Here is a 57,671-nt window from a genome sequence, read left to right on the forward strand (position 1 = left end):
GGCTTTTAAATTTCTCGATCAACGCGGTTATACCACCTTGTTGTTCTACCCAAGCCATAATTGCTTTGATTTGATCTGCATTCTTGCCTTGACCGCCTAGCATTCCGCCTAAACTATCCAGTAATCCCATGATATGACTCCAAACTTGGTAAATAAAGAAAACCTTATACTTCGTGAAGACAGTATACCGCGCGTGGCATTGAAGCCAATTAGCAAAGTAGGGTTAATCATCGTTTATTAGGGCAAAATTTCATCACTATTTCGACTTTAGGATCAATCCGAAAAGAAAGGTTCTTAAGGAAAAAAGGACTGAGTATTTGAATAATCTTGATTCTTCTCCTAGGCTTATAGAACACAATAGCTACAAGGAATGAGAGAATGAAATATACCAAATCAGCTGTTATGGGAATCGCTGCGGTAGCAGCGGCATTTGCTATTTCGGCTTGTAGTACTTACGATCGTGCAGCAAGTTATGTTACTGAGCCCGTCGTTAAAGATGTAAAAGTAGGTATGACTAAACAACAAGTGGTGGATATTGCAGGTCAGCCTGCAACAAGCATCACCATGGTAAATGCGCGCGGGACGTGTAGCACCTACCTAATTACAGGTACAGATAAAAAACCACAAAACTACTTTGTAAGCTTTGATGATACCGGCAAAGTATTGAATAAGGGTTACCAGTCTTGCGCTGAGTACGATACTAACCCGCAAAAATAAAATCAGGTGATAGTAATAAATTCGCGTTGACTAAGCGGCTCTTTGGAGCCGCTTTTATTTCCTTATTTTACCAATGGTTATTTATTGCGCGCCATTTAGACTATAAATTGACATAAATATAAAATCTCACTAAGCTCCAATTCAACACCGATAAATATCTGTGCGTAAGCGTTCACGTCATTCAACGCGTTTAATTCTGTTTGCTATTTAAGCAGGAGAGAAGGCGTTTCTATTAGGCTTTCTCTCAGCTGTTTTGGAGTTAGCACTGTATGTCACATCCCGTTTTTGTTAGTACACCCAAAGCAAATCATGCGCTGTTTCCTTTGACGTCGGCTGTTTTTCTTACTTATCTCACCGTAGGATTACCTTTACCTGTTATTCCATTGTACGTGCATAACCAGCTTGGTATGAGTAATACCATGGTGGGGATCGCAGTCGGTACGCAGTTTTTGGCAACCGTGTTTACACGTGGCTATGCGGGACGCCTTGCGGATCAGCAAGGAGCCAAACGCTCAACCTTACAAGGAATGCTGGCGTGCTCTTTGGCTGGAGTGGCTTATCTCTTGGCTGCGTTGCTACCTGCTGAAGCCATGACCAAGTTTGTCATTCTGCTCGTTGGTCGATTAGTGCTGGGATTTGGTGAAAGCCAACTTTTGACCGGAAACCTCACCTGGGGACTTGGCCTTTTGGGTCCTTCGCGTTCAGGCAAGGTAATGTCTTGGACGGGCATGGCTATTTATGGCGCATTGGCTGCCGGAGCACCGCTCGGGCTGCTTTTGAATCAGCATTGGGGGTTCGCAGCGTTGGGGATTTCCACTTTAATTTTACCGCTGGTGGCCATACTCATTAATTTTAAAGTCAAGGCGGTGGAACCTCATGCAGGACAACGTATACCTATGTGGAGAATGCTGGGGAAAATTTGGCAACCCGGTGTCGCTTTAGCGTTACAAGGTGTAGGTTTTGCCGTTATTGGAACCTTTATTTCACTTTTTTTTGGTTCTCATGGCTGGGGGCATGCCGGTTTAGCACTGACCTGTTTTGGGCTTTCTTTTGTCTTAATGCGGGTATTATTTGGCCAATTACCCGATCGCGCAGGGGGGATAAAAGTGGCAATCGCCTCTTTATTAGTGGAAACCGTAGGATTAGTTCTTATTTATTTCGCGAGTACGTCGGTTATTGCTTTAATCGGTGCTGCATTGACGGGAGCTGGATGTTCGTTGATGTTCCCCGCTTTAGGTGTTGAAGTCGTGAAGCGTGTCCCAGTACATATGCGTGGTACGGCGATGGGCGGATACGCTGCATTTCAGGATGTCTCGTATGCGATTGCAGGTCCACTGACTGGCATTCTGGCAACCCGCTTAGGCTATTCGTCGGTATTTGCCGTGGGTGCTGCCTGCTCTGCATTAGGGATCGTGATGATCCTATTATTTATGCGTCCGGTTTCACCGCAAGCAGTAGAGTCATAAATTAGACACAAAACTAAGGCCTCGAATGAGGCCTTAGTCGTGGAGATAACGTTTAGTTGGAATAAAGCCACTAATGGATGTTATCCCGTCCCGCCATATGGGTGGGTTTCCGCCGGGTAAGCCATTGAGATGGCCGGTATTGTGGTTGAAATAACACCTAACACTAATGAAATCAACTTCTTCATTTGACTCCTTCATGACCTGCGGTTTAAACACCATATCGCGATGTGAGCACTTGAAGCGTGATCTGCTTCACCCTATGAGAAAATGATTTTCCACGGAAATCTAATCCATTGTTATTTAAATAAATTGATGCATTTACATGTCTGGCAAGCTGAAGTGACAAACTCGGAGTTGTCTCAGTGCTTCAGCCTATGCATATTCTGCTAGACTCTAAAAAGGTATTTTTTGTGTCTCTCAATACTGTAGTGACACTTTCATTGGAGGTCTAAATGGGACTGCTTAGCTTTGTAAAAGATGCTGGTGAAAAAATCTGGGATGCAGTAAGTGGAAACCGCGATGATAAGCTGAAAGAGCATATCAATAAGCTGGGTTTACCGGATGCAGATAAAGTTGACGTCAAAGTGACCGATGATGGAACGGCGACGGTAACAGGCGAGGGGATCAGCCAAGAGTTAAAGGAGAAAATTCTGGTTGCAGTTGGTAACGTTGCTGGCATTAGTCAGGTGGATGATCAACTTGCTGCCGCTCAGGCTGGGATTGAAAGCCATTTCTATACCGTAAAAGCTGGCGATACATTAAGTGCCATTGCTAAGGCGCAATACGGTAATGCCAATGAATACATGCGTATTTTTGAAGCTAACAAGCCAATGCTTTCGCATCCTGACAAAATTTATCCGGGGCAGATGCTAATCATTCCTCAGAAGTGAATGACTTAAACCATCCAAACCGAAAAGCCGCCTATGCGGCTTTTTTCATATCAATCAATGATAATTCATTCACTATCATTTTATCCGCTGATTGCCTTGTGACGCCGTCTTGCTATTATCACTCCACTTAAAATAATGAGGCTGGTTGGATGAAAAAGATTCTTACCCTATGTTTGAGTGCGTTTGTTTTGGCAGGCTGTGTGAGCACAGAAGGGCAATCCCCATTTAAAAGCTATTTTTCCTGTGATGTGCCTGCGGCAAGCCACTATCCTCGGATTGAATCCAAATCTGATTTATTGGTGAATATGCGTAAGCTCGGTGTTGAGGCTGAACGTAAGAATGTTGTTGCCGCGCAATGGGCTCAACAGGCGACGACCTCTGAAGAGAAAGCAAAAATTCAAGCCTGTACTGGCGAGATCCTGCATGCGTCTATGGCGATCATTCAACCCCAAGTTGAACGTGTTAAGAGTGTGACCACGGAGTCTGCACAGATAAATGCGTTGAATGACGTGGACAGTAAATGGCAGGCCTATATGAACTCGATAACACAAAAAGGCGTAAACGCTTCTTTAGCGCAAGCTTTCAATAGCGCCGCAGATAATTACGATAAAATGTGATCAAAGCTAATAAAAAGCACCTAGATATATCTAGGTGCTTTTTATTTCTTGAATTAACTTAGAAATCGTAACGCAGACGAACTAAATTCAGATCACTTTTGTTATCAGTCGTATTGGTAAATACGTGCTCTACGTCAATTTGGAAACCATAGTCAAATTTGGTCGAAATACCTAGCGTTTGGTGGTTACTTTGATAATCACGTCCAGTATTGAATTTCAGGCGGTCGCCTGCGTAGTAAGGCGTGATATTTTTCACAAGATACTGGCTTACTGGGAAGGTATAGCCTGCATAATATTCAACGCCGTAGGCGTTTCCTGCAAAGTAATCATGACGGTTTTTCACACCGGTCATCAGGAAGTTACGATACCAACCCGCCGATGCCGCCAGAGTCCAGTTATCAGGTTTCCAGCTTAACCCTGTGCCTAGCAACTGCTGGCCATTATCTTTATTACCGTTGTCTACACCGTTGCTTTGCTTAATGCTTTGCTGGATATAGCTGTATGCCGTACCCCAGGTCAATTCATCAGTAATGTGGTAATCCACACCCAGTGCACCACCACCTTTACGCTGATAACGCAACGGATTGCCGTTATTTAAACCGGCAGGGTGAGAATCGTCATGTAACACACCACCTACATATAAATCGACGGGACCGAAGGTGTTTTTATACTGAACCAGATTGTAACTGCGGTAAGAACCATCATAGTTACCGTTATAACCATTACCTGGAGCCTGCGCCTGCATGTCGAAGTCCCAGATATCGGTTTTTGCACCGACAACCGTATAGTAAATACTATTTTGTTTACCGTAGGTTAGCGTCCCCCACGTTGCGCTTTTCAGACCTCCAAACAACATACGACGGTCGGTATTTGCGGCGCCTTCGGCATAGTGATTATCCCAGTTGAATATGGCTGGAACATTTAGACCCAGTTCGTAATAGCCAATCAGGCTAACATCGTCAAACAGATAGTAATCTGCCGAGAAGCGGACACGAGTACCACCATCATAGCCGTTACGTTTGTAAGATCCTTTATCGCTGTTACCCATTTCGTCAATAAACTGAGGACGAATACTACCACCTACCTGAAACTTCAGGCGGCTCAGCGGATCGCCAGCCTGAGGATTTTGTTCCAGCAATGTAATTTCTGCGAAAGAAGAGAACGACGCACAGCCCAATGCCACAGCTAATGCTACTTTTTTAGCCACATGATGTTTAAACATTATTTATCCCTGCATATTCGTGAATATGTAATTTACATTCGTAACTGTTTTATAGGTAAAATAATAGAAATACATAAAGCCATTGAGGTTTATATTCAACAGCCAAATGCGGTGTGCATTCAACTATATAGCGACAAAAAAAGCAACAATAGCCGTCTAATTAAACTAAAAAATAGAGAGTCTGGTTTCGTATTTCATACAAGGGATCGTTTGCTTTATTATTTAAGATGGTGATTTTAAAATCAAAGTGGCTGCTATATGAACGTTAAATATATTGGGTAAAATAAAAATGATATTTTAGGGGGTAAATAATACCGCAATGGTATTTTTTGTTGAGCCGTTTTAGGACACCGGATTATTCTCTTTATCGAATTTTGCCGAAATGCACAGCAGTTCACCAAGATGACACTTCCTCTATTAAGCCATAAGCCACATCGGCGTAGGTGTAGAAAGCGCTCTAACATCGGTAGCCTACCTAGTTTTCATCATTGTTTTTCAGCGTGTTACCCTTACTTTTGACGTTAATCTTAACGGCAAAATTTTCATTTAAAGGGGATGAACCCCCTGTTATCATCACTAGGACTTTAGACGAAAAGATAAAAACAGGAGTAGATATGAGTCATTTTGATGTAACGAATGGACCTGGTGAGAATGCTTTTTTTTTGGTATTCAACCTGATGGATACCGTAGAAACCAAAAACACGTTAATTGATTTTTGTTCAGAGTTTTCAGCCATTTCAAGAAGTATGCGAAATCGTTTTCCAGAACTACAGATAAGTAGCGTTATGGGGTTTGGTGCTCAGGCATGGAGAAAATATTTCCCTGAACAACCCGTACCTAAAGAGTTATTTCCATTTGAGGAAATCAAAGGGCAAAAACATACGGCAGTATCGACTCCCGGTGACATCTTTTTTCATATCAGGGCTCTACGTGTTGATGCTTGCTATGAAATGGCATCCATTATCTGCAAAAAATTGTCAGAGATAACGACTGTTGTCGATGAAGTTCATGGTTTTCGTTATTTTGATGGACGCTCAATTATTGGATTTGTAGATGGTACAGAAAATCCAGAATACCCAGATGAGCGTATTGAATGTGCTGTGATCGGTGATGAAGACCTTAGTTTTCGTGGTGGTAGCTATGCCTTCGTTCAAAAATATATTCATGATATGAAAGCATGGGAAGATTTGCCGACTGAAATGCAAGAGAAGGTGATTGGGCGCCATAAATTCAATGATGTAGAGTTAGCTGACGAAGAGAAAAATGAGAACACTCATAACGTTGTCACTAATATTCAGGATGAGCAAGGGAACGACCTGAAAATCGTACGCGCAAATATGCCATTTTCAAATCCAGCCAAAGGGGAATATGGCACATACTTTATTGGTTACTCTCGTTATTTTTCAACGACTAAACGTATGTTGGAGAATATGTTTATCGGCGATCCTATCGGTAACTCAGATAAATTGTTGGATTTTAGTGTCGCCGTGACCGGTACGCTATTTTTTATTCCTTCTCCTGACTTGCTAGAAAGATTGGGTGGTTGATAGCTTTTTTGTGTGCACGAAAGGTGCAGGTCATGGGTCATCGGGTAAGCATATTTTTTAAACGCTAATCTACTGACCTGCATCGCAATGAAACTTTCATGTGCTGAATTTATAATGACTTTATGTTGGCTATAGAACTATAGCTCCATAGCTATAATAGGGGGCGGGTATATCAGTAGTGAACCTCTGTTGATTATTGTATGAGAATGAAAACTATCGCATTGTAAATTTTGTACGAAGGGTTTTAATGTCATTAGACATTATTGCAGTGAGGTGTTTAGTTATCTCTTCTACAGGCCAATCCCACCACGCTAGTTTTTCTAATTCACATACTATTTCATCTGAAAATCGTTTCTTAATGACTTTTGCTGGATTACCACCGACGATGGTGTAAGCAGGGACGTCCATCGTGACAACAGACTGAGAGGAAATAATCGCGCCGTTGCCGATCTTCACGCCGGGCATGATCAGGGCTTTGTACCCGATCCAGACATCATTCCCGATTATTGTATCACCTTTGAATGGCAAATCTTCAGGCTCTGGCATCGCCTTTTCCCATCCATTCCCGAATATATAAAACGGAAACGTAGAGAAGCCTGATAATTTGTGATTCGCACCGTTCATTATGAACTGGACACCTTTTGCGATAGCACAAAATTTACCGATAACCAGCTTGTCACCGATGAAGGGGAAGTGATAGAGAACATTCCGTTCAAAATTCTCAGAGTCTTCTGGATCATCGTAATATGTGAAATCACCTATGATAATATTTGGATTCGTCACCGTATTTTTGATGAAACAAACCTGAGGGAAACCTTCCATTGGATGTTTATTGAGTGGATCTGGGCCTTGCATACACTCTCCGGTGTCATATTCTGTTAGTTCGAGTGATGGATATTCCACTCATCACGAGTAATTTCCCACAATTCTGAGTCTAAAAGTCCACCGATAAATTGTGCCTTTTCAGTTTTGATTAATCGCATGCCGCTACTGGCTGAAATTTGCTGAGAACGTATGTTTTCTGCCGCTTTTGATGTTCGCAAAACGGGCTTATTCAAAGTGTTAAACCAGTAATTTGTTGCCTCAATACTGGCTTCCCGCATTAATCCTCGACCCTGATATTCAGGTACCAGCCAGAAACCACGATTATTATCTTTCGTATCGTCCAGGCTGATAACGCCTATCAAATTGTCAAGATCATCCCGAAGCCGTATAGTCCAAAACCAAGCGAGTCCTTTTGCCATAGCAGGCAGGGCGATGTTATCAACGTAATGCGATGCAGCATTGTCCGGGTAAGGCCAAGGAATCGATGACACTAAATAGCGCACAATCTCCCAGCGTGGAAAGAGTTTCTGAATTTGGAGTGCATCTTCAGAAACTAATGGCTTTAACAGCAAGCGCTCTGTTTTTAGCGTGGGTATCTGCATACGTTCTTCTACTTACACTCTACTTTAATAAAATCAATGAGTGAACATGAGTAATGCCCGCGTCTTGTACGAAACTGCTTTGTAAGAACTCTTAGCCGCTAAGAGCGAAGAGCTACGTTATGATTCTATTATTCTTATGGTATATTTGATTGATATCATTAACTATCCCCATAGGTGGCTCAAGTGTACTTCGGCTATCTTCATCGCCTTATGACCTAACAAATGCAAGAAAGCAACGTGACCTGTAAGTGCGCGATCGGGAATATTATGGCCACGTCTCTTTACCATCTTTATAGACATCACGATTGTAACATTCGAATTTGCTGAATCTACACGCTTCATTGAGATACTTTAGTGACATCCCGCGGCTTTTTTCAACGCCTTCACCTCTGTGATACATCAAGGCAATCATGGAGAATGCATCGGCTTTAACTGACGCTAACTTATCTTGGGAGGCGGCCTGAAAAAGGCTCATGGCTTTATCGTAGTGTCGAAGATGGGATTCTTCATGTGCTTCCCACATAACTGCGTAGGGATTGCCGCTAGTCGCCAGTTTTCTGATATTTTCTTCATAGATAGGATCGAATGTATTCAGATATTTATCCTCGTTGATTTTTACTAAACCTTCATTCGCTTCCCGCAAGCCAAGATTTACAGCTTTTTCGTAATACTGATAAGCTTTATCTGGTTCGCTTTTTGCGAGTATGGATCCTAGTGAGGCTAATGCTAACGGATAGTTCTGTTTTGCAGACTCTTCTATCAACGCCAACGATTTTTCTTCACTTTTTTCAATTCCCATCCCCCCTTTATATGCATATCCAAGATATAGCTGAGCTGAGGGATCTCCTGCGGCTGCGGCTTCCTGTAGTGACGGAATCGCCTTTTTAAGAAGTTCTTTTGCGAGCGCTTTATTCTCTCTTAGCGAATATTTAGCTAGGTCTTCATCAGAGTACATATACATATTGGCAAGATAATAATTGGCTATGCCATTACCTGATTTTTTAAAATACTCAGCGGCTTTAATCTCATTAACGTCAACATTATCACCGGTATAAAATTTATAACCTTCCTTGAAATTTTCTTCATCTGCCATCATGGCAGCATGACTCACGCAGGACACTATCAGCAATGTGGTGAGAGCTATAGTAAGGCTGTGGCGCATATCACTTTCCACTATATAAAATTTGTCTCTGGATAATAGGGCATCAGTAATGTTTGTTCCATATCAAGTCAACAAAGGGGCAAGATTCGAAAGATTGTCGCCATTTTGTCTGGCCGTCCAATGAGGTTCCTTAGATAGCCCACATACCTTGAGAATAACATCGTCACTGATTAAAAAGAGAGGATGGGGGAAGCCCTTGAGAATGGCGCGAGGAGTTGTTTTATAAGAGTATATAAAAAAAGACCTGATACGACTCCTGTATCAGGTCTAGGGAAATGGCTCTTGGGAGAGAGCCGTGCGCTAAAAGTTGGCATTAATGCAGGCTTGGATTGCCTTGCTATTTAATAGTAGTCGACGATGCTTTTTTTTCCAGTTTTTAGCAAATCGTGCGATTAAGCGCGGTAACAGAAAATGTTAATGCCTTAATTGCTATCAATATATTGCTGAAATGCTCTTAGGCTCAGGTTCTGCGCGGCGTTTCGCTTAGGGGGCTCTTGTGCCAAATATGGCGGCGCAGAGGGGGCTTGATAACCCTCTGATGGCCTGAATAGTCAGTTTTTGGCAAGTATTTGGAATTTATAGAGCGTTAGATAAGCATATTCATTTTAACCCGCCACGAGGTGCATCGCGTGGTTTCAGTCGGGATATGGACTATGACTCGAAAGCGTAGAAGCTTCCCGCGGTTTTGAGCGCGTTAGAGAGCTCGGGGAAGAAACGGCCTAATCGAATTAGGCCGTTTGAGATATTAGCGTAGAGGGATCGCGGTACCCCAGCTCTGCCATTTATCTGGTGCATTATCGTTAAGTAGATAGTGCGTATTTGGCTGAGCCTGTGGCGCGAGCGGTGTGGTTGGTGGTGTCGCAAACGCAATACCGCCGCGGATAAACTGCTGGAATGTTCCGGTTTTAACCATGCCGCCGGTAAGGCCGAACTCTACGTTATAACCTGATGCCAGCCAGAACACCGAGTTCTCACGTACCAGCCTCTGATATTTCTTGCTGATGCGTAATGCTACATGCACTCGATCAGACATCGATCCCAGATACAAACCGGTAACCGTTCCCACTTCGATTCCGCGGAATAGAACCGGAGTGCCAATTTGCAGCGAGCCGGTTTCCGGTGCATCCACGATCACGCTTAAGCCATCGAGATAGCGGGAGTCTGCGATTGATGCTTGTTGTAACTCAAAGGTTCGCATGGTGCGTCCATGACCCGGCTCCAGATTGATATATGGCTGAAGTAGGGTTTCTAAATTGCTGACGCCGGTGGCAGAAATCTCAGGTGTTACGATGGAGAAGCGGGTGCCTTGGCGAGCAAAAGAGTCCACATATTCAGGATAAAGCACCGCCTTCGCCAACACTTCGTTGCGTTCATTGGAGAGCTTGAGCGACTCCACTTGACCGATATCGATACCTAAATAGCGAATTGGCATCCCGGCTGAAAGCTTAGATGCGTCATAGGTACGCAGAGTAATTTGGCTACCAATTGCTCTGGCCGCAGTTTCAGAGGCGTACAGCTCTCGTTTCTGTCCCTTGGTGACGTTAACACCTTCAATGTTATCGAAGCTAATTGCGCCTTTGATCGCACGGTCGAGAGGAGAAGCTTGAATCGTTAATCCACTGCCATTCAACTGAACCTTGGCGCCGCCTTCAGCCCAGAAAATAGTCTGTGGCGTTAGCAGTTTACGATAAGCGGGTTGGATATAGATATCGACCTCAAACGTGTTCACTTTAGGACGAACGTCGACAATCTCACCGACTTGGAACTTACGATACAGCACCACAGAACCGGTCTGAATGTCCGGTAGCGTATCCGCCAGTAGCGTTAGCGTGGCCGGAGGCAGATCGCCAACAAACCCTTGTTCTGCATGCTCACTGTTTTGATACAGCGGATATTTATCTTTCGGCTCGCCTTTACTGCTCGCCACGACTCGAATACCGCCATCCAACCATTCTTGCGCGCTCGCGCCAAGTACCTGTACGCCGTCAACGCCGAATTTAACATCAAGGCGGCTGTTTACGATGAACTTGCTGTCTGCATGAATGCGGTTGCGATATTGCGCATCAATAGCAACATCGAAAACAACGTTATTGTCTTTTAAAACGCGATTAAGCACCTGACCAATTTTGATGCCATTCATACTCAATGGCTGACCGACATCTACGCCGTAGCTTTGAGGGGCGCTTAGCGTGACTTTCAGCACGTTGGGTTGCTGTAAGAGCGCTTCTGCACTGGGAAGCACGGTGAAATGGTTTTGTGGCTCGCCTTCACCTGGAATCAGTTCAAATACGTTACCGGTGAGCAACTGGCTGAGTTTAGCGTTATCCAAGCTCAATTTAGGGCTGGTCATTTTGATGCGCGTTCCGCTACGCATCAGATCAACGATGCTAGGATCGATGGTCAGTTCACCATTGACCTTGCCATCTTTTTCTAACGTCATTTTGGTGAGCGTGCCGACCTGCAGGCCTTGATAGATGAGCGGGGTACGATCGGCTGCCAAGCCATCACCGTTTGGCAGGTCTAAGCCAATTGCGACCCCGCGTTGACTATGCGCTAAATCAGGATAAAGCGTGTAATTATGGTTTGCTTTAGCCTGCTTGCCGTCTTGTGGGGAGTCGAATGCAATAGCGCCATTGACCAAGGCCGCCATGCTTTCCATCTGCACCGAAACGCCGTCTAAACCAAAGTCGCCTTTGAAGCCTGAGACGTTCCAGAAACGGCTGTTATCTTTCACTAAATTGGCAAAACGCTTGTCGATAAGCACGTCAATGCTTACCCCTTGCTGATTCTCAGCTATCGTAAAGTCATACACTTTGCCCACTGGGATTTTGCGGTAGTAGACCAACGAGCCCGCGCTAAGAGAGCCCAAATCGGGAGCAAATAAATGAATCAACAATTCGCCGGTATTGAGTCGGAACTTAGGCTGAGTATCTAGCGCGACAAAATGCTTACTTGGTTTTCCGGTTCCCGGCATCATGCCGATGTAGTTACCGCCAACCAACGCATCTAGCCCAGAAATGCCGGCTAGAGACGCTTTTGGCGTTACCAGCCAGAACTGGGTTCCATCGCGCAGCGCATCTTTCATATCGCTTTTGATACTCACGCTGACTTCAATTTTATTGAGGTCTTCACTGAGCGCAATTTTTTGCACGGTGCCGACTTCAACCCCCTGATAGCGCACCGGCGTACGTCCGGCAACCAGACCCGCCGCCGATTGGAAATCGATGATGACGGTGTCACCGCGCTCTTGCAGGGTGGAATAGATCAACCAGCCTGCAATTAGCAGCGCAATAAAAGGTAATAACCAAAACGGTGAGATACGACGTTTGCGTCGTAGCGTCGCGTTAGTCGGTGTATTCGGCGTTTCCTGTTGCATGAGCATCCCAAATCAGTCGGCTGTCTAACCACTCCACGGCGAGGATGGTTAGGAATACGGCGGCGCCAAAGTAAAAGGCAGCCGGTCCCATAGTGAAAGAGAGTAGTTGGTCACGATTAACCAACGACATCATTAATGCGATGACGAAGAGATCGAGCATCGACCAGCGCCCAATCCACGTCACCATGCGCAGTAAGCGCATGCGAGTCTTTAGGCTGTGCTGGGTTTTAAACTGAATGCTGATAAGCAAAAATAGCATCACGATGACTTTAGTAAAGGGCACTAAAATACTCGCTATAAATACGATAGCAGCAATTGGCATATTTCCGGATGTCGCGAGCGATACTACACCGGAAAAAATGGTGTCTTCCATGCGCACACCATTCACATACAGAATAGAAATAGGCAGTAAGTTTGCAGGAAACAGCATCATAATCGCGGCAATCAACGCTGCCCAAGTTTTTTGTAAACTGTATGGCTGGCGAGTATGTAGGGTGGTATGGCAGCGAGGGCACCGACCCCGTTCATCGGGTAGCCCTGTGTAGTGACACGCGCAGCAGAGTATCATCGAATAAGGCGATACTTTAGGCTGAATGCGTGGGTAAAATCGCTCCCAAAGCTGATTCAAATTCAGATGGATCTGCGTCACTAGCGTTAACAATGTCACCATGACATAAGCGAAAAAAGCATTACCGACATCAATATCGGCATACTCCTGCACTTTGATACAGGCGACCCCCATGCCAATGAGGTAAATATCCAGCATGATCCACTCTTTGAGCCTATCTAGCATTAACAGGACCGGCCGAAGATTCATTCCCAATTTGTCGCCAATACGTAAATACAGAATCGACAGTGGCAATATGAGCGGCGCGCCGACGGTACAAAATGCCACCATGCTGGCTGTCACAGGATCGCCTTGGATGGCCATTTGCCATATGCCTTCAAGCAGGCTGGCATAAATGGTAGTCCCTAGCAGCCGGATCTGGATGAGCGGCTCGCTCAATGCAAAGGGCATCAGCAGCAAAATAGCGACAGACAACGCAGTTAGGCGAGTCATCGACCAATCACGGCCCGAACAGATCTTTGCACAGCAACGTGGGCAGTAGGCGGTATGGTTTTTATCCAGCGGAGGTATGCTGAATACATAGTCGCATTCATGGCAACGCTTGATGTGCTGTTCTGGGAGCGCTGTTATTCGTGTGATATTCATTTAGAAACGCAGAATGGGTGTCGCAAGGAGATGAAGTATCGCATTGATAGCCTTAAAACAGAATGATTGTTATAAAAATGTAGGTTGAATTAGCCTAAAGATACAATGTGTAACGAGTTAATGTGTAGTGATGTTGGATAGGTCTTGTGTGATAACGCATTTAATGCTTATTTTATACTCGTCATTATTCAGGCTCAGAAACTTAAGGACACCGCTTGGTATTGCTTAAAAAAGGCTTAAGTGTTTTTGTCTTAGATCTGGCGCCACAAGTGTTAATGTGACCTATTATTCAAGCCTTATGGCGATGTCCAAGTAACAAGGTAACGAGATTTAAATGAGTAAAAAAGAGTTTTATGCCGATCTGACCCGCGATCTGGCTGCGTTAAGCCGTGGTGAATATAACTTTATTGCAACATTGTCTAACGCTAGCGCTCTGATTTATGAGCGTTTAGAGAACGTGAACTGGGCAGGCTTTTACCTCATTGACGGTAATACGCTGGTTCTTGCGCCATTTCAGGGGAAATTGGCCTGTGTACGTATTCCAGTGGGTAAGGGCGTTTGCGGAACGGCGTATGCGAAAAATGAGGTTCAGCGCGTGGCCGATGTGCATGCTTTTGCAGGACATATTGCCTGTGATGCCGCCAGCAATGCTGAAATTGTGCTGCCTCTCGAGGTAAATGGACAGGTTATTGGTGTTTTAGATATCGATAGCACAGTTTATGACCGATTCGACGAAGATGATGAAACTGGATTGAAATCAGTTGTTTACGCACTTTGTGAGCACTTGGCAGAGTGTGACAGCGCAAAATTTGTGACATTTGCATAAGGTTGTCGTGCGTATGGCGTGGCTTTTGGCGATAGCGCCATTATAATGTCGCCTGTTCATGCCATCGCTGGTTGGCAAACCCGTTGTAATCAGGAAATTTCATGGAAAATCAACCCAAGTTGAATAGTAGTAAAGAAGTCATTGCATTTTTAGCCCAGCGTTTCCCGCAGTGCTTTAGCGCAGAGGGCGAAGCACGTCCGTTGAAAATCGGTATCTTCCAAGATCTGGTTGAGCGGATGCAGGGAGATGAAAACGGACTGAGCAAGACTCAGCTACGTTCAGCGCTCCGTCTGTACACTTCAAGCTGGCGTTATCTGCACGGCGTGAAAGTGGGTGCAGAACGAGTCGATCTTGACGGTAATTCGTGTGGGGTGCTGGAAGAGCAGCACGTAGAACACGCTCGTCAACAATTAGAAGAAGCCAAAGCGCGAGTTCAAGCACAACGTGCAGAACAGCAGGCGAAAAAACGTGAGGCCGGTGAAGCGACAGAAAACCGTCGTCCTCGTCCAGCGGGCAAAAAACCTGCTGCACGTCGCACCGATGCTGCTAACGGAGACAAAGAAGCGCGTAAACCACGCACTCCGCGTCCACAGCAGGATCGCACGCCTCGCGCTAACACTGAATCAGCTAAGCCGCGTACTGTGCCAGTGACTGACATTACCAAACTGACCGTAGGTCAGGATGTAAAAGTCAGCGCAGGTAAAAGTGCAATGGACGCTTCCGTATTGGAAATCACCAAAGATGGTGTACGCGTTCAGCTTTCTAACGGTCTGGCGATGATTGTGCGCGCAGAACACTTGCAGTTCTGATACGGAGGCCAACCAAGGCATGAACAAAATTTTCAGGGTATCAGCGATGGCCCTGGCGTTATTCGCTGGTGCCAGCTTTGCGGCTGATAATGTTGCTTACAACATTAATCAGTTACCGCAGCTGCGCCAAGAGCCGCAACATGCGACCGTCAGTGAACGGGTGACGTCGCGTTTTACACGCTCTCATTATCGTCAATTCGATTTGAATGACGATTTCTCCAAAAAGATCTTTGCTCGCTACCTCAATATGTTGGACTACAACCATAACGTGTTGTTGGCCTCTGATGTGGCGCAGTTTAAAGACCGTGAAACGACGCTGGATGATGAACTGAAATCCGGTCAGCTAGATACCGCTTATGCGTTGTTCAATTTGGCTCAGAAACGTCGCTTTGAACGATATCAATATGCACTTTCTTTGCTTAAGTCACCGATGACCTTCGATGGCAACGACACTATTGATGTCGACCGTAGTAAGTCGCCGTGGCCAACTAGCACGGAAGAATTGAATAAGCTTTGGACAGCCAAAGTTAAATATGACGAATTAAATCTGAAACTCGCCGGCAAAGATTGGCCCGAGATCCAGAAAATCCTGACCAAACGCTATCAGTTTGCGATTAAACGCCTCACGCAAAGTAAGAGTGAAGACGTTTTCCAGCTGTTCATGAACGCGTTTGCGCATGAAATTGATCCGCATACCAACTATCTGTCACCGCGTAATACTGAACAGTTCAATACCGAGATGAGCCTCTCTCTGGAAGGTATTGGTGCGGTATTGCAGCAGACGGAAGATGATTACACCCAGATTAACTCAATGGTTGCTGGTGGCCCTGCGGCTAAGAGTAAAGCGCTGAAAGTGGGCGATCGCATTGTTGGTGTGGGACAGCCGGGCAAACCGATGGTGGATGTGATCGGCTGGCGTCTCGACGACGTGGTTGAGCTGATCAAAGGGCCGAAGGGCAGCAAAGTTCGTCTGGAAATTCTGCCAGCGGGCAAAGGCACCAAAACGCGCACCATTACGCTGACCCGTGAACGCATTCGTTTAGAAGATCGTGCGGTCAAGATGAGTGTGAAAACCGTCGACGGTAAGAAAGTTGGCGTGTTGGATATTCCGGGCTTCTACGTTGGTTTGACCGATGACGTCAAAGTACAGCTACAGAAACTGGAAAAACAGAACGTCAGCAGCGTGATTATCGATCTGCGCAGCAACGGCGGCGGGGCATTGACTGAGGCCGTATCGCTTTCCGGCCTGTTTATCCCGAGTGGCCCAGTGGTGCAGGTGCGCGATAATAATGGCAAAATCCGTGAAGATGCCGATAGCGACGGGGTTGTTTACTACAAAGGCCCTCTGGTTGTTCTCGTCGATCGCTTTAGTGCGTCAGCGTCAGAAATTTTTGCCGCTGCGATGCAGGATTATGACCGTGCGCTGATTGTTGGTGAGCCGACCTTCGGTAAAGGCACCGTTCAACAGTACCGTTCGGTTAACCGTATCTACGATCAAATGCTGCGTCCTGAGTGGCCTGAATTAGGCTCCGTGCAGTACACCATCCAGAAGTTCTACCGCATCAACGGTGGTAGTACTCAACGTAAGGGTGTTACGCCTGATATCATCATGCCAACCGGTTTAGAGTCCATCGACACTGGCGAAAGCTTTGAAGATAACGCTCTGCCATGGGACAGCATTAAAGCAGCGACCTATGAGAGTGCGGGCAACGTGCAGAAGTTTGATCCGGTACTGCTTGCTGATCACAACAAGCGCATCGCTTCAAACCCAGAGTTCCAATATATCGAGCAGGATATCGCTCACTATAAGGCACTCAAAGATCGCAAAAACATCGTGTCTCTTAACTACGCCCAGCGTGAAAAAGAGAACAAAGATGATGATGCAACGCGTCTGATGCGTATTAATGAACGACTGAAAGCTAGCGGCAAAAAACCAATCAAGTCACTTGATGATGTGCCGAAGGATTATCAGGAGCCAGATCCTTATCTGGACGAAACGGTGAAAATTGCGCTCGATCTTGCTCAGCAACTGCAAGGCAGCTCAAAATAATCGATTCGAGTTAGAGTAAAAAAGAGCGAGAGATCGCTCTTTTTTTATGCCTGCGGCTCAGTTGTATTGGTGTATAAATCGTCAGTTATGTGATTTTTAGTACGTCAAATTGTAAAGTTATGTTTCTTTAGTGTGTTATTGCTTAACACCTCTTGAATCCCGCGCAGATGCCCTTACGATCTAGTCATCGCATAGTGCGTACTCCATGAATGAGGATTAATAAATAATATGATGCGTATCGCTTTGTTCCTGCTAACCAACCTAGCCGTTATGCTGGTGTTTGGTGTGGTGTTGAGCCTAACAGGGATCCAGTCCAGCAGCGTGCAAGGGCTGATGGTGATGGCACTGCTGTTCGGCTTTGGTGGTTCTATTGTTTCTCTGTTGATGTCTAAGTGGATGGCATTGCGTTCGGTTGGGGGCGAGGTGATTGAGCAACCTCGCAATGAAACCGAGCGTTGGTTAGTCGAAACGGTGCGTCGTCAGTCGCAGCAGGCAGGCATTGATATGCCACAGGTGGCTATTTATCATGCACCGGATATGAATGCGTTTGCTACAGGCGCACGTCGTAATGCTTCATTAGTGGCGGTGAGCACCGGTCTGCTACAAAACATGAGCCGTGATGAGGCTGAAGCCGTTTTGGCGCATGAGATTAGCCACGTTGCCAATGGCGACATGGTGACTATGACGCTGGTTCAGGGCGTGGTGAACACCTTTGTTATCTTCATCTCGCGCCTGATTGCGCAGGTGGCGGCAGGGTTCTTGTCTGGCAATCGCGATGAAGGTGAAAGCAGCAGTGGTAACCCGATGATTTATTTCGCGGTGTCTATGGTGCTGGAGATTGTGTTCGGTATTCTGGCGAGCATCATCACCATGTGGTTCTCGCGTTACCGTGAATTCCGTGCCGATGCGGGTTCTGCAAACTTAGTGGGGCGCGAGAAAATGATTGCTGCATTGCAGCGTCTAAAAACCAGCTATGAGCCGCAGGAAGAAGGGAGCATGATGGCATTTTGCATTAACGGCCGTAACAAGTCTTTTAGTGAACTGTTTCTGTCTCACCCTCCGTTGGACAAGCGTATTGAAGCACTGCGTACGGGGCAATATCTGAAGTAATTCAGAGTGATAAAAAACAAAGGAGCCGAAAGGCTCCTTTTGACGTATAGGGCGCTATTTAACGCGCGACACGCAAACCGCCTTCGGCACCGCGTGGTGAGAATACGACCTGCCACAGCTGAATATCGCGTGCGCGGAACGCGCCAGCGCAGGCATTCAGATAGTAGCTGAACATACGGAAGAAACGCTGAGAGTAGTTATGTTCCAGCTTTGGCCAATTTTGTACAAAACGTTCGTACCAAGCCATTAAGGTGCGGTCATAATCAGCGCCAATATTGTGCCAATCTTCCATGACGAATTTACCTTCACTTGTGGTAGCAATGTGCTTAATAGAAGGCAGGCAGCCATTAGGGAAAATATATTTATTGATCCAAGGATCAACGTTCATATTCGTTTCATTAGCACCAATGGTGTGCAAAAGGAAAAGACCATCAGGCTTTAAATTTCGTGCAACGACGTTGAAGTAGGTCTGGTAGTTTTTCGGTCCGACGTGCTCAAACATTCCCACTGAAACGATGCGATCATACTGCGAATCAAGATCGCGATAGTCCTGCAGCAGGATTTTTACATCTAAATCCTTGCAACGTTCCTGCGCTAATTTTTGCTGCTCCGCAGAAATAGTGACACCTTCAACCGACACGCCGTAGTGCTTAGCGGCATAAGCGGCAAGTCCTCCCCAGCCACAGCCAATATCTAACAGCGTCATACCCGGTTTCAACTGAAGTTTTTCACAGATAAGTTTTAGCTTGGCTTCTTGCGCCTGCTTAAGCGTGGTGGCGTCTTTCCAGTATCCACAGGAGTACTGCATGTAGGGATCGAGCATCAGGCTAAAAAGGTCATTGCCCAAATCGTAATGCTCTTTACCCACGATCCATGCACGCTTTTTAGATTGTAGATTTGTCAATCGAGCTGCCGCAACGCGCAACGTATCTTTAATATGATGGGGAAGCTGGTTTTCCAGTCCGGCACGTAGCACTTTCTGGAAGAAAATGTCTAATCGGTCGCATTCCCACCAACCATCCATATAGCTCTCACCAAGACCCAGTGAACCCTCTTGCAATACACGTTTAAAGAAATGAGGATTCTTGACGCGAATATCAAAAGGGCGTGAACCATTTACCTCTATATCTGCCGATTGCAACATCTCACTGGCAATTCTGTACCACTGACTGTTTTGTACGCTCAGATCTTCTATACACGATGAACTCATAGTTTCTCCATGACCCATATTCTTCATATAACTCGACCTGCCAGAACGCATGGGCAATCTGTAGGCGCACGAGTACCAACGGCCAACCCGCGGTGTTTAAACCCGACTTAGAAAAATGGAAAACTGAGGAAACCCATGCGTTTAGCAGGGACTCATCCTTTAGAAAACGTGACGTGCTCCGCACGCCAGAAAAGTAAAAGTTACTCACTAGCAAAATAATTGTGAATGCAACTGTTGCAGTATAGGACGCAGCGGTGACAGACTCAAGTATGAATCTATACCGCTGGTCAATGGGTTAGCGTAAAGGAGACAAAAAATACTAGTGTTGAGAAACGTGCTTTTTGCTTGATTCTGTTGTAGTTAACTTATCTGTGCTGAGTTTTTTAGTGACGCTGTCACTTTTGAGCCAATAGCCGATCATGACCAAAATAACGGTTCCCGCCATAATAGCCGTAGTTGCTAATAGCGCAGATTCAACAAAGACCGATACTAGCAGGCTGGCAAGGAAACAGACGCCAAGCTGTAAGGTATTTTGCAGCGCGGCGGCTTTACCACTGTTTTCAGGAAATGGCGTTAGCGCATTCGCGACCACGATAGGATAAATAGCCCCGTTCGCCATCGCCATGATGCAGAAAGGGACAAGAATGGCGAACAGTCCTGGTGTACTAAACATCGCCATCACAAACATCGCAATCATGCACAGGCTATAAACAATCAGCAGTACAGGCAGCATCAGATTTCCACCGATGCGGCTAAGCAGCGCACGGCAGCCATAGCCACCGATTAAGAAAGCAATCGTCTGTGGCACATAGCTCAAACCAATATCGTTAGGACCATAGCCCATATCACCGAGAATGAACGGTGAACCGGTTAGCCAAGCAAAGAAACCCGCAGAGCAGGCAGCAAAAATCATTACGTTGCCAGAGAAGATATTTGAGCGCATCAACTGGAAGAAACTAATTTTTTTCTGCGTTTTATCTTCTGTTGGTTTACGGCGCGTATCTTTCAGCATCAACGTAGGGATCAGTAGGAGCAGTGAAATCCCGAACAATACGGCGAAAATGGCCTGCCACTCTAAATGATTTAGTAGCCATGCACCGAGTAATGGCGCTAAGGCTGGCGACAGTGCGACCAGCGGCATGATGGTGGCAAATACGCGGTTGGCGATGCCTTTGCTGTAACGGTCGATTACCAGCGCTTGCCAGGTCACCGCGGCAGAACATACACCGATAGCCTGTACGAAACGCAGAATCAGAAGCTCGACAGTTGTGTCTACCCAGATCATTCCCAAGCAGCCAAGGCTGAACAATGTCAGCCCCATCAGCAGGACGGGCTTACGACCAATACGGTCAGACAGAGGGCCCCAAACGAGCTGGGCAAAGGCAAAACCGGCTAAGAAAATACTTAAACTAGCGCTAATTGCGCCCGCAGACGCACCCAGATCCTGCTGCATGGCACCAAAAGCAGGAAGATACATATCGGTGGCCAGATATCCCAACATGCTCAAGCCGGCCAGATAGAACATAAAAAATGAGGAAGTTCGCATTATTTTGACTCGTTATATATTTGTTGCAGAGTGAAAGTGTGACGTGGGGAGTTTAGCGATCTCACTAATTACTTGTGAAACGCTAATATTTGCTATCATGAGTGAAAATTTTTGAAAGCAAGAAAGGTGAGGTAGCGCACATGTGGTCTGAATACTCATTAGAGGTTGTAGACGCGGTTGCTAGAACGGGGAGTTTCAGCGCCGCAGCACAAGAGCTGCACCGTGTGCCGTCTGCCGTGAGTTACACAGTACGTCAGTTGGAAACATGGTTAGCCGTTTCGCTGTTTGAACGACGCCATCGTGATGTGGAGTTAACCGAAGCAGGCGCATTTTTTGTAGAAGAAGCGCGTACTATTATCAAAAAAATGAATTCCACCCGTCGCCAGTGTCAGCAAGTCGCAAACGGCTGGCGTGGACAGCTAAATATCGCCGTCGATCGCATCGTTAACCCGCGTAGGAGTCGGCAGTTGGTCGTGGATTTTTATCGTCACTTTCCTGATATGGAATTAATGATCCATCCAGAAGTGTTTAACGGTGTGTGGGATGCCTTAGTTGCCGGACGGGTTGATGTGGCTATTGGCGCAACGCGTGCGGTGCCGGCCGGAGGACGTTTTTCATTTCGCGATATGGGTTTTTTGCATTGGCATTGCCTAGTCAGCCCAGAGCATCCGTTGGCGATGCTCGAAGGCGAACTGACGGATGATAAAATTCGTCCATTCCCTGCGCTGTGCATTGAGGATACGTCAATCAATCTGCCTAAGCGCGACACATGGCTACTTGATAACCAGCGCCGTTTAGTGGTGCCAGACTGGCAGTCTGCCTGCGATTGTCTGGAAAGCGGTCTTTGCGTGGGGCTGATGCCGGCTCATATGGCAGAGCCATTGGTCAGTGCGGGGAAATTACATATTTTGCAGTTGGCGCAGCCGTTTCCTGATAGCGCCTGCTGCGTCACCTGGGAGGATCATACTCGCTCACCGGCAATTGACTGGTTACTGGATTATCTGGGAGATACCGAAACCATGAATCAGGAATGGCTGAGCCCAGAGTAAACTACAGGCAAATCATTTGCCCATTTTCTGGCACATCGTCTTCATCGTGTGTGACTAAAAGGGCGGGGATATTGGCCTGTTTTAACTCATCAAAGACCCAGCGACGAAAATGTTGGCGCAGTGTTTTATCGAGCTTAGAAAAAGGCTCGTCTAGCGCAACGACCGCAGGGCTAGATAATAGGGTGCGAAGCAGGCTGATTCTGGCGCGTTGCCCGCCGGAGAGTTCATTTGGAAAGCGGCGGGAAAACTCACTCATCTCAATCTTTGCTAAGGCTTGAGTCACCTGTGAGTGGCGTTCTGTCCGAGCAACATCATCAGGCAACGCGAATAACAGATTTTGCTCTACGTTGAGATGAGGAAATAATAAGTCATCTTGAAATAGCAGACCGACTTTGCGTTGATGGGCTGGAAGGTGTGTCACATCTTGCCCATTAATTTTCACTTTTCCTCGTCGTGAAATCGGAGCATGTGCATGCCCTGCAAGCGCTAACAGCAAGCTTGATTTTCCACACCCGCTCGGCCCCATTAGCGTAAGCGTTTCTCCGCCGGCCACACTCACGTTGAGTTCAGGCGTTAGCGGCACATCATGTAAATAGACTTGAAACTGTTCGAGAGTCAACGTGCTCATTGCTGCTTACTCCTTGAGAAGGTGACGGGGATAAACAGTGCTAACCCGTAGCCGAGCAGTGGCAGAAAGGTTTGCCACAGCGCTGCAACGGCGGCCATGCGGCGATCGATTCCGCTGGCGTAGGCCACCGTTTCGGTCGCTAAAGTAGGGAAACGACCAGCCCCGAACCCCAGAGTCGGCAGATAAAGGCCGATACTGACAGCAAAGCCTAGGGCGACGGATATCGCCAGCGGTTTACTCAATAGTGGAATTTTAATATGCCAGAAGCACGACCACGGGGTTTTCCCTAGTGATTGGGCCGTATAAAGGAGTCTACGATCAAAAGCCTGCCATGTGCCGCTCAGACTGAGGAAGTAGTAAGGCGTAATAAACAGCATATGGGCGAAAATCACGCTGGGCAGCAGGCCAATCACGTCGAACCAAGCCGCTAAATGTTGTAAACCAAAAATCAGACTGATTTGCGGTAGCAAAAGAGGTGTGAGTAGCAGCCATAATCCCGTGATTTTATGGCGTAAGAATTGCCATTCAAGAAAGCCTACACAGAGAATCAGACTACAGAAATTGGCGATGCCAGCGATGAGCAGGCTATTGATGATGGGGGTACCGAGTTGGCTTAGGCTGCTGAGCCAATAATCGAATGTCCATTGCAGTGGCAAGGCAGCAGGGAACGGCCATCGCCAAGCAATCGACCAGATAAACAAAACGCTATACGAACCCAGCGTCAGCAGTATGCCAACGATCCATAGAGGCCGTAGCGGCATATGACGTTTATAGCGTCTTTGACCGTGCGCGTTGCGGCAATAGCGCAGCCAGGCCCTTTCAATCATCAGCCAGAGGACAAAACTAAAAAGCGTGATCCCAAGCAGGAGCAACGTTCCGCTGGTCGCCAATACCTGATGCGCCAGTGCCGGATCGGTCATCCATTGCCAAATCTGTAGGGATAGCGTTGTGGGCTGCTGTGGTCCAAGCAAAATAGCGATATCCACCACGGATATGCCAAATGCCAACACGCAGAAGACGGGCAACCGCAGGCCGCGCAGAATCTGTGGCACTAACAACAGCCACCAGACGCGAGTTGAAGGATAGCCTAGCGCCACACCTGACTGTATTTGTCGTCGAACATCAATACGTCCGGCGATATTCAGCGCCATTAAAAACAGGAAAGGTGTTTCTTTCACCGCTAATAGCAACGTCAATGAAAGTGCATAAGGATCGTTGATTATCAGCCAATCAGGTGGGCGAGAGTATCCGGTAAGCGTAGGGGAAATGACCCTTAGCAACCAGCCAGATGGGGACAACAGCAGGATCAATCCGGTCGCTAAAGCAATGTGGGGTATAGCGAGAATAGCAGTGGAGACAACCCGCGCGATATGACTATTCTGTCTTAGAATGACCTGCCCACATAACGCCAGAGCTAGCCATAATGATATTAGCGTGGCGGCAAAACCACTGAATATGCTCAGCGTGATGGATTGCAATATACCTGGCCATTGTAGCAACAGGTGCCACGACGCAAGAAAATGGCTAATGGAAAAAGTATCTGAAAGGGGCTGAAGCATAACCAGTAGCGCCGCCGCAATCGGCAGCGCACCAGCAAGTATCAGCACAAGAGGGAACAGCGCGAGACAGGAGCAGCCGTTCTTCATCGCTTAGCGGCGATAGTCCAGATAAGGGCCATCGGCTACTGAACGACGCTCTACCAATTTAGGGTGCACTTCGATAGTCTGAGAATCTTCGCGTTTGCTCACGATACGATCAAGCAGCATATCAAAGGCCATCGCACCTAGACGCTCTTTCGGCTGATGAATAGTGGTTAATGCCGGAGTGAAGTAACGTGCGTTACGTACGTTATCATACCCGATCACCGAAATATCTTGTGGGACGCGCAACCCCATTTCATCTGCGGCGCAGATGGCGCCCATGGCCATGATGTCTCCACCCACAAAAACGGCTGTCGGGCGATGCTTTTGCGAGAGAATTTGGTGCATAGCTTTGTATCCAGACTCGGGTTCAAAGTCACCTTCAACCATCCACTCATCGCGCGTTGGGATATTGGCCTCTTGTAGCGCTTTCAGGAAGCCCCGCAGGCGTCCACCGCCGGTATTGCGCGACAGCTGTCCGGTAATGGCACCAATGTCACGATGGCCGCGTTCAATCAAATAACGGCCCGCTAAATAGCCCCCTTCGAAGGCGTTATCTTGAATCGCATCGGTAAAGTCGCTGCGCTGCGTTCCCCAGTCCATAACGACCATCGGAATATTACGGTAGTCTTCTAGCGTCTGTAGTAGGTTCTCTGGATACTCAGAGCACATCACCAGCAGGCCATCAACACGCTTTTGTGCCAACATGGCGAGATAGGCTTTTTGCTTTTCTGGATTGTTATGCGAATTGCACAGAATTAGGGTATAGCCTTGGCTGTAGCAGGCGTTCTCTACGGCTTCGATGACCTCAGCAAAATAGGGCGCTTCACTGGAGGTGGCCAGTAAACCGATCGATTTAGTGTGGTTAACTTTCAGGCTACGGGCGACGGCACTGGGAGAATAGTGCAGCTCTTTAATTGCTTCCCATACCGCGGCTTTGGTCTCTTCGGCGACAAAGCGCGTTTTATTAATGACATGAGACACAGTCGTGGTGGAAACGCCCGCGCGTTTTGCCACATCTTTAATCGTTGCCATGAAACAGATGACTCCTAAGCTTATGTAATCAAAACATAGCTATTGTGTTAATCGTTTGCTTACGTACATCTAAAATTACACCGAATGAAAGCACATAAAATAAATGAATATGCAGAGACTTCGAGTGCCAGCCTATTCTTTTTCGTTATGAAAGCTGATACGTAGCAGTAAACCGTAAATTTTGGCCTATAAAATGCAAAAGGGGAAGTCAAAATTAGGGGATAAGAGAAAGAATAATAGAATGATTTTCTGCGTGTGATCTCATTTGATGTATGTAAAAATGATTTCACACACTTTCTGCAAGTGTTTATGTATAATAAAAATTGATCTGATAACGAAATGCGGGAGATGAGCACATGGAAACCGATCTGAAATATTCCCTAATGACGACGGTTGCTGCTTTGGCAGTTATTGTTATCTTTAGCTTTGTAGCAGCGCTGCACTGATTTAAAGACGTGTTGGAATCTTTAGTTATTAACATGACTAAAACAAAAGGCGGTCAATCGACCGCCTTTCTTATATACGTACGTTAAAAACTTATGCCAAGTTTTTAGCGACGAATTCCCAGTTTACCAGAGCCCAGAAGTTCTCTAGATATTTAGGACGCGCATTGCGGTAATCGATGTAGTAAGCGTGTTCCCAAACGTCCACGGTCAGCAGTGGTTTGTCGCCGCTGGTCAATGGGGTTGCTGCGTTTGAGGTATTAACGATAGCTAAAGAACCGTCCGCTTTTTTAACCAGCCACGTCCAGCCAGAACCAAAGTTGCCCACGGCAGATTTAGTCAGTTCTTCTTTGAAGGCTTCGAAAGAACCAAAGGCTTTGTTAATGGCGTCTGCTACTGCGCCAGTAGGTGCGTTGCCGCCTTTTGGAGACAGGCAGTGCCAGTAGAAGGTATGGTTCCAAACCTGAGCGGCGTTGTTAAAGATACCGCCAGTAGAGGTCTTGATGATCTCTTCCAGTGATTTACCTTCAAACTCGGTGCCTTTGATCAGGTTGTTTAGGTTTACCACGTAGGTGTTGTGATGCTTACCGTAATGGTATTCCAGAGTTTCTGCGGAGATGTGCGGCTCGAGTGCGTTTTTTTCGTATGGTAATGCAGGTAATTCAAAAGACATTGCTCTCTCCTATTATTGATCTATTTTGCGATGAAACAGTTACACGCAAGTGTTTTATGTTTCATGCATCACACTAACGTTAACGTCAGTGTGCGGGTTTTTAAATTTGAAACGATCTTGTTGTGCTCTTGTTATGGGGATCGATTTTAGCAAGTTTTGAGTCTAATAACAGGCTAAATTTTGCTTTTTGGTTATCAATTGATGAATTGTCCATCAGTAACACTGCGAGACATCAAGGTACGAAGGAAGGATATTGAGAAAGGAGAGGGGAAATTACAGGGATTATCCGTTATATGAATAAATCCCTGTTGCTTGGCATATCTAACGAATTGTTTTTGGCGTCATGACACGGCGAGCACCCACATAGTGACCCTGCCAATAATCGTTATCCAGATAACTGATACGAATTTGTTCACCAGTGCGCGGTGACTGGATGAATTTACCTTCACCCATATAGACACCCACATGATCGGCAGCGCCACGGTTGTTAATGCGGAAGAAGACTAAATCGCCTTTTTGTAACTCAGTTTTCTTCACCGGAGCTGCATCGCGCAGATGATACATCTCGTTAGCTGTGCGTGGGATTTTGATACTCAGCAAATCTTGATAGGCATAGTAGACTAAACCGCTGCAATCGAACCCGGTGCTAGGTGATGAGCCTCCCCAGCGGTAGGGTTTGCCAACCTGATTCATCAGCTTGTTCATCGCGGTCTGTTTAGCATTCTGGTAGCGCTTTTTATGCTGTGGACTCAAACGGATTGGCTTGCCATCAACGATCTCAACATTATTCTGATTTAGCGCGAGCTTAGCCAATTCATTTTTGCTGTTTAGTTTGCCGCGTTGACGACCATAGCTCTTTTTATTGCCGACATGCGCAAGCGTTGCGGTTCTGGCGCTTGCCTTTTTTTCAGCAGATTTTTTATTTGGTTTAGATAGAGAGGCTAATACCGCTTTATCAATTTTCTTGCTGTTGGCTTTATTACGAGCAACTTCACGATTGCGGGCAAATTTGCTGGCTAAAGCGCTATTCTGCGAGGCCGACTCTTTTTTAGCGTTTTGTTTTTTACTCGCGACTGTTTTATCGCTGCTCTTTTTGTTTTTAGCGGTAGAAGTCGTTGGCGTTTTTTCTTTTTTGCTAGCCGCAGGCTTTCGCTTTTTACGATCGGCGGCTTCGCTACTGGTCGTGTGCGACTTTCGCTGATCGGCAACGACTTTATGCCCCGGAGAGGCATTGGCGGCATTAGCAAATAGCTGAGTAAACAGCAGAACAAAGAGTGCGATATATAGACGCATTGGTAGGTTCCAGGCTTTGTCCCAAGAAAAAAACATGGCAAACAGTATTAAATAAACAACAGGAACAGAACAGCATTCATTTCCGCTATTTATATTCTCTTTGTGACTAAATGTTACAAGAGTTAAATCGGATGCTGTTTTGAACAAATTCTGCTGTAAATCTAAACACGAACCAAACGGATATAGCATAGCATGTTTTTAGATTAAACTGAGCTTAAGCGATAAGGGATCGAAACACCTCAGAAATACCCCTATAAAAGATGGCGTTTTTTTCTAAGAGCGTCGCTGCGTACAATCCAGTACAATAATTTGATATGCACTTGCATGCTGTCTGCATAACACTGGTTAGAGGAAGTAAAACAAAATGACAATGACCACTATTGAAAAAATTCAGCGCCAACTTGCTGAAAACCCAATTATTTTATACATGAAAGGTTCGCCAAAATTGCCGAGCTGTGGTTTTTCTGCTCAGGCCGTTCAGGCATTGTCTGCGTGTGGCGAGCGTTTTGCCTATGTCGATATTTTGCAAAATCCTGATATTCGCGCCGAATTGCCAAAATATGCTAACTGGCCAACCTTCCCACAATTGTGGGTCGAAGGTGAGCTGGTGGGCGGCTGTGACATCATTATCGAAATGTACCGCGCCGGTGAATTGCAGCAGTTGATTAAAGAAACTGCGGCGAAGCATCCCGCTCAGGAAGAACAGCAATAGTGATATTGTTGTCGCATAAAACAAAGGCGCCTTAGGGCGCCTTTGTTATTTTGGGTGCAGCTTACAGCGTCATTGCAGCGATCCAGCCGAAGGCTAACAAGGGTAGGTTATAGTGCAAGAATGTAGGAACAACCGAATCCCAAATGTGATCGTGCTGACCATCCATATTTAAGCCCGAAGTGGGGCCGAGCGTTGAGTCTGAGGCGGGGGAACCTGCATCGCCAAGTGCACCGGCTACGCCGACAATGGCAATTGTCGCCATCGGTGAAAAACCAAAAGCGATACACAATGGAACATAAATTGCGGCGATAATTGGCACCGTCGAGAATGAAGAGCCAATCCCCATGGTGATGATCAGTCCGACGAATAGCATTAAAAAGGCCGCTAAACCGCGATTATTACCGATCACGCTCTCAATCGAAACAACCAGCGTTTCAACGCTGCCGGTGGCTTTAATCACTGCGGCGAATCCTGATGCGGTGATCATAATAAAGCCAATCATCGCCATCATATGTACACCGCGGGTGAAAACATCCTGAGTTTCTTTCCAATGAATGACGCCACCCGCGATAAAGACCATGAACCCCACCAGTGCGCCGAGCACGATGGAGTTGGTCGCCAACTGAACACCTAATGCTGCGAGTATCGCTAGACCGGCCACCCACAAGTGACGTGTTTTTACGCTTTTGTGCTCTGGTTCTGCAGCAAGAATTTTGCGCTCGCTGTAGCGGCGTGGTTTACGATAACTGAAAAATACGGCTATCAGCAGCCCAACAACCATGCCTAATCCCGGTAGCAGCATCGCGTGAGGAACTTGTGACGCTGTCACGTTTAGGCCGTTGCCGTTCAAATTCTTTAACAGAATATTGTTCAGGAAGATGCCGCCAAAGCCGATGGGCAATACCATATAAGGCGTTATTAAACCAAAGGTCAGCACGCAGGCCACCGCACGGCGATCGAGATTCATGCGTGAAAACACGTGGAGCAAAGGGGGGATCAAGATCGGGATAAATGCGATGTGAATGGGGATCAGGTTTTGCGACGAAATAGCGATGAGAGAAATAATCAGCAGCAAACCGTACTTAAACCAAAATAGTTTACTGGCGCTTGGCTGATGCCCCATTCGGGCAATGACTTTCTGAGCCAATATATCGGTGATACCCGAACGGGAGATAGCAACGGCGAAAGTCCCTAGCATCGCGTAACTTAGTGCAATTTCAGCGCCACCACCGAGACCACCGCTAAAAGTAGTTAGGGTCGTTTCAAGAGTGAGTCCGCCAACCAGACCACCGGTAATAGCCGCAAAGATTAACGCGATAACCACGTTCACCCGCATTAAACTCAGTAAAAGCATCACCGTGACGGCGACAACAACAGCGTTCATAGACGTCAATGTCCCAGAGTTCAAAAATTATAAAACACGTTTAATAACATTTTTTTCGCATTAACACGACAAAAACAAGAATTAGCCGGAGTGGGAGGGCATAGCTCAAGGGTTGTATAGACAACTAAATTAGAGGAAAAGCCCGCTAGATAGCGAGCTATTAATCTTTATTCAGCGCTTTCTTCCGCATTGGCGGGCAGAGGCCATCCACCCATACGTTTCCAGCGGTTTACCAATTCACAAAACAGCGTTGCCGTCTGTTCTGTATCGTAGAGCGCGGAGTGTGCTTGGGTGCTGTCAAATGGGATATTGGCGGCAATGCAGGCCTTAGCCAGCACGGTTTGACCTAATACTAGCCCGCTCAGCGCGGCAGTATCGAAAGTGGCGAACGGATGGAAAGGGTTGCGTTTTAAGCCAACGCGCTCAGCCGCGGCCATCACAAACGAGTGATCAAAGTGGGCATTGTGCGCCACAATGACGGCACGATTACAGTCGTGTTCTTTAATGCCTTTACGTACGGCTTTGAAGATGGCGTGTAAGGCTTCGTATTCGCTGACCGCACCGCGCAATGGGTTTTCCGGATCAATACCGTTGAATGCCAAAGCTTCAGGAACCAGTACGGAGCCAACAAAAGGCTCAACGTGAAAATGAAGTGTTTCGTCGGGCTCTAACCATCCATCGTCAGTCATACGTAATGTGACTGCCGCAATTTCAAGTAGCGCGTTGGTGTTGGCATCAAAACCTGCGGTTTCGACATCAATGACAACAGGATAGAACCCGCGAAAGCGCGCGCTCAGCGTATTTAGATTGGTGGTTTCAGCCATGTTCAACTTCTGGTCTATGGAATGCAGCGCGCATTATGGCAAATTTTTACGTAGTTTGCAGTCCGCAAACGCGGTACGAGCCTCATTCATGCATCAGATAAAAAAGCGGACGCTAAGGCGCCCGCTCGGTTTTTGCTCAAACCACATGGGTTTGATACGTTCTGGTACTTAGGATTAGTTGCCTAAACCCGCGCCAGCTTGTTTGTTTTCGATCAGCTCGATTTTGTAACCATCTGGATCTTCAACAAAGGCGATAATGGTGTTGCCGCCTTTTACCGGACCCGCTTCACGAGTGACTTTGCCGCCAGCCTGACGAATGCTTTCGCAGGTTGCTGCAACATCATCGACGCCCAGCGCAATGTGACCAAATGCTGTGCCCATCTCGTAGCTTTCAACGCCCCAGTTATAGGTCAGCTCAATCACAGAACCGGTACTTTCATCGCTATAACCGACGAAGGCCAGAGAGTATTTATACTCTTCGTTTTCACTGGTACGCAGCAGGCGCATGCCTAAAACTTTGGTGTAGAAGTCGATGGAGCGTTGCAGATGACCGACGCGCAGCATGGTGTGTAGTAAACGCATAATTTCCCTCTGAAAATCGAAACGGCTTGCTTTACAAGGTATAGAACATTGTAACAGCGTACATTCAGCGATCAATAAAAGGTCGGCATTAATCGCGAGCGATGTGGTGACAAGAAATGGGAAAACCCTCTGACTGAGTGGAGGCGGCCAGAGGGTTGGCATATATTCCCGTCATTGGGATATATGCCGAAGTATTACAGCGTTGGGTAATCTGTATAGCCTTCAGCGCCACCACCGTAGAAGGTCTCAGGCTGTGGCGTATTCAATGATGCTTTTTTCTCTAAACGTTCAACTAAATCTGGGTTGGCAATAAAGTTACGTCCAAAGGCAACTGCGTCGATCAGACCTTGATTAATCAGCGTTTCCGCTTTTTCTGCGTTGTATCCACCGGAACCAATAATGATGCCGCTGAAGTTTTCACGTACCGCCTGACGGAACGCCTCTGAATAAGGCTTGCCACCGGCCCAATCTGGCTCAGAGATATGCAAATAAGCAATTTTTCTCTGGTTAAGCTGACCGATGAGATAAAGCGCAGCTTCTTCCTGGTCTTCACCGTTATCCAGCCCGTTAAATGGCCCCAATGGTGAAATGCGAATACCTACGCGGCCAGCGCCAGATTCGGCAATAGCAGCATCAACCACCTCGAGCGTTAAACGCGCACGGTTTTCAATAGAACCGCCATATTGGTCGGTACGTTGGTTAGATGCAGGAGACATAAACTGATGCAGGAGGTAGCCATGTGCCGCGTGCAGTTCGACCAGATCAAAACCGGCCTTGCTCGCCAGCGCAACGGCGTGGCGGAAATCGTTAACGATGCCAGGGATTTCGCTGGTTTCTAAGGCGCGAGGTTCCGAGCAAGGAACACGTACCCAATGGCCGTTTTCATCTCGAACCGTGGTGCGAGTGTCAGCGGCGATAGCTGATGGTGCAACCGGAGGCTGATTGTTCGGCTGGAGACTGTTATGAGAGATACGGCCTACGTGCCATAGCTGTACCGCGATATGACCGCCATGTTGATGGACTCCCGCAACGATTTTTTTCCACGCATCCAATTGCTCTGGTGTATGTAAACCGGGCGCGCCGGCATAGCCTTTTGCTTGAAACGAAACCTGAGTTGCTTCTGTGATAATTAAACCGGCGCTTGCACGCTGGTTATAGTATTCGCCCATCAATGGGGTTGGAATATCGCCCGGTTCTTTGCTGCGTAGGCGTGTCAGCGGAGCCATGAAAACTCGGTTAGGCAAAGTGACATCACCAACGGTGACAGGCGTGAATAACTTTTCGATTTTCATAGTGAATCCTGTGGCGGTGTAACGCGTCAATGCACGCTACGAAGTTTAAATGAGCTCGTTAGACATGATGCATACGAAACAACGAGGCTTGGGCAAAGACTAATAGACCGGTTGGTCTAAGTCAATACACGCGCAAATACTTTATGATGAAATTATTTAAAGCGAAGGTTTTTTAAGCGGCGATAATACGAAGAAACCCCACAGGCTGGGGAGTTGCAGCCTGTGGGGCGAAGAGTGAAGGGCATTAGCGTTTAGTAAGCGGCAGTAAACTGCTGCTTGATAAATTGTGGTTGCTCAATTTCATTGAGGATCGCGACGGCCAAATCTTGGACTGAAATATTGGCGGGCGCATCTCCATTCATTAGCAATGAAGTCGTACCAAGACGGAAATGTCCGGTACGTTTGCCCGGTTCAAGCATGGCTGCAGGGCATAATACCGTCCAATCCAGTTTGCTACCGGCGCGCAATTTGTTGCGCAGTTCACGAGCGCCTTGTGCACCCGGACGAATTTCTGCTGGGAACTGTGGGGTATCGATGAGTTCGACGCCCGGAGCGACTTCTAGGCTGCCCGCACCACCGACCACCAGAAAGCGTTTCACCCCTGATTTTTCCACGGCGGTCAAAATGGCATCACTGCCTTTCACGAAGTTGGCATACAGATCGGGGTCAGTCCAGCCGGGGTTGAATGCGCTGATAACGGCATCGACACCTTTCAGCGTTTGTGTTAGCCAATCAACGTTAGTCACGTCGCCAAGTGCAATATGCAAACGGTCTACATCTGGCAAATCTTTCTGGCTGCGAGCGATAGCAGTCACTTCGTGACCACGTGCTAATGCTTCATCAACGACAACACGGCCGACAAAACCGGTGGCTCCAATAATGGCAAGTTTCATGGTTATTTTCCTCTGCTTAGGTTGCGATAGGGCTACTTTAGACCTTAACAATTCGGTTGATAAGTGGCATATTCAAGCTTACTTCTTTAAGTAAAACTTCAAGATAACAAGGCTGATTGATGGACAAACTCAACAGGATGGCCGTTTTTGCCGTTGTGGTTGCGGAAGGCTCTTTCAGTGCAGCAGGGCGGCGTCTGGGGATGAGCCCATCGGCGGTGAGTCAGCATATGCGCACTTTAGAGCAAGATCTGAGGGTGACACTCTTGCATCGCTCTACCCGGAAACTTACGCTTACCGATGCAGGAGCCGCTTTTTATCCAGGCTGCAAAGCGATGCTGCATGAAGCTAGTCAGGCAGAGCAACGATTGGCCGAAATGCGCGATACGCTAGTAGGCGAGTTGCGTATTGCGACCACGATCGGCCTCGGCGGCGCCCCATTAGCGCAGGCATTAGCCCCTTTGTTACAGGCTCATCCTAAGCTTAGTCTGAGAATCTTAGCCAACGACGAAATTATCAATTTAATTGAGGTTCGCGCGGACATAGCTCTGCGGGTTAATCGCCAACTGGATGATGCTTCTTATATCGCCCACCCGTTAGCTGTTTGGCCTATGGTGCTGTGCGCTTCTCCCCGTTATTTAAATCGCTGCGGGATACCTGAAACGCCCGATGAACTTAGCCAACACCAGTGGCTGGTGAATACCAATGAGGCTGTTCCTGCTTCGATTGAACTACATAGGAACAACGGAGAAACGCGTAAAATTTCTCTGCCTGATATTGCTACAGGCAGTAGCAGTATGAACGTATTACGCGCATTTACGTTGGAGGGGATAGGCGTTTCTATACAGCCGCTTTATGAGATTGAGTATGAGTTAAAGCGCGGTGATTTGGTGTTGTTGTTACCTGAGTGGCGCCCCGCGCCTCTGAAGCTGCATGCGTTGACGTTAGAGAGAGTTCATACGGAAAAAAGCCGTCAAGCAATGCAATGCTTACGCGATTATTTCCAAAATTATCAGCAACGTTGAATAACAAATGATAATAAATTTGCCCTGAGCTGGGTTTACGTCTTCACTTATATCTGTAAGCAGGAGGTTTGCAGTGGCCCAGCAACTTGAGTTCTTTGAGATCCCTAGCCCCTGTCGGGGTATTTGTCAGTCCGACGAGCGCGGCTATTGTCGCGGCTGCATGCGCAGCCGAGACGAGCGTTTTAACTGGATAAAACTGAGCGATCCGCAAAAGCGTGATGTCCTGCGCTTGTGCCGACAGCGATGGTTGCGCCAACAGCGCAATGATAAATCCGATCCATCCCATCAGCCTGAGCAACCATCGCTCTTTTAACTCTTTATTGACTTGTTAGACGCTGACGTCACCACTTTCTGCTGCAGCTGTGAAAGAGAACAGTACAGACGCCATACGAGTCCGGCCAAATCTCGGCCACTCTGATCCGGATGGTGAGACAAAACGTCGCTGATACGTAATAGTTCATTCAAGGTTTTATCCAGAGAGTCATGCTGAATACCTTTTTCTGTCATGATGCCTTTGAGACAGTGAATACAGACGTCACGGACCGCGGAAAGGGGGTCGGAACGGGTTTGCCAATCACGCAGTTGCCAAACGATGTGGCTACAATTCAGCAGTACCACCCCCCAGCGCAGCACCCAGATACGCGATAGCTCATCTTTACTCTGATTTAATTGACTGATGCGATGGTAAATACGTGATTCGAACTGGCTTTCGCTTTGCTGAGGTCTACGGCTGATCTGATCGATAAAATCACGACGCAGTGCTTGAATAATCCTGCGGCTTTTCCGTTTATCAGAACTGGGGCGCAGAATTTGAAACGCTACTGCAGCTAGCAGCACACCGCAAATCTTGGCGATGTTTTCGTTGACAAAACTTCCATAGTCATATTCCGGCGGGTTAGTGACCAGCAAAAAAGATCCCATAAAGACGATGAGCTGCCCCCAGAGCGCGGCTGTTTTTGGGTTTTGTAATTTCAGTAGCTGCATCGTAAGCAAAACAGGTAACAAGAAGGCACAGAAGACCCAGAAATCATCGATTTGAATCATTAGGCCGAATTTAGCCAGATAGCAGCCAATAGACAGCAACACCATCGCTTTAAACAGCGTCGTTAGGCTGGTCATCGGTGACGCCGATGTGGAGTACAGCACACAGGTAATGGCGGTAATAGTCAGCGCCGCCGATCCCGCATCCCACTGAGTATTCATCCAAAATGCGCAGCCAACAACCAGCGCGATAAAGGTGCGTAGTGCGTTGTAGGCTGATTCCATACTGTCGGTATGACGCGCGATACTATGCACTTTGGGGGGAGAGAAGGTCTCTTCCGGCGATGATTTTTCAACGTGTCTTATCCAACGACTGCCCTGCAAATAGAGCCAGCAAAAATAACGTAGGCGAAGGTAAAAAGAACGCAGACGATAGTCACTTGGGTCATGTGGATAGATACGACTGAGGATTTTGGCCAAGCGATATTTATTGGTCTCGGGGTTCTGAAGTTCTTTGATGATCGCTTGCAACACATCCTGCAAAAATTCTGGGCGATCGGGCCAATTGACCAGCATTCGCCGAATGCTTGAGATAACACTGGTCAGACGTAGCTGCTGGTGAAGTAAAAAGTTTAGCACATTGTTGCGGCTACGCAGGCGATGGTTACTCCAGAAAGCCTGAATGCGCAAAATGTTCATTGTGAGGATCTGACCAATTAACCCCTCATGCGATGCACGCATTTCTGGCGTTGTTTCTGGGTGCCAAAGCATAGTTGCATGCTCTAACAGACGTTGGTGCATGCGTCGTAACGACGTCAGAAGGTTAGTGCCGTCGGAGGTGCTGGGGAGAATCATCATCATAAAAGCACCACAGAGCAGGCCGGTGATCACTTCGCATACGCGCGCCTGTGCAATATCAAAGATTTGCATGGTGTCGGTTGATTCGGCGGTTGAGAAGGCAATGATCGCGGCGGTGTAGCCCGCTAACGCAAAAGCATAGGCGACGTTATTTTGATAATGATTGGAAACGTAGGTGCAAATTGCTATCCACGCGGCAATAAATAGCGTAAATAGCCACGGATCGTTGAGACATTGGCCCGCAATGAGTACAGAAGCCGCAGCGCCAAGTAAGCTACCGGCAATACGACCAATGCTCTTACTGATCACGCCGCCGACGGTTGGGAAACTCACCACCGCGGCTGAAGTAAAGGCCCAATAAGGTTCATCAAGATCGAGTAAAAACGCCACCCACAGAGCAAGGCACATCGCTATTGCATTGCGTAAGGCATAACGCCATTGTCCCGCATTGGCCTTTGCCCATGGCGTGTTGCGCCAATCTAGCCAGGATATGTTCACAATTCTATCCCGTTAGTTAGCGCGAACGGTAATTGTGCAAGTGGTGCCAGCCACCAGCAAAACGTCTTTAGGAACATTTTCCAGTTTTATTCTGATCGGCACGCGTTGAGCAAGGCGTACCCAAGGAACGTTAGGTTTTACGTTAAGTAGCATATTATCGCTACTGTCTACGCTTTGGTCGTAAATCGCGCGCCCAATACTTTCAACGCTCCCATGGAGTGGGATATTTCCGTTATATAGAGTTATATCAACGTTATTTCCGATGTGTATATGCTTTAGCTTAGTTTCTTCGAAATATCCCATAACATAAAACGAATTAATATCAATAAGAGCCACAAGGGGTGAGCCAATAGAGGCATAATTCCCGACTCGAGTTTGTAAATTAGTTATAAAACCACTGACGGGCGCATAAATATTAGTATGCTGTAAATTCCACTTAGCCTGTTCCAAATTAGATTGCGCGGATTTATAATTAGCTTTCATTGCCTGCGCATTTAAATTTGCTTCGTCGAGATCTTCCGCAGAAATCACGTTGCGGGGCAGATTGCCGCGTCGAGCTGCTTCATGAGTGGCCTTAGCCAGATCGGACTCTGCTTTTGCCATGGCGGCATTGGCGTTGCTAAGTGCAATTTCAAAGGGTGTCGGGTCTAATGAAAATAGTAAATCGCCTTGTTTTACCTGTTGGTTATCATTGATATTTACGTTGATGATTTTTCCAGATACTTCTGGTGTAATATTGACAAGTTCAGCCCGGACTTTTCCGTCGCGAGTCCAAGGTGATTGCATATAATAATTCCAGGCCCACCAGCCTGCGGTGATCGCTATTGCACAAACTATAACCGTTGAGAAGTAGCGTAATGTGTTCAGTTTCATATTATTTTACCAACTGGTTAATAGCCAAAGACTGGCGCTGACACAAATGACAAAAATTGACAAATCCATCAATGTTGGGTGCCAAATATCGCCCGAATAAATAGTATCGCGAAATATACGGTGGATTAGCAGCCAAAAAACAATGCCGAGCAGAACTGCTTTAAAAATAGGCGGAAAATAGAGCGAAGCGCCTAAGATGAGATCCTGTAAGGGCGAGCCCTGAGAGGAGGAGATGATGTCCATGTTTACCACTCCTGATCCATTAAGAGATTTATAGGTAACATAGATGTTAATTCACCATATGCATAGATTATTTTCTGGAGGTTGTAGATATACATTTGAATTTTTTACGATTGGGAACCAAACTAGAAGCTACTCTGGGTGAGTATCTTAGCATGCTAATTATAAGGAGAGTAAATTGGAATCGACACTAGGGTCGGATTTAGCACGATTAGTCCGTGTATGGAGAGCGTTAATCGATCAGCGTTTGAAGCCATTGGAACTAACGCAGACGCATTGGGTAACTCTGTACAACATTAATCGTCTACCGCCAGACCAGTCTCAAATCCAACTGGCCAAAGCTATCGGCATTGAGCAACCTTCACTGGTTCGTACGCTAGACCAGCTTGAGGAAAAGGGGCTAATTACCCGTCATACCTGCGCAAACGATCGACGCGCTAAACGCATTAAGTTAACGGAAGAAGCCGCACCTATTATCAAGGAAGTCAATGACGTCATTACCATAACTCGCGGTGAAATTTTATCTGGGGTTTCCCCAGAAGAAGTGACACTGCTGACCAATTTGATAGAACGTCTGGAACAAAATATTATTCATCTACAAAACAAATAATTATTAGTCTTTTTTATTACTATCAGCAAACCCAAAAAAACCGGAGACATTGTCTCCGGTTTGGTGATCTCTTTTAGCCACACAAGGCTTAGTTCGTTGCGGAAACACTCACGCTGCTACCGCTAGACAACAGCATAACGCGCTGGCCAACAGAGAAAGGTTTGTTGCCGTTCTTCTGTACCACTGCGATGGTTTTGCCGTCATCTTTACGAATGACGAGTTGAACACCGTCGGTACGGTTTACTGCGCCCTCAATGCTGTTGCCAGCTAAGCCACCTGCAACAGCACCCGCTGCTGTGGCTAGGCTACGACCCGTACCACCACCGACAGTATTACCTAAAAATCCACCCAGAACCGCGCCGCCGATAGAACCGATAACGTTGCTATCGTTGCCCGCTTGAATTCGAACTGGCTGAATTGAGACAATGCTACCGTAGGTAACTTGCTGAACTTCTTTAGCCTGACCGGCAGTATAAACGTCACCAGATAACGTACTGGTGTTAGCACAACCAGCCAATGTCGCACCGGCGAGAGCGATAACAATAAGACGCTTAATCATAAAAATATTCCTTCCATTCTGGCCTTTTACGCGCGGGCTGATTTTGCCTGTCGTTGCGGCTGTGTGTTTACTCTAAAGGGTTGGCTATATACCTTTGCCTGTATCGCTGTAGCATACCGTTGAATGACTCAACCAACAATAAACAACCGTTTAAGTTGCGATGGATTAAATTATCGTCAACGAATATCACTATTTTACTGCATTTTGTCAGCATGCAAATCTTTCGCTGTGAAAATATTACGTCAACTAAAGTAAGGAAAGTTTATGATATTGGCACGGAAATTAGATAAATCCGGTTTCGTTTGATGCCTGAAGCGGATAATTTCACTCTACGATAATAAATAAGGACGATGAAATGAGATCGGGACGGTACATTGGCGTTATGTCAGGAACCAGCCTTGACGGGATTGACGTTGTCATTGCCGCTATTGATGAGCGGATGGTTGCACAGCAGAGCCGATATTCACATCCAATACCGATTGCCGTTAAAAAAGCGATCCTAGGGATGTGTCAGGGACAGGCGGTCACGCTCGCTCAGGTTGGGGAATTGGATCGTCAGATGGGGAGCTTATATGCCGAGGCGATCAATCACCTGTTAGCTAAATCATCGCTAAGTGCTCAGGATATCACCGCGATTGGCTGCCACGGACAAACCGTCTGGCATCAACCAGAAGGTGATGAGCCTTTTACCATGCAGATTGGCGACAATAACCGCGTTGCCGCGCTGACGGGAATTACTACCGTTGGCGATTTTCGTCGTCGTGATATGGCCTATGGCGGGCAAGGGGCACCGTTGGTGCCTGCGTTTCATCATGCTTTGCTTACCCACCCGGTTGAGCGGCGCATGGTGCTGAATATTGGCGGTATTGCCAATCTTTCGTTATTGCTCCCCGGATTACCGGTGCGCGGCTTTGATACCGGCCCCGGTAATATGCTGATGGATGCATGGATCTGGCGCAATCATGCCAAGGCTTATGATAAAGATGCAGAGTGGGCGATGCAGGGAACGGTGAATCAGGCGCTGTTACAGCAACTGCTGGCTGAGCCCTATTTCGCACGACCTGCGCCGAAAAGTACGGGGCGAGAGCTTTTTAACCTAGGTTGGCTAGAGCATCAGTTGAGTTTACAACCTGAGATCCCCGCCGTGGATGTGCAGGCGACTCTGGCCGAATTGACCGCAATCAGTATCTGTGATCAGGTTCAGCTCGCGGGAGGCTGTGAGCGTCTGCTGGTGTGTGGTGGTGGCGCGAGAAATCCGCTATTGATGAGCCGTATGGCAGCCCTGTTATCAGGAACTGAAGTATGTAGTACGGATGCCTATGGCGTCAGCGGCGATGATATGGAAGCGTTAGCCTTTGCATGGCTAGCGTATCGCACGTTGTCAGGGCTGCCGGGTAATTTACCGTCGGTTACGGGGGCCTCGCAGGAAACCGTACTTGGCGCGATTTATCCTGCGAACCACATTATCTAATTTATCCGTAAAAATGGGAGAGCACTCATGTTTAAGTATACCTGTGCTGCCGCTGCGATTTTGTTGCTGGCTGGATGTCAGTCGATGCATAAAAAAGAAGTCGCGCCGGAGCAGTTTAGTTATCAATGCGGCACCACACCGTTGACGGTGACGGTGGATAACCAAAAAGATCAGGTGAGCTTTATTATGGATGGTAATCAGCTCACCTTGCCGCATGTGGTCTCTGCGTCGGGTGCGCGCTACAGTGATGGCAAATATACGTTTTGGTCGAAGGGGAATACGGCTTTTGTGGAACGTAATGAGCAAATCATCATCGACAACTGCGTCCTTAAATCCTAGTTCACATGGGGCAGCGATACGCTGCCCCCATTTTTAAGCCTTCTCTTATCCTTTCTGTCACTACTGTCCCTATAACAGACCGTGTACTGTCCCTCTGTATTCCTCATTGAAATAAAATTACATAAAAATCAATAAAATAAAAGACTGTCGCGTTCCTGTTTTGGCTAAAAATAACGCGATTTGTGCTCGGGTTTTAGATGTTATCGCGCATCGAGCTATTTTCCGAACGATCGGTGAATTGAGATTCTTATCCCGCGGGCGCAGAATAAGGCTCTTGACGGGTGAAGGACTGCTGAATATGAGTGAAAACAACGAGTTTGATGTTGCCGATCTGCGTCGCGAGTATGTGCGTGGTGGATTACGCCGGAGCGATCTTACCGACGATCCGTTAGAGATGTTCGAACGTTGGCTCAAACAAGCCTGTGACGCGCGTTTGGCCGACCCAACTGCTATGTGTGTAGCGACGGTGGATAAACATGGCCAGCCATACCAGCGTATTGTGCTGCTGAAACATTTTGATCAGCAGGGGATGGTGTTTTACACCAACCTAGGCAGTCGCAAAGCGCAGCAGTTGGAAGAAAATCCTCATATCAGCCTGCATTTCCCGTGGCATATGCTTGACCGGCAGGTCAGCGTGTTAGGGACAGTTGAAAAGCTTTCTACGCTGGAAGTGATGAAGTACTTCCATAGTCGACCTAAAGATAGCCAGATTGCCGCTTGGGTATCGCGCCAGTCATCGCGGATCTCGACCAGAGGAATTCTGGAGGGAAAATTTCTCGAACTGAAGCAAAAATTCCTACAAGGCGAGATCCCGTTACCCAGTTTCTGGGGTGGATATCGCGTAAAAATCAACTCGATGGAGTTTTGGCAGGGACGAGAAAATCGTTTGCATGACCGTTTTATTTACCAACGTCATGGCGATGCATGGGAAATTGACCGGTTGGCGCCTTAATCAGCGAAAAACACGAGTTAAATCTAGCGCGACGGGCGTGACCACTTTATTCTATAGGGCTAATCACCCGCACGAGCTATCTCCCGTATGGAGCGCGCGGTAGTAAATTAAAATCAAATGGAGTCTTTAATGGCGAGCAGCAACCTGATTAAACAACTGCAAGAGCGGGGCCTCATTGCCCAGGTAACGGATGAAGAAGCGTTGGCAGAGCGACTGGCGCAAGGGCCATTAGCACTGTATTGCGGTTTCGATCCTACCGCTGACAGCTTGCACTTGGGCCATCTGGTTCCGTTGCTGTGTCTGAAACGTTTCCAGTTAGAAGGCCATAAGCCTGTTGCTCTGGTGGGCGGCGCAACCGGTCTGATCGGCGATCCCAGCTTTAAAGCCACCGAACGTAAACTGAATACTCAGGATACCGTGCATGAGTGGGTAGACAAAATCCGTCATCAGGTAGCACCGTTTTTGGACTTCGACTGCGGTGAAAACAGCGCAATCGCAGCCAACAACTACGATTGGTTCGGCAACATGAACGTGCTGACCTTCCTGCGTGACATCGGCAAGCATTTCTCTGTCAATCAGATGATCAACAAAGAAGCGGTTAAACAACGTTTGAACCGTGACGATGTGGGCATTTCGTTCACCGAGTTCTCCTACAATCTGCTGCAAGGCTACGATTTTGCCAGCCTGAATGAGCTGCACGGCGTAGAGCTGCAAATCGGGGGTTCCGATCAGTGGGGCAACATCACTTCTGGTATCGATTTGACTCGTCGTCTGCATCAGAAACAGGTGTGGGGTTTGACCGTTCCGTTGATTACCAAAGCCGATGGTACCAAATTCGGTAAGACCGAAGGCGGCGCAGTATGGCTGGATCCGAAGAAAACCAGTCCGTACAAATTCTACCAATTCTGGATCAACACCGCGGATGCGGACGTGTACCGCTTCCTGAAGTTCTTCACCTTTATGGATCTGAAGGACATTGATGCTCTGGAAGAAGAAGATAAAAACAGTGGAAAAGCGCCGCGTGCACAGTACGTTCTGGCTGAGCTGGTGACCCGTATGGTTCACGGTGAAGAAGGCCTGGCTGCGGCAAAACGTATTACTCAGAGCTTATTCTCTGGCGCACTGAGTGAAATGACTGAAGCTGACTTTGCTCAGCTGGCACAAGACGGTATGCCTATGGTTGAGCTGGAGCGTGATGCAGACTTGCAGCAGGCGCTGGTGGATTCTGAACTACAGCCGTCTCGTGGTCAGGCGCGTAAAACTATCGCGTCTAATGCAATTACCATCAATGGCGAAAAACAGTCTGATCCGGAATATACCTTCAGCGATGCTGATCGTCTGTTCGGACGCTTTACTTTATTGCGTCGCGGTAAAAAGAATTACTGCCTGATTTGCTGGAAGTAAGCCACGGATGCAATTAAAGGGGGACTCAGGTCCTAATGCTGATCGTTTAAGAGATCGAGATACACGGGGCTAGCACACCGCGGGGCGCTCCGGCAGCTAAAGCTGCTACGACCCCATCGGTGTACTTCCCCTAAAATCACGCTTAAGTGACCAATTGGGACTCAGGTCCCCCTTATTTTCCCCTTATTATGAATAAACGGCTGTCGACAGCGACAGCGATGTAGGTCGCATCCATGAAAAATATCCTATCTATTCAATCTCATGTGGTTTTTGGTCACGCAGGAAACAGTGCCGCTGTATTCCCTATGCGTCGTATGGGCGTTAATGTCTGGCCGCTGAACACCGTTCAGTTTTCAAATCATACCCAGTATGGTCACTGGACTGGTTGTGTGATGCCCGCCAACCATTTGACGGAAATTGTGCAGGGAATTGCAGATATCGATCAGCTTAAAAACTGCGATGCCGTATTGAGTGGGTATATTGGTTCGCCGGAACAGGGCGGACATATTTTGGATATTGTACGTAAAGTGAAAGCGGCGAATCCCAATGCATGGTATTTCTGCGACCCCGTGATGGGGCATCCGGAAAAGGGCTGCATCGTTGCTCCGGGCGTCGCCGAGTTTTTCGCTCGCGATGCCGTCGCTAGCAGCGATATCATGGCACCTAATCTGCTTGAATTAGAACAACTGACCGGACATACCATTAACAGCGTAGAAGAAGCCTTAGCCTCAGCCCGTAGCGTGATTGCTCGCGGTCCTAAAGTCGTTTTGGTTAAGCATTTAGCCTATGCTGGCTATCATAAAGATCGCTTTGAAATGATCCTCGTTACCGCGGATGAGGCATGGCACATCAGCCGCCCGCTGGTTGATTTCGGCGAACGCCAGCCGGTTGGCGTTGGCGATTTGACCAGTGGCTTGTTATTGGTCAACATGCTGAAGGGGGAACCGTTGAAGAAAGCCTTGGAGCACGTGACAGCCGCTGTTTATGAGGTGATGTTGACCACGAAAGAAATGGGCGAATATGAGTTACAGGTAGTTGCTGCTCAGGATCGCATTGCGCAGCCCGTGCATCAGTTTGCCGCCGTCGAATTATAAATACCGTAGCATTAAAGAATCCCCCTGAACGCAGGGGGATTTCCTCTTTCATTAAGATCAGAATGGTTTGGTCGGCAAATATTTCCCATCAAAGGTGATTACCGCGCGTGAGCCACCTTCAGGATCTTCCACCTTTTTGATATCCATCTTGAAATTTATTGCACTGATAATCCCATCGCCAAACTGCTCGTGTACCAACGCTTTCAGCGTTGTACCGTATACCTGCAGCATTTCATAGAAACGATAGATCGTTGGATCGGTCGGAATCCCCTGTGGAATTGAACCGCGTAAAGGGATGGCTTGCAGCAACAGAGCCGCTTCTGGTGCAAGCTCCAGCTGTTTTACAATCTTTTGTGCAGCGCATTCCGGCAAAGCATGCTGGCCCAACAATGCAGCCGTGACAAACGCGATATTCATATCGGTACCGTCAGCCAGATCCTGCCATGAAAGATTCTTCGCAATTTTTGCCATCACGATAGTTTCTGTTAAGGCGACGCGTGCTGTCTGGGTGGTTAAGGTCTGAGTCATGGTGTTTTCCTTCTAATGAAAAGAGTTAGGCTGCGTTAGCGGTATGGTGTGAGGCCAAAGCGCAGGCGTAGGGTTTTTCTGTGAGTGAAACGAATTTTTGGCTTTCGCCTTCAAGCGTCAGCATCGCTCCGTTTTCGATGTCATAAACCCAGCCGTGTAGGTTAAGCCGCCCTTGTTCAATGGCTACGGCAACGGAAGGGTGTGTTTTCAAGTTGGAAAGCTGCGCAACGACGTTGGCTTGAACCATGCCATTGAGGCTTTCAGCTTCGGAAGCATAAAAACGCGAAGCATTGACCAGCTTGGCTGCATCGGCATGTTTCAACCACTTTGCCACCATCGGCATATGATCAAGGCAGATACCTTGATTAATGGCTGTCATAGCGCCACAGTCGGAGTGACCACAAATTACAATATCGGTCACGCCAAGCGCGGCGACCGCATATTCAACGCTGGCGGAAACGCCACCGACTTCGGGACTATAAGACGGCACTAAATTGCCGGCGTTACGAATAACAAACAAATTGCCGGGTTCTTGTTGGGTGAGAAACTCCGGCACCACGCGGCTGTCGGAGCAGGTGATGAAGAGAACGCTAGGACTCTGTTTATTGGCTAGATCTTTGAAAAGCTCGGTGCGCTGTGGAAAGCATTCCTGTTGAAATTTTAAGAAGCCTTCAATGATGTTCTGCATGATATTTTCCTGCGTGCTAAAACGTGCAGCAAGAATGCGGTTTTCTAGGTATAATGTCTAAGCGCCATTTTTTATACTTTGTATAATTTTTTTGAATAGTAGGTGTTATGTTCCTTCGTAATCTGCGGGCTTTGCTCTCCGTTGTTAAGCACCGCAATTTCACTCGAGCGTCGGAAGAAGTCTGTTTATCTCAACCGGCACTATCGCAGAAAATCAAACAGCTAGAGGAACAACTGGGCGTCGTTTTGCTCGACCGTTCGAACCGCGTCATTAGGCCCACCGATGTAGGTGAAGTGTATCTTTATCATGCCCGCCGTGCGTTGAATGAGCTTGAAATGGGCTATCGTGCTATTCATGACGTGCAGGATTTAAGCCGAGGAAGCTTGCGGGTGGGTTTTACACCGACTTTCAGTGCTTATTTAATTGGGCCGTTGTTCAAGCGTTTCTATCAACTTTATCCCCATATCAAGCTACATCTGCGTGAGCTTTCGCAGGAACAGATAGAAAAAGATTTGCTGGAAGGTGATATCGATCTTGGCGTGGCTTTTGTTTCGCCGGAGTCTGAGCATATTCGCTATCAGCCGTTGTTTACCGAACGGCTGGCGGTTGCGGTGGGGGAAAACAGTTCTCTCTATCATCAAACGATGATGACGCTGGATGAGATTGCTACCGCGCCCATGGTGTTATTAAGTCAGGACTTTGCTACGCGCTGTTATATTGATCGCTATTTTAATCAACATCAGCTGCAACCCAATTTGGCCATTGAGGCTAATTCCATCAGCACTATTTTGGATTTGGTGAAGAATAGCGAGCTGGTTTCCATATTGCCGCAGGCTATTATCGAAAAGCAGAGTAAAATTCATGCCATCGAGTTAATGCCTATGCTGCCAGAGCGAATAGCCGCACTGCTGCAGCATAAAACACATTATACCAATGCAGCCAGTCAGGCGTTTAAGGCGTTGATAGATGCTGAATTTACGCAGGTGGTTTTTGAACAGCAGGTGATTTTTGAACAAAAATAAAAGGCCCAAAGGGCCTTTTCAGAATGTGGCATCGATTACTTCAGACCTTCGGCGGTCAGAGCAGCGTCAACGGCAGGACGAGCAGCGATACGAGCGACATAGTTCACAATGTGTGGATAGGCGGGGAGATCGAAATGCAGCGCTTTAGCCCAACCTAAAACGGTAAACAGATAAGCATCAGCAACGCTGAAACGAGCACCTAGCAGATAGTTTTGGTTGCTCAGCACCCCATTTAGATAGGTAAACTGCTGTTCCAGCTTCTGGCGCGCAATGGCTTTATATTCGTCAGGCGTCTTCGGATTGAACAATGGGCTGAAGCCTTTATGCAACTCGGTGGCAATATAGTTCAACCATTCGATAGCGTGATAGCGAGCCAGAGTCCCTGACGGTGCGATGAGATTACGATCAGGAACTTTGTCGGCCAGATATTGCACAATGGCAACGCCTTCGGTCAGTAAGCTACCGTCGTCTAATAACAGGGCAGGTACTTGGCCTTTCGGATTGATCTTCAGAAAGTCTTCACCGTGCTCGGTCTTTTTAGTGGCAAGATCGACGCGCTCAATCGTAAAGTCCAGCCCAGCCTCACGCAAAACGATGTGCGGAGAGAGAGAACAAGCTCCGGCTTTGTAAAACAGTTTCATCAAATACTCCTCGGACGATCCTGAGACAGTTAGATTGTACCCGCCATACTTCAGGCTGCATGTCTGATAGCTGCATGCCATACGAATGACTTAGGGCGATAACTACCGAAAATTCATATTACGGCGACATCGCTCTCTTGTCAGTCATTGCTTTATGTATTTGCAGTTAATTCACGAATAAAAAAAGCACCCCTAAGGGTGCTTTTTGGACATTACTTTAGCAATTAAGCGGTTGCAGCTTCGCGAGCGGTTTCTTCATCGCTGCTCTGAGTCATGCGATTCAGTTTAGGCGCGGTCAGCATCATCAGTACGGCGATAACGGCAGTAACAATACCAATCTGCATAAATACATGGCTATAGATAGCCAGTGAAGCATGTGCATCAGGTACGTCTGAAGGTACTGCGGTCAGCGCAGCAACTTTACCTGCAATCAGCGCGGCAGCTGCGGTCGTCAGGAACCAAGAGCCCATGATGAAGCCCATCAGGCGTTGTGGAACCAGCTGTGCAACCATAGCCAGACCCAAGCCAGAAATCATCAGTTCACCGATACTCTGCAGCGCGTAGCTCAGAATCAACCAGTTCACAGACATAATGCCTTGCTCGTTGGCGAAGGTTGCGCCCCATGGCAGTACCAAGAAGGCACCAGAACAAAGCACCATACCGATAGCAAATTTGTGCGGCATTGGCAGACGGTCACCCATCTTGTTATAAACCGCAGCCAAAATTGGGCTAGCGACCATGATCCAGAATGGGTTCAGAGCCTGATACTGTTCGGGTTCAAATGCGATACCGAGAATAGAGTGCTCAACGTTATGAATGGCGAAGAAGTTCAGCGACGTTGGCATCTGGCTGTACAGTACGAAGAACACTACGGCTTCCAGCATTAACAGGAATGCCACAATCATTTTGCGACGAGCAGCGCCATGCAGGGCGAATGTCTCTTTAGCGAATACCAAAACGATACCCAGAGAGATAATGGCCAGAGCCCAGCGAGCGACGACTTGGTTGTGTAGAAGCCAGTAAGAAATACCGATCAGAACCACAATACCTACAAGCGTCATCAGCAGTTTTTTAAACGCTAATGGCTCAAAGTCAGGCTTAGAACCGTGGTCTTTAACCCAGCGACGGCACATCATGAAGTTGACCAGCGTGATCAGCATGCCGACAACGCTCAGTGAGAACGCGATATTCCAGCCATACTGTGCGGCTAACCACGGGGTCGCCAGCATAGAGAAGAAGGAGCCAATGTTGATGGACATATAGTACATGGTAAATGCACCGTCCAAACGCGGGTCGTTTTTCTCATAGCAGGTAGACAGCAGGGAGGATGGGTTTGCTTTGAACAAACCGTTACCAACGGCGATAGTCGCCATACCTGCATAAACCCACGTAATATTATGGCCAGAGAATGCGACTAAGGCGTAACCGACCGCTAATACCAATGCACCCAGCACAATGACACGTTTAGCGCCGAGAACCTTATCACCTAACCAGCCACCGATGGCGACAAAGCCATAGACTAATGCGCTGAAGGAAGAGAACAGGGTGATAGAGTCGGCTTCGGTCATGCCAAGCATTTTGACCAAATAAACGGCCATAATGCCTTGAAGGCCGTAGTAACCAAAACGTTCCCATAGTTCGATGGAGAAAATCAGGTAGAAAGCTCTAGGCTGCTTAAAGGCGTTAAGACTAACGCTCTCGTCTGCCTTATTACTGTTGTTGTTTGCAGTTGACACAAGTACCTCTAATTTTTCACACCCTATCGAAGACAGGGAAGCAAAAAGTGATGCCGGGAAGCATCCTTTTGCATTGTTATAGGTTGGAAGATCGGGGGTTAATGTTCACTATATGGGGGGCGCTGACAATACCTGTGAAATATTCTGTTACATAAACATCATGCAGAACATCCGCCAGATGTTACAAATGTTATGCAGAGTGAAGCATTGTGTTTTTGGCGTTTCTTGAATTAATCTTTTGCTTAAATCATAATCAGAAGGTATTTCGTTATATATTCTGCTATTAAGTGAAAATGCAGCGTGATCGACTGCCATTGAGGAAAATGACGTTGTTATAATAATGCATAAGAGTTTATATGCATAACTATCCAAAAAATTCACATTTTGTATGGAAACGTTGCTTTTTTGTGGCTTTACAAATGTGATCTATTTCAAAAAAATGATAACGAAAAGTCTTGAATTTACCAATGAGTTTGCTTTCTGTGCGTTTTAAGAAAAACAGAGAACAATGTCACGGTTACGTAATTGGGCACTGCACTGGGATAGGATATGGAGAGACGGCAATACGAGGTTTTATCGAAGGGGCGGCACGGGATGATTCCCGTGCTTCATAACAACATTATCCGCTAGGATTCAGGGTAAACTTTTTCTTTAAACTCGCATAAATCTTCAATTATGCAGGAGCCACAGCGCGGTTTACGGGCGATACACGTGTAGCGACCGTGCAAAATCAGCCAATGATGGCAGTCCAGCTTGAACTCTTTGGGCACGACTTTCAGCAGCTTCGCTTCGACTTCATCCACGTTTTTGCCCGGCGCAAAGCCTGTACGGTTACAGACGCGGAAGATATGCGTATCAACGGCGATAGTTGGCCAACCAAAAGCAGTATTCAACACCACGTTGGCGGTTTTTCTCCCTACACCGGGCAACGCTTCGAGCGCAGCACGATTTTCAGGCACTTCTCCGTGATGTTCATCAAGCAGAATTCGACAGGTTTTAATGATATTTTCTGCTTTGCTGTTATACAGACCGATAGTTTTGATGTACTGCTTGATGCCGTCGACCCCAAGCTCAAGCATCGCCGCAGGCGTATTGGCAACAGGATAGAGCAACGCCGTCGCCTTATTTACGCTGACGTCGGTTGCCTGTGCGGATAGCAGTACGGCAATGAGTAGCTCAAAATGGGTGCTGTAAGCTAACTCGGTTGTAGGATGAGGATTGTTCTCTTGTAGCCGCTGAAGGATCAGCGTGCGCTTTTCCTGATTCATAGTGCTTGTTCGCTATTTTGTTCTACGCGGGTCGTTGTGGCCGCAGCCATATTTTGACGCAAGGCCTGACGCGCTTTCATTTTCTGATCAATAACATACTTTAGTGCGAGTAAGAACCCCAGCCCCAAAAAAGCCCCCGGCGGCAGCATGGCAAGCAGGAAGGGGGTATCGGTATGGAATACTTCAATGCGTAATGACTTCGCCCAAGATCCCAGTAACAAATCGGCGCCGTTAAACAGCGTACCGTTACCCAGGATTTCGCGCAGAGAACCCAACACAAACAGCGCGCAGGTTGCTCCGAGTCCCATCGCCAATCCATCGATAGCAGAAAGACCTACCGGATTTTTGGCGGCGTAGGCCTCGGCGCGGCCGATAACAATACAGTTAGTCACGATTAACGGGATAAAGATGCCTAAAGACTGATAAAGACCATAGGCATAGGCATTAATCAGCATTTGCACGGTACTCACTACCGACGCGATGATCATGACGTAAATAGGGATACGAATTTCGTGCGGTACCCAACGGCGCAGGGCGGAGACGGCGCTATTGGTGAAAACCAAGACCAAGGTGGTTGCAAGTCCGAGTCCGAGCGCATTCGTTGCGGTAGAGGAAACCGCCAGTAGAGGGCAGAGCCCTAACAACTGAACTAGCGCGGAGTTGTTTTTCCACAGGCCATTGGCCAGTAACGTTTTGGCTTCACTCATTATTACTCTCCCGTGCTTGTGGGGCAGCGTGGCATCGATTCAAGACGGTCGCGATTTTGTTGCAAGAAAACAACCGTATGGCGAACTTCATTCACCACCGCACGTGGCGTGATGGTCGCACCGGTAAACTGATCAAACATACCGCCATCTTTTTTCACAAACCAACGCGGGTCGTTGTCGCCTTTGACGACTTGATTACGAAAACGGTTAATCCAGTCAGAGATACGCGCATCGATTTTATCGCCCAGTCCGGGTGTTTCATGGTGTTCTAGAACACGAACGCCCAATACTTTTCCTGAGAAATCGGCGGCAACCAGCAACTGAATGGCTCCGGAATAGCCATCAGGCGCGGTAGTTTCAACCGCGGCAGCTACCGGTACGCCGTCTTTGCGCGCCAAATATAAATGGTGCGGCGCTGTTGAACCTAAACGTTTATCAGTGACAACGTAACATTCGTGTTGCAACTCGTTGTTATACATCTCTGCTGGCAGCACCTGATCAAACAGCTGCTTCTGCTGTAGTTCGGCCTGATGGGCGATGGTGTCTTTCGTTAACTCATTAACCACGGCGGTGAGGCCAGTGGCTAAAACCGCAAATAGCGCCAGCGTGGTGCCATGACGGCGCATAGTTGAAAGCATGCTAACTCCTCAGCGATGTCCGTAAGCGCGCGGCTTGGTGTAATGGTCAATAAGTGGCACGGTAATGTTAGCCAGCAGCACGGCAAAGGCGACGCCGTCTGGGTAGCCGCCGTAGGTACGGATAATCCAGACCAGTGCACCAATCAGCCCGCCGAAAATCAAACGTCCACGCGGGGTTGTCGAGGCTGTCACTGGATCGGTAGCAATGAAAAAAGCGCCCAGCATGGTGGCACCAGAGAACAGCTCTAGCATCGGAGGCACCGCGTTATGTGGTGTAAAATAGCCTCCGAGAGCCGAACAGGCTGCCAGTGCAACGATGAAGCTGACGGGGATCTGCCAATGGATTACACCCCGCAATAGCAAAATAATGCCACCTAGCAGGAAACCCGCGTTAATCCACTGCCAGCCTAGTCCAGCAAATTCGCCTTGATATATCGGTTGATGCAGGATTTCAACCACGCTATGACCTGAGCGTAACCCTGTTTTAAGGCTATCTAGCGGTGTTGCTTGGCTCACGCCATCGGCTGTTTGAATCAATTGATGAATAACAGCTCCGTCAGCGGTATGACCGCTGAATATCAGCATCAGGGTGTCATTCAGATCCAGCGGTGCGGTCATCAAGCTTTCTGGCGGCAGCCAAGTCGTCATCTGTACGGGGAACGAAATCAGCAATACAACATAGCCGATCATGGCTGGGTTAAACGGATTTTGCCCAAGACCACCATATAACTGTTTAGCAATAATAATCGCAAAGGCAGTGCCAAGAACCACCATCCACCAAGGTGCAAGCGGCGGCAAGCTGATGCCTAGCAGTAATGCAGTGAGCAGGGCAGAATTATCTCCCAGCGTCTTAGCGATATTCTTCTGACGCAGGCGTAACACTAGCCCTTCGGTTAGGAGCGCGGTCACAATGGCTAATGCACACTGGATCAGGTTGCCATAGCCAAAGAAATAGGCCTGTGCGGCAATACCGGGAATACAGGCGAAAATGACCCACAGCATAATACGCTGCGTGGATTGTTGATTATGAGTAAAGGGTGAGCTGGCGATTCTAAAAGCCATTTAATCCTCATTAACCGCAGCGGATGCTTGCGCGGCCTGTTTCGCTTTTACACGGGCAATAGCTGCTGCAACAGCGGCCTTGCGCGGATCTTGTTCGGTGGCAGCATCTTCTGTTGATGGCTCCACGGTGTTTGTGTCTGCTTCCTGAGCCGCTTTCTTGGCTTTCGCGCGCGCAATGGCGGCGGCAACCGCGGCTTTGCGAGGATCGACTTCGGTGGGAGCATCGGCCTTCTCTTCAGGCTGATTTCCCCCATCCTGCAAGCCCGCCTTTTTCGCCTTGGCTCGAGCAATCGCAGCGGCCACGGCAGCCTTTCTCGGATCAGATGATGCTTCAACCGGAACCACGATATTTTTAGCCTCGTCATTTACTGCTGCGATGTTGGATGACTGGCTGTCCTGCGCGGCTTTTTTGGCTTTGACGCGGGCGAGCGCGGCGGCAACGGCCGCTTTGCGCGGATCGACATCGGTGTTAACCGTAACGGCTGTCGTATCCGACGCGATTTCCTGTTTACGCTCGCGGGCCAAGGCCTTGCGAGCCTCACGAGCGGCGCGGATACTGTTATCTTCTTGTTCGTTATTGAACGGATGAATTGAGCTAATGCCGCTCGCCTGTTCTTGACGCTGTTTCACACGAGCTACGGCAGCTTGTACAGCGCTTTGATCGCTTTCGCTCACGTTGACCGCAGACTGTTTATGACGCAGTTCTCTCGCCGCTTTTTCACGCGCCAAGCGAGCTTGACGAGCTTCGAAGCGTTCTTTGGCCTGAGCCGCACGTGCGGCCTCTTGATCGGCGGCCTTAATTTCGGCTTTCTCTTGGCGGTAGTATTGCACCAATGGAATGCTGCTCGGGCAGACATAGGCACAGGCCCCGCATTCGATACAGTCGAACAGATGATGCTGACGCGCCTTTTCATGCTCTTTGCCGCGGCTAAACCAATAGAGCTGCTGTGGCAGAAGACCCGCAGGGCAGGCATCTGCGCACTGGCTACAGCGAATGCAGGCTTGTTCCTCTTCGGCTTCATCAAATTCATTCTTTGACGGCGCCAAAATACAGTTACTAATTTTTACGATGGGTACGCTGAGATGGGCGAGGGTAAAGCCCATTAGTGGGCCGCCCATAATCACCATTGGGGTTCGATTCTGTGCTTCAAACTCACCGGCTTGCAGCAGATGCTTAACTGGCGTACCTAACCGAGCCCATACGTTGCCCGGTTTCTTCATCAATTCACCGGTCAACGTAACAACACGTTCAATCAACGGTTCACCGTTAATGATGGCGCGTTTAATGGCGTACACGGTTCCTACGTTTTGCATCAAGACGCCGATAGATGCCGAGTGTTTACCGAATGGAACTTCCATACCCGTCAGGATCTTAGTCAGCTGTTTTGCACCGCCGGAAGGGTATTTGGTTGGGATGACGCGCAGCTTGATATCGTCATGCCCTTTAAGGGCTTTCTTAAGTGCCGCTATTGCTTCTGGCTTATTGTCTTCGATGCCAATTAACGTGCGTTTGGGCGTCAAAATGTGGCCCAGAATTTCACAGCCGAGAATGATTTCATCGGCGTGCTCACGCATCAGACGATCGTCGGCGGTGATATAGGGTTCGCATTCGGCGGCATTGATGATGAGCGTTTCAACTTTGCCGTAACCTCCCTCGAGCTTATTTCCGGTTGGGAAGCCTGCGCCGCCCAAGCCAGCGATACCGGCTTGGTGGATCAGGTGCGTTAACGTCAGCGGGGATTCAGCCTGAAAATTCGCGACGGGATGCAGCTCTCCCCAGCGATCTTGATTGTCTGGGATCAGGGTCACGCAAGGTTCGCTCAGTCCTGACGGATGCGCGGTTACCTGAGGTGAGATCGCGCTGATAACACCGGACGTTGAGGCGTGCACCGGCAAATTCCGCCCAGCTCCGCGGGTTAATGGTTGGCCCTTCATCACGTGTTGGCCGACTTTCACCAGCAGCTCACCTTCCTGCCCAATATGCTGTTGAAGAGGAATAATCAACATCGGAGGAAGCGAAACATGGCGCAGCGGAACATGGCTAGACGGATGCTTCATTTCAGGTGGATGAATTCCCCCTTTGAAGTCCCACAACTTGTCTTTTTTCAACGCTGCAAACAGATTAAACATGGTGTTCTACTTCACATTCATGGGAAGAAATTGCATTGACAGTAATGGTTCTCACCGGAATGGTGTTCAGATCCCACTTCCAGTTTGCGGTGGTTGTCGGCACGGGCACGAGCGTGATGCAGTCGGTCGGACAAGGAGCAACACATAAATTACAGCCAGTGCAAAGATCGCTAACCACGGTATGCATTGCGCGCGTCGCGCCGACGATAGCGTCAACGGGACAAGCCTGAATGCATTTGGTACAACCGATACAGTTTTCTTCGTCGATTAAAGCCACTTGACGTACTGGCTCAGACTGCGCGGCATCACCTTCTAACGGCTGAGGATCAACCGCCAACAGCTCAGCGATTTTTAACATCACCTGTTCGCCACCCGGCGCACATTTATTGATGTTTTCGCCGCTGCCGGAAATGGCTTCTGCATAAGGACGGCAGCCAGGATACCCGCATTGACCACACTGGCTTTGCGGTAAAATAGCGTCGATTTGCTCAACAACAGGGTCAGCATCGACTTTAAAACGGCGCGCGGCAAAGCCGAGCACGATGCCGGAAACCAGCGCAATAGCACCGACGGCAGCAATAGCAATCCACAACGACGACATTAGAATTTCACCAACCCGGTAAAGCCCATAAACGCAAGCGACATCAATCCGGCGGTAATCAGTGCAATGGAGGAACCACGGAACGGCGCAGGAACGTCGGCCACGGCAAGACGTTCACGAATAGCGGCAAACAGTACCATCACCAACGAGAAACCCGCCGCAGCGCTAAAACCGTAAACGGCCGACTGCATAAAGTTATGCGACTGGTTTACGTTGAGCAGCGCAACGCCAAGCACCGCGCAGTTGGTGGTGATAAGTGGAAGAAAAATGCCCAGCAGACGATATAGCGCAGGGCTAGTTTTTCGTACGACCAATTCGGTGAATTGCACCACAACGGCAATCACCAGAATAAATGTTAGGGTACGCAAATACTCCAGCGCCAACGGCACCAGAATGAATTCATTAACGGCCCATGCACAGACAGAAGCAAGGGTCAGTACAAACGTGGTTGCCAGCCCCATACCTATGGCCGTCTCCAGCTTTTTAGACACACCCATAAATGGGCATAGGCCGAGAAACTTAACTAACACAAAGTTATTGACCAGAACGGTACCGACCAGTAACAGCAAATAATCGGTCATCAGACTCTACCTAGCATCAAACTTATACCTAATTTCAAACAAAAACCTAACCACAAAATCATGTGTGCCAAGAAATGCCGTCGTATTATCGGGGCTCAGCCACATGACGACAACAGATCAAGTACAAGGTTATTCGATTTCCTACGAATTAACTCGAACGAGGGCACTCTCCGTGCTGACTTACCTCTATTTCAGCGGCGATAAAACACGCTATTGCTCAATAAACGTGTCCCGTACGCGACGAGAACGTTTGATATAAGGAACAAATACCGCCGCCGCCAGTAGAGGGATCACCATATTACGAACCGCCGCAGCGTCGGTTACCGGCGAGAATGCAAAGGTTCTGATCGCAAGCAGCACCATGACTAAAAGCCATAACACGAAAAACTTAGGGAAACGGCGCGAGCGCTTACCAAATAGATACAGGTTAAACAGCGTAAATGCCCAGATCGCAATGGTGATCACAAATGATAGTGTCCACTGTGAGGAAAACACTGGGCTATGCGAGAACAGTTGGCTGCGGCTTGTTGGTTGCAATACCATCATCACAAAGATGATCATCATTAAACTGGATGATAGTAAGGAGACAATCATATAAGCCAGTGGAGCAACCAGCCAACCACCGATGCGTTTAGTATTCATAACGATCCCCTTCATGTTTAGCCTTTTTAACCGTGCTATTAACGTCAAATATGACGGGTATGCACTATTTTAGCGTTACGCATCATACAGGCTAATAACAAAACCATCATCGATATCGTGCTGCCGTGGCGTTATTTGGCTACGACATGCACGAAATGATAATATTTCATCCGTTTAGCAATGAAATTAATTCAATCCAGTAATGTTTCCGCTTTCGTCTATATCAATATGACGGTAGGCCGGAAGGGTGCTTAGCCCCGGCATCGTCATAATGTTACCAGCATAAACACGAATGAAACCGGCTCCAGCCGATACTTTCAAATCGGTTACGGGGACGACGAAATCCTGCGGGACATTTTTTAATGCGGGATCGGCGCTGATCGATAGCGGGGTTTTTGCCATACACAGCGGAAGGTGGCCAAATCCAGCCAATTGAAGCTGTTGTAGCTGTGCTTCAGCTTCTGGCGTTAGCTCCGCACGTAGCGCGCCGTAACCCTTTTTCACTAAGGTTTGCAGCTTATCGGCCAGCGACATCTCGTTAGGATAGAGTAGGGTTACCTCACCACTAACTCGGCAGGCTGCGGTCACGCATTCTGCCAGTTGTGCGGTGCCTTTGCCTCCCGCGGAGAATGCGTCACTGATTTCAACGCCGAACGCACCCTGTTCAATGGCAAATTTGCGAATGAAGTCTAGCTCTTCAGCGCTATCTTCTGGGAAGCGATTAATGGCGACCACAACAGGTAATCCATAGCGTGCAGCGTTGCCGATGTGCCAACCCAAATTGCTGGCGCCTTCTGTCAGCAGCGGTAGATTCGGGTGCTTGACCTCTTCAGGTAACGATTGCCCAGGCTTCATGTTGAACTTACCACTATTGGCTTTCAGACTACGCA

The 57,671-nt window shown here is 47.8% G+C and carries 57 protein-coding genes (2 of these 57 cut by a window edge); 21 read left to right on the forward strand and 36 right to left on the reverse strand.

Features of this window, described 5'->3' with window-relative positions; all coding sequences use genetic code 11:
* A protein-coding gene (locus M988_RS09090; RefSeq protein ID WP_064573779.1) for a YidB family protein crosses the window boundary here: on the reverse strand, positions 1-130 show its 5' portion. Its footprint begins 266 nt before the window's first position; only the first 130 of its 396 coding nucleotides appear in the window; the start codon lies at positions 128-130; its stop codon lies beyond the left edge, outside the window.
* A 248-nt stretch (positions 131-378) separates the two neighbouring features.
* Here M988_RS09090 and osmE point away from each other — a divergent pair, with 248 nt between their 5' ends.
* From osmE to M988_RS09110, 4 genes are all read left to right on the forward strand, one after another.
* Positions 379-717: an osmotically-inducible lipoprotein OsmE gene (gene osmE, locus M988_RS09095; RefSeq protein ID WP_004095010.1), complete on the forward strand. Its 339-nt coding sequence runs from the start codon at positions 379-381 to the stop codon at positions 715-717.
* A gap of 269 nt (positions 718-986) precedes the next feature.
* Entirely contained in the window at positions 987-2,183 is a 1,197-nt protein-coding gene (locus M988_RS09100) for an MFS transporter (protein ID WP_008813604.1), read from the forward strand.
* A 452-nt stretch (positions 2,184-2,635) separates the two neighbouring features.
* The gene (lysM, locus tag M988_RS09105; RefSeq protein WP_061060010.1) at positions 2,636-3,073 is read left to right on the forward strand and encodes a peptidoglycan-binding protein LysM; all 438 of its coding nucleotides are present in this window, start codon (positions 2,636-2,638) and stop codon (positions 3,071-3,073) included.
* Between the two features lie 149 nt (positions 3,074-3,222).
* Complete coding sequence (locus tag M988_RS09110; RefSeq protein WP_064573780.1) at positions 3,223-3,690, forward strand: hypothetical protein; 468 nt, start codon at positions 3,223-3,225, stop codon at positions 3,688-3,690.
* A gap of 58 nt (positions 3,691-3,748) precedes the next feature.
* Here M988_RS09110 and M988_RS09115 read toward each other — a convergent pair whose 3' ends face one another.
* Entirely contained in the window at positions 3,749-4,897 is a 1,149-nt protein-coding gene (locus M988_RS09115; RefSeq protein ID WP_174705398.1) for a porin, read from the reverse strand.
* 629 nt (positions 4,898-5,526) lie between these two features.
* On the opposite strand from M988_RS09115, the gene M988_RS09120 reads away from it, so the two are divergent.
* Positions 5,527-6,459 (forward strand): Dyp-type peroxidase, encoded by a 933-nt coding sequence (locus M988_RS09120; protein WP_008813600.1) that lies wholly within the window; start codon positions 5,527-5,529, stop codon positions 6,457-6,459.
* A gap of 213 nt (positions 6,460-6,672) precedes the next feature.
* Here M988_RS09120 and M988_RS09125 read toward each other — a convergent pair whose 3' ends face one another.
* The 5 genes from M988_RS09125 to yebS form a co-directional block, all read right to left on the reverse strand.
* Positions 6,673-7,314: a Vat family streptogramin A O-acetyltransferase gene (locus M988_RS09125; protein WP_074388440.1), complete on the reverse strand. Its 642-nt coding sequence runs from the start codon at positions 7,312-7,314 to the stop codon at positions 6,673-6,675.
* Between the two features lie 23 nt (positions 7,315-7,337).
* Positions 7,338-7,886 carry a GNAT family N-acetyltransferase gene (locus M988_RS09130; protein ID WP_064573783.1) on the reverse strand — a complete coding sequence of 183 codons (549 nt, stop codon included), beginning with the start codon at positions 7,884-7,886 and terminating at the stop codon, positions 7,338-7,340.
* A 265-nt stretch (positions 7,887-8,151) separates the two neighbouring features.
* Positions 8,152-9,048, reverse strand: a complete 897-nt coding sequence (locus M988_RS09135; RefSeq protein ID WP_061060014.1) for a tetratricopeptide repeat protein — start codon at positions 9,046-9,048, stop codon at positions 8,152-8,154.
* A gap of 745 nt (positions 9,049-9,793) precedes the next feature.
* A complete protein-coding gene (locus M988_RS09140; protein ID WP_064573784.1) occupies positions 9,794-12,424 on the reverse strand; it encodes a PqiB family protein in 2,631 nt (876 codons plus the stop codon).
* The gene (gene yebS, locus M988_RS09145; RefSeq protein ID WP_008813592.1) at positions 12,393-13,637 is read right to left on the reverse strand and encodes a membrane integrity lipid transport subunit YebS; all 1,245 of its coding nucleotides are present in this window, start codon (positions 13,635-13,637) and stop codon (positions 12,393-12,395) included. The genes M988_RS09140 and yebS overlap by 32 nt, the downstream gene beginning before the upstream one ends.
* Before the next feature lie 334 nt (positions 13,638-13,971).
* On the opposite strand from yebS, the gene M988_RS09150 reads away from it, so the two are divergent.
* The 4 genes from M988_RS09150 to htpX all read left to right on the forward strand — a co-directional run bounded on the left by M988_RS09150 (position 13,972) and on the right by htpX (position 18,432).
* On the forward strand, positions 13,972-14,463 hold the full coding sequence (locus M988_RS09150; RefSeq protein WP_008813591.1) for a GAF domain-containing protein: 492 nt from the start codon (positions 13,972-13,974) through the stop codon (positions 14,461-14,463).
* Positions 14,464-14,564: 101 nt separating this feature from the next.
* Positions 14,565-15,272, forward strand: a complete 708-nt coding sequence (gene proQ, locus M988_RS09155) for an RNA chaperone ProQ (protein WP_008813590.1) — start codon at positions 14,565-14,567, stop codon at positions 15,270-15,272.
* 19 nt (positions 15,273-15,291) lie between these two features.
* Positions 15,292-17,322 (forward strand): carboxy terminal-processing peptidase, encoded by a 2,031-nt coding sequence (gene prc / locus M988_RS09160; RefSeq protein ID WP_064573785.1) that lies wholly within the window; start codon positions 15,292-15,294, stop codon positions 17,320-17,322.
* A 228-nt stretch (positions 17,323-17,550) separates the two neighbouring features.
* A complete protein-coding gene (gene htpX, locus M988_RS09165; RefSeq protein WP_008813588.1) occupies positions 17,551-18,432 on the forward strand; it encodes a protease HtpX in 882 nt (293 codons plus the stop codon).
* Between the two features lie 58 nt (positions 18,433-18,490).
* Here htpX and cfa read toward each other — a convergent pair whose 3' ends face one another.
* Both cfa and punC read right to left on the reverse strand, forming a co-directional pair.
* A complete protein-coding gene (gene cfa / locus M988_RS09170) occupies positions 18,491-19,642 on the reverse strand; it encodes a cyclopropane fatty acyl phospholipid synthase (RefSeq protein WP_008813587.1) in 1,152 nt (383 codons plus the stop codon).
* Between the two features lie 319 nt (positions 19,643-19,961).
* Positions 19,962-21,188: a purine nucleoside transporter PunC gene (punC, locus tag M988_RS09175; protein WP_064573788.1), complete on the reverse strand. Its 1,227-nt coding sequence runs from the start codon at positions 21,186-21,188 to the stop codon at positions 19,962-19,964.
* 140 nt (positions 21,189-21,328) lie between these two features.
* Between punC and punR the strand changes: the two genes are divergently transcribed.
* A complete protein-coding gene (gene punR / locus M988_RS09180) occupies positions 21,329-22,237 on the forward strand; it encodes a DNA-binding transcriptional activator PunR (RefSeq protein WP_008813585.1) in 909 nt (302 codons plus the stop codon).
* 1 nt (position 22,238) lies between these two features.
* Here punR and M988_RS09185 read toward each other — a convergent pair whose 3' ends face one another.
* Genes M988_RS09185 through purR form a run of 3 tightly spaced genes read right to left on the reverse strand, consistent with a single transcriptional unit; the run spans position 22,239 to position 25,540 of the window.
* Positions 22,239-22,865 carry an ATP-binding cassette domain-containing protein gene (locus M988_RS09185; protein ID WP_008813584.1) on the reverse strand — a complete coding sequence of 209 codons (627 nt, stop codon included), beginning with the start codon at positions 22,863-22,865 and terminating at the stop codon, positions 22,239-22,241.
* Positions 22,862-24,511: an ABC transporter permease gene (locus tag M988_RS09190; protein WP_064573790.1), complete on the reverse strand. Its 1,650-nt coding sequence runs from the start codon at positions 24,509-24,511 to the stop codon at positions 22,862-22,864. The genes M988_RS09185 and M988_RS09190 overlap by 4 nt, the downstream gene beginning before the upstream one ends.
* Before the next feature lie 3 nt (positions 24,512-24,514).
* The gene (gene purR / locus M988_RS09195; protein ID WP_008813582.1) at positions 24,515-25,540 is read right to left on the reverse strand and encodes an HTH-type transcriptional repressor PurR; all 1,026 of its coding nucleotides are present in this window, start codon (positions 25,538-25,540) and stop codon (positions 24,515-24,517) included.
* A gap of 356 nt (positions 25,541-25,896) precedes the next feature.
* On the opposite strand from purR, the gene cydH reads away from it, so the two are divergent.
* A complete protein-coding gene (cydH, locus tag M988_RS22820) occupies positions 25,897-25,986 on the forward strand; it encodes a cytochrome bd-I oxidase subunit CydH (protein ID WP_020303734.1) in 90 nt (29 codons plus the stop codon).
* Between the two features lie 91 nt (positions 25,987-26,077).
* Here the strand turns inward: cydH and sodB are convergent, their stop codons facing one another.
* Positions 26,078-26,656, reverse strand: a complete 579-nt coding sequence (gene sodB / locus M988_RS09200; protein WP_008813581.1) for a superoxide dismutase [Fe] — start codon at positions 26,654-26,656, stop codon at positions 26,078-26,080.
* A gap of 321 nt (positions 26,657-26,977) precedes the next feature.
* Complete coding sequence (locus M988_RS09205; RefSeq protein ID WP_064573792.1) at positions 26,978-27,949, reverse strand: C40 family peptidase; 972 nt, start codon at positions 27,947-27,949, stop codon at positions 26,978-26,980.
* Positions 27,950-28,313: 364 nt separating this feature from the next.
* Between M988_RS09205 and M988_RS09210 the strand changes: the two genes are divergently transcribed.
* Positions 28,314-28,661 (forward strand): Grx4 family monothiol glutaredoxin, encoded by a 348-nt coding sequence (locus M988_RS09210; protein ID WP_004095076.1) that lies wholly within the window; start codon positions 28,314-28,316, stop codon positions 28,659-28,661.
* 61 nt (positions 28,662-28,722) lie between these two features.
* Here M988_RS09210 and M988_RS09215 read toward each other — a convergent pair whose 3' ends face one another.
* The 5 genes from M988_RS09215 to M988_RS09235 all read right to left on the reverse strand — a co-directional run bounded on the left by M988_RS09215 (position 28,723) and on the right by M988_RS09235 (position 33,636).
* Positions 28,723-30,045 (reverse strand): Na+/H+ antiporter family protein, encoded by a 1,323-nt coding sequence (locus M988_RS09215; protein ID WP_061060020.1) that lies wholly within the window; start codon positions 30,043-30,045, stop codon positions 28,723-28,725.
* A 167-nt stretch (positions 30,046-30,212) separates the two neighbouring features.
* Positions 30,213-30,869, reverse strand: coding sequence for a ribonuclease T (gene rnt / locus M988_RS09220; RefSeq protein ID WP_008813578.1), 657 nt, complete (start codon positions 30,867-30,869; stop codon positions 30,213-30,215).
* Between the two features lie 174 nt (positions 30,870-31,043).
* A complete protein-coding gene (gene gloA / locus M988_RS09225) occupies positions 31,044-31,451 on the reverse strand; it encodes a lactoylglutathione lyase (RefSeq protein ID WP_008813577.1) in 408 nt (135 codons plus the stop codon).
* A gap of 194 nt (positions 31,452-31,645) precedes the next feature.
* Positions 31,646-32,743, reverse strand: a complete 1,098-nt coding sequence (gene nemA, locus M988_RS09230) for an alkene reductase (protein ID WP_064573794.1) — start codon at positions 32,741-32,743, stop codon at positions 31,646-31,648.
* A 251-nt stretch (positions 32,744-32,994) separates the two neighbouring features.
* Complete coding sequence (locus tag M988_RS09235) at positions 32,995-33,636, reverse strand: NAD(P)-dependent oxidoreductase (protein WP_064573796.1); 642 nt, start codon at positions 33,634-33,636, stop codon at positions 32,995-32,997.
* A gap of 119 nt (positions 33,637-33,755) precedes the next feature.
* Here M988_RS09235 and M988_RS09240 point away from each other — a divergent pair, with 119 nt between their 5' ends.
* Positions 33,756-34,658, forward strand: coding sequence for a LysR family transcriptional regulator (locus M988_RS09240; RefSeq protein WP_064573797.1), 903 nt, complete (start codon positions 33,756-33,758; stop codon positions 34,656-34,658).
* A gap of 73 nt (positions 34,659-34,731) precedes the next feature.
* Positions 34,732-34,971, forward strand: coding sequence for a DUF1289 domain-containing protein (locus M988_RS22370; protein WP_020303736.1), 240 nt, complete (start codon positions 34,732-34,734; stop codon positions 34,969-34,971).
* On the opposite strand, the gene M988_RS09250 is transcribed toward M988_RS22370, so the two are convergent.
* From M988_RS09250 to M988_RS09260, 3 genes are read right to left on the reverse strand one after another with little or no spacing between them, the layout of a single operon-like run.
* The gene (locus M988_RS09250; protein WP_008813572.1) at positions 34,968-36,995 is read right to left on the reverse strand and encodes an FUSC family protein; all 2,028 of its coding nucleotides are present in this window, start codon (positions 36,993-36,995) and stop codon (positions 34,968-34,970) included. The two genes, M988_RS22370 and M988_RS09250, sit on opposite strands and share 4 nt — an antisense overlap.
* A 12-nt stretch (positions 36,996-37,007) precedes the next feature.
* The gene (locus M988_RS09255) at positions 37,008-37,868 is read right to left on the reverse strand and encodes an efflux RND transporter periplasmic adaptor subunit (protein WP_061060024.1); all 861 of its coding nucleotides are present in this window, start codon (positions 37,866-37,868) and stop codon (positions 37,008-37,010) included.
* Between the two features lie 6 nt (positions 37,869-37,874).
* Positions 37,875-38,111, reverse strand: a complete 237-nt coding sequence (locus M988_RS09260) for a DUF1656 domain-containing protein (RefSeq protein ID WP_004095095.1) — start codon at positions 38,109-38,111, stop codon at positions 37,875-37,877.
* A 175-nt stretch (positions 38,112-38,286) separates the two neighbouring features.
* On the opposite strand from M988_RS09260, the gene slyA reads away from it, so the two are divergent.
* Positions 38,287-38,718: a transcriptional regulator SlyA gene (gene slyA, locus M988_RS09265; protein WP_008813569.1), complete on the forward strand. Its 432-nt coding sequence runs from the start codon at positions 38,287-38,289 to the stop codon at positions 38,716-38,718.
* A gap of 88 nt (positions 38,719-38,806) precedes the next feature.
* Here slyA and M988_RS09270 read toward each other — a convergent pair whose 3' ends face one another.
* Positions 38,807-39,277, reverse strand: a complete 471-nt coding sequence (locus M988_RS09270; RefSeq protein WP_004095110.1) for an outer membrane lipoprotein — start codon at positions 39,275-39,277, stop codon at positions 38,807-38,809.
* 355 nt (positions 39,278-39,632) lie between these two features.
* On the opposite strand from M988_RS09270, the gene anmK reads away from it, so the two are divergent.
* The 5 genes from anmK to pdxY all read left to right on the forward strand — a co-directional run bounded on the left by anmK (position 39,633) and on the right by pdxY (position 44,537).
* A complete protein-coding gene (anmK, locus tag M988_RS09275) occupies positions 39,633-40,748 on the forward strand; it encodes an anhydro-N-acetylmuramic acid kinase (protein WP_061060025.1) in 1,116 nt (371 codons plus the stop codon).
* Positions 40,749-40,775: 27 nt separating this feature from the next.
* Positions 40,776-41,087: an MliC family protein gene (locus tag M988_RS09280; protein ID WP_004095115.1), complete on the forward strand. Its 312-nt coding sequence runs from the start codon at positions 40,776-40,778 to the stop codon at positions 41,085-41,087.
* 298 nt (positions 41,088-41,385) lie between these two features.
* Positions 41,386-42,039 carry a pyridoxamine 5'-phosphate oxidase gene (pdxH, locus tag M988_RS09285; RefSeq protein WP_004095117.1) on the forward strand — a complete coding sequence of 218 codons (654 nt, stop codon included), beginning with the start codon at positions 41,386-41,388 and terminating at the stop codon, positions 42,037-42,039.
* 129 nt (positions 42,040-42,168) lie between these two features.
* The gene (gene tyrS, locus M988_RS09290) at positions 42,169-43,443 is read left to right on the forward strand and encodes a tyrosine--tRNA ligase (RefSeq protein WP_008813567.1); all 1,275 of its coding nucleotides are present in this window, start codon (positions 42,169-42,171) and stop codon (positions 43,441-43,443) included.
* A 233-nt stretch (positions 43,444-43,676) separates the two neighbouring features.
* On the forward strand, positions 43,677-44,537 hold the full coding sequence (gene pdxY, locus M988_RS09295; protein WP_008813566.1) for a pyridoxal kinase PdxY: 861 nt from the start codon (positions 43,677-43,679) through the stop codon (positions 44,535-44,537).
* Positions 44,538-44,594: 57 nt separating this feature from the next.
* Here pdxY and cynS read toward each other — a convergent pair whose 3' ends face one another.
* Positions 44,595-45,065: a cyanase gene (gene cynS, locus M988_RS09300; RefSeq protein WP_008813565.1), complete on the reverse strand. Its 471-nt coding sequence runs from the start codon at positions 45,063-45,065 to the stop codon at positions 44,595-44,597.
* A 25-nt stretch (positions 45,066-45,090) separates the two neighbouring features.
* The gene (locus M988_RS09305) at positions 45,091-45,753 is read right to left on the reverse strand and encodes a carbonic anhydrase (RefSeq protein ID WP_008813564.1); all 663 of its coding nucleotides are present in this window, start codon (positions 45,751-45,753) and stop codon (positions 45,091-45,093) included.
* 107 nt (positions 45,754-45,860) lie between these two features.
* Between M988_RS09305 and cynR the strand changes: the two genes are divergently transcribed.
* Positions 45,861-46,775, forward strand: a complete 915-nt coding sequence (gene cynR / locus M988_RS09310; protein ID WP_061060028.1) for a transcriptional regulator CynR — start codon at positions 45,861-45,863, stop codon at positions 46,773-46,775.
* A 35-nt stretch (positions 46,776-46,810) separates the two neighbouring features.
* Here the strand turns inward: cynR and gstA are convergent, their stop codons facing one another.
* The 11 genes from gstA to M988_RS09365 form a co-directional block, all read right to left on the reverse strand.
* Positions 46,811-47,416, reverse strand: coding sequence for a glutathione transferase GstA (gene gstA / locus M988_RS09315; RefSeq protein WP_008813562.1), 606 nt, complete (start codon positions 47,414-47,416; stop codon positions 46,811-46,813).
* Positions 47,417-47,640: 224 nt separating this feature from the next.
* The gene (gene dtpA, locus M988_RS09320) at positions 47,641-49,152 is read right to left on the reverse strand and encodes a dipeptide/tripeptide permease DtpA (RefSeq protein ID WP_008813561.1); all 1,512 of its coding nucleotides are present in this window, start codon (positions 49,150-49,152) and stop codon (positions 47,641-47,643) included.
* A 626-nt stretch (positions 49,153-49,778) separates the two neighbouring features.
* Complete coding sequence (gene nth, locus M988_RS09325) at positions 49,779-50,420, reverse strand: endonuclease III (protein WP_008813560.1); 642 nt, start codon at positions 50,418-50,420, stop codon at positions 49,779-49,781.
* Positions 50,417-51,127, reverse strand: a complete 711-nt coding sequence (locus M988_RS09330; RefSeq protein WP_039186650.1) for an electron transport complex subunit E — start codon at positions 51,125-51,127, stop codon at positions 50,417-50,419. Before M988_RS09330 ends, nth begins: the two co-directional genes overlap by 4 nt.
* 2 nt (positions 51,128-51,129) lie before the next feature.
* Positions 51,130-51,765 carry an electron transport complex subunit RsxG gene (gene rsxG / locus M988_RS09335; protein ID WP_008813558.1) on the reverse strand — a complete coding sequence of 212 codons (636 nt, stop codon included), beginning with the start codon at positions 51,763-51,765 and terminating at the stop codon, positions 51,130-51,132.
* Between the two features lie 9 nt (positions 51,766-51,774).
* The gene (rsxD, locus tag M988_RS09340) at positions 51,775-52,827 is read right to left on the reverse strand and encodes an electron transport complex subunit RsxD (protein ID WP_008813557.1); all 1,053 of its coding nucleotides are present in this window, start codon (positions 52,825-52,827) and stop codon (positions 51,775-51,777) included.
* Entirely contained in the window at positions 52,828-54,957 is a 2,130-nt protein-coding gene (rsxC, locus tag M988_RS09345) for an electron transport complex subunit RsxC (RefSeq protein ID WP_064573799.1), read from the reverse strand.
* A complete protein-coding gene (rsxB, locus tag M988_RS09350; RefSeq protein ID WP_039186654.1) occupies positions 54,950-55,558 on the reverse strand; it encodes an electron transport complex subunit RsxB in 609 nt (202 codons plus the stop codon). Before rsxB ends, rsxC begins: the two co-directional genes overlap by 8 nt.
* Entirely contained in the window at positions 55,558-56,139 is a 582-nt protein-coding gene (gene rsxA, locus M988_RS09355; RefSeq protein WP_004095142.1) for an electron transport complex subunit RsxA, read from the reverse strand. Before rsxA ends, rsxB begins: the two co-directional genes overlap by 1 nt.
* A 210-nt stretch (positions 56,140-56,349) precedes the next feature.
* A complete protein-coding gene (locus tag M988_RS09360) occupies positions 56,350-56,781 on the reverse strand; it encodes a DUF2569 domain-containing protein (protein WP_172635546.1) in 432 nt (143 codons plus the stop codon).
* Positions 56,782-56,967: 186 nt separating this feature from the next.
* Positions 56,968-57,671, reverse strand: partial view of a formate--tetrahydrofolate ligase gene (locus tag M988_RS09365; RefSeq protein WP_064573801.1) — the end only. Its footprint extends 1,033 nt past the window's final position; 704 of the gene's 1,737 nt are visible here — the last part of the coding sequence; the start codon falls outside the window, past its right edge; the stop codon is at positions 56,968-56,970.

The organism is Hafnia paralvei ATCC 29927 (assembly GCF_001655005.1).
GTDB classification, from domain to species: domain Bacteria; phylum Pseudomonadota; class Gammaproteobacteria; order Enterobacterales; family Enterobacteriaceae; genus Hafnia; species Hafnia paralvei.

What these genes read in the sequence shown, in the direction of transcription:
- osmE (WP_004095010.1), top strand. Translation starts at nt 379, where the DNA reads ATGAAATATACCAAATCAGCTGTTATGGGAATCGCTGCGGTAGCAGCG.
- M988_RS09100 (WP_008813604.1), top strand. Translation starts at nt 987, where the DNA reads ATGTCACATCCCGTTTTTGTTAGTACACCCAAAGCAAATCATGCGCTG.
- lysM (WP_061060010.1), top strand. Translation starts at nt 2,636, where the DNA reads ATGGGACTGCTTAGCTTTGTAAAAGATGCTGGTGAAAAAATCTGGGAT.
- M988_RS09110 (WP_064573780.1), top strand. Translation starts at nt 3,223, where the DNA reads ATGAAAAAGATTCTTACCCTATGTTTGAGTGCGTTTGTTTTGGCAGGC.
- M988_RS09120 (WP_008813600.1), top strand. Translation starts at nt 5,527, where the DNA reads ATGAGTCATTTTGATGTAACGAATGGACCTGGTGAGAATGCTTTTTTT.
- M988_RS09125 (WP_074388440.1), bottom strand. Translation starts at nt 7,314, where the DNA reads ATGCAAGGCCCAGATCCACTCAATAAACATCCAATGGAAGGTTTCCCT.
- M988_RS09130 (WP_064573783.1), bottom strand. Translation starts at nt 7,886, where the DNA reads ATGCAGATACCCACGCTAAAAACAGAGCGCTTGCTGTTAAAGCCATTA.
- M988_RS09135 (WP_061060014.1), bottom strand. Translation starts at nt 9,048, where the DNA reads ATGCGCCACAGCCTTACTATAGCTCTCACCACATTGCTGATAGTGTCC.
- M988_RS09140 (WP_064573784.1), bottom strand. Translation starts at nt 12,424, where the DNA reads ATGCAACAGGAAACGCCGAATACACCGACTAACGCGACGCTACGACGC.
- yebS (WP_008813592.1), bottom strand. Translation starts at nt 13,637, where the DNA reads ATGAATATCACACGAATAACAGCGCTCCCAGAACAGCACATCAAGCGT.
- M988_RS09150 (WP_008813591.1), top strand. Translation starts at nt 13,972, where the DNA reads ATGAGTAAAAAAGAGTTTTATGCCGATCTGACCCGCGATCTGGCTGCG.
- proQ (WP_008813590.1), top strand. Translation starts at nt 14,565, where the DNA reads ATGGAAAATCAACCCAAGTTGAATAGTAGTAAAGAAGTCATTGCATTT.
- prc (WP_064573785.1), top strand. Translation starts at nt 15,292, where the DNA reads ATGAACAAAATTTTCAGGGTATCAGCGATGGCCCTGGCGTTATTCGCT.
- htpX (WP_008813588.1), top strand. Translation starts at nt 17,551, where the DNA reads ATGATGCGTATCGCTTTGTTCCTGCTAACCAACCTAGCCGTTATGCTG.
- cfa (WP_008813587.1), bottom strand. Translation starts at nt 19,642, where the DNA reads ATGAGTTCATCGTGTATAGAAGATCTGAGCGTACAAAACAGTCAGTGG.
- punC (WP_064573788.1), bottom strand. Translation starts at nt 21,188, where the DNA reads ATGCGAACTTCCTCATTTTTTATGTTCTATCTGGCCGGCTTGAGCATG.
- punR (WP_008813585.1), top strand. Translation starts at nt 21,329, where the DNA reads ATGTGGTCTGAATACTCATTAGAGGTTGTAGACGCGGTTGCTAGAACG.
- M988_RS09185 (WP_008813584.1), bottom strand. Translation starts at nt 22,865, where the DNA reads ATGAGCACGTTGACTCTCGAACAGTTTCAAGTCTATTTACATGATGTG.
- M988_RS09190 (WP_064573790.1), bottom strand. Translation starts at nt 24,511, where the DNA reads ATGAAGAACGGCTGCTCCTGTCTCGCGCTGTTCCCTCTTGTGCTGATA.
- purR (WP_008813582.1), bottom strand. Translation starts at nt 25,540, where the DNA reads ATGGCAACGATTAAAGATGTGGCAAAACGCGCGGGCGTTTCCACCACG.
- cydH (WP_020303734.1), top strand. Translation starts at nt 25,897, where the DNA reads ATGGAAACCGATCTGAAATATTCCCTAATGACGACGGTTGCTGCTTTG.
- sodB (WP_008813581.1), bottom strand. Translation starts at nt 26,656, where the DNA reads ATGTCTTTTGAATTACCTGCATTACCATACGAAAAAAACGCACTCGAG.
- M988_RS09205 (WP_064573792.1), bottom strand. Translation starts at nt 27,949, where the DNA reads ATGCGTCTATATATCGCACTCTTTGTTCTGCTGTTTACTCAGCTATTT.
- M988_RS09210 (WP_004095076.1), top strand. Translation starts at nt 28,314, where the DNA reads ATGACAATGACCACTATTGAAAAAATTCAGCGCCAACTTGCTGAAAAC.
- M988_RS09215 (WP_061060020.1), bottom strand. Translation starts at nt 30,045, where the DNA reads ATGAACGCTGTTGTTGTCGCCGTCACGGTGATGCTTTTACTGAGTTTA.
- rnt (WP_008813578.1), bottom strand. Translation starts at nt 30,869, where the DNA reads ATGGCTGAAACCACCAATCTAAATACGCTGAGCGCGCGCTTTCGCGGG.
- gloA (WP_008813577.1), bottom strand. Translation starts at nt 31,451, where the DNA reads ATGCGTTTACTACACACCATGCTGCGCGTCGGTCATCTGCAACGCTCC.
- nemA (WP_064573794.1), bottom strand. Translation starts at nt 32,743, where the DNA reads ATGAAAATCGAAAAGTTATTCACGCCTGTCACCGTTGGTGATGTCACT.
- M988_RS09235 (WP_064573796.1), bottom strand. Translation starts at nt 33,636, where the DNA reads ATGAAACTTGCCATTATTGGAGCCACCGGTTTTGTCGGCCGTGTTGTC.
- M988_RS09240 (WP_064573797.1), top strand. Translation starts at nt 33,756, where the DNA reads ATGGACAAACTCAACAGGATGGCCGTTTTTGCCGTTGTGGTTGCGGAA.
- M988_RS09255 (WP_061060024.1), bottom strand. Translation starts at nt 37,868, where the DNA reads ATGAAACTGAACACATTACGCTACTTCTCAACGGTTATAGTTTGTGCA.
- M988_RS09260 (WP_004095095.1), bottom strand. Translation starts at nt 38,111, where the DNA reads ATGGACATCATCTCCTCCTCTCAGGGCTCGCCCTTACAGGATCTCATC.
- M988_RS09270 (WP_004095110.1), bottom strand. Translation starts at nt 39,277, where the DNA reads ATGATTAAGCGTCTTATTGTTATCGCTCTCGCCGGTGCGACATTGGCT.
- anmK (WP_061060025.1), top strand. Translation starts at nt 39,633, where the DNA reads ATGAGATCGGGACGGTACATTGGCGTTATGTCAGGAACCAGCCTTGAC.
- M988_RS09280 (WP_004095115.1), top strand. Translation starts at nt 40,776, where the DNA reads ATGTTTAAGTATACCTGTGCTGCCGCTGCGATTTTGTTGCTGGCTGGA.
- pdxH (WP_004095117.1), top strand. Translation starts at nt 41,386, where the DNA reads ATGAGTGAAAACAACGAGTTTGATGTTGCCGATCTGCGTCGCGAGTAT.
- tyrS (WP_008813567.1), top strand. Translation starts at nt 42,169, where the DNA reads ATGGCGAGCAGCAACCTGATTAAACAACTGCAAGAGCGGGGCCTCATT.
- pdxY (WP_008813566.1), top strand. Translation starts at nt 43,677, where the DNA reads ATGAAAAATATCCTATCTATTCAATCTCATGTGGTTTTTGGTCACGCA.
- cynS (WP_008813565.1), bottom strand. Translation starts at nt 45,065, where the DNA reads ATGACTCAGACCTTAACCACCCAGACAGCACGCGTCGCCTTAACAGAA.
- M988_RS09305 (WP_008813564.1), bottom strand. Translation starts at nt 45,753, where the DNA reads ATGCAGAACATCATTGAAGGCTTCTTAAAATTTCAACAGGAATGCTTT.
- cynR (WP_061060028.1), top strand. Translation starts at nt 45,861, where the DNA reads ATGTTCCTTCGTAATCTGCGGGCTTTGCTCTCCGTTGTTAAGCACCGC.
- gstA (WP_008813562.1), bottom strand. Translation starts at nt 47,416, where the DNA reads ATGAAACTGTTTTACAAAGCCGGAGCTTGTTCTCTCTCTCCGCACATC.
- nth (WP_008813560.1), bottom strand. Translation starts at nt 50,420, where the DNA reads ATGAATCAGGAAAAGCGCACGCTGATCCTTCAGCGGCTACAAGAGAAC.
- M988_RS09330 (WP_039186650.1), bottom strand. Translation starts at nt 51,127, where the DNA reads ATGAGTGAAGCCAAAACGTTACTGGCCAATGGCCTGTGGAAAAACAAC.
- rsxG (WP_008813558.1), bottom strand. Translation starts at nt 51,765, where the DNA reads ATGCTTTCAACTATGCGCCGTCATGGCACCACGCTGGCGCTATTTGCG.
- rsxD (WP_008813557.1), bottom strand. Translation starts at nt 52,827, where the DNA reads ATGGCTTTTAGAATCGCCAGCTCACCCTTTACTCATAATCAACAATCC.
- rsxC (WP_064573799.1), bottom strand. Translation starts at nt 54,957, where the DNA reads ATGTTTAATCTGTTTGCAGCGTTGAAAAAAGACAAGTTGTGGGACTTC.
- rsxB (WP_039186654.1), bottom strand. Translation starts at nt 55,558, where the DNA reads ATGTCGTCGTTGTGGATTGCTATTGCTGCCGTCGGTGCTATTGCGCTG.
- rsxA (WP_004095142.1), bottom strand. Translation starts at nt 56,139, where the DNA reads ATGACCGATTATTTGCTGTTACTGGTCGGTACCGTTCTGGTCAATAAC.
- M988_RS09360 (WP_172635546.1), bottom strand. Translation starts at nt 56,781, where the DNA reads ATGAATACTAAACGCATCGGTGGTTGGCTGGTTGCTCCACTGGCTTAT.